At 74.5% G+C, this 57,255-nt stretch carries 47 protein-coding genes and 2 pseudogenes (2 of these 49 only partly in view); 18 read left to right on the top strand and 31 right to left on the bottom strand.

Features of this window, described 5'->3' with window-relative positions:
• A protein-coding gene (locus ACSMX9_RS09640; RefSeq protein WP_445401632.1) for a sigma factor-like helix-turn-helix DNA-binding protein crosses the window boundary here: on the top strand, positions 1–1,093 show its 3' portion. 329 nt of this gene lie to the left of the window's left edge; the window shows 1,093 of its 1,422 coding nt (coding positions 330–1,422); its start codon lies beyond the left edge, outside the window; the stop codon is at positions 1,091–1,093.
• A 72-nt stretch (positions 1,094–1,165) separates the two neighbouring features.
• On the opposite strand, the gene sucD is transcribed toward ACSMX9_RS09640, so the two are convergent.
• The 5 genes from sucD to ACSMX9_RS09665 form a co-directional block, all read right to left on the bottom strand.
• Entirely contained in the window at positions 1,166–2,047 is an 882-nt protein-coding gene (sucD, locus tag ACSMX9_RS09645) for a succinate--CoA ligase subunit alpha (RefSeq protein WP_351246973.1), read from the bottom strand.
• A gap of 20 nt (positions 2,048–2,067) precedes the next feature.
• Positions 2,068–3,246, bottom strand: coding sequence for an ADP-forming succinate--CoA ligase subunit beta (gene sucC, locus ACSMX9_RS09650; RefSeq protein WP_445401634.1), 1,179 nt, complete (start codon positions 3,244–3,246; stop codon positions 2,068–2,070).
• Between the two features lie 314 nt (positions 3,247–3,560).
• Entirely contained in the window at positions 3,561–4,760 is a 1,200-nt protein-coding gene (locus tag ACSMX9_RS09655) for a VWA domain-containing protein (protein ID WP_445401636.1), read from the bottom strand.
• The gene (locus ACSMX9_RS09660; RefSeq protein ID WP_445401638.1) at positions 4,757–7,168 is read right to left on the bottom strand and encodes a DUF5682 family protein; all 2,412 of its coding nucleotides are present in this window, start codon (positions 7,166–7,168) and stop codon (positions 4,757–4,759) included. Before ACSMX9_RS09660 ends, ACSMX9_RS09655 begins: the two co-directional genes overlap by 4 nt.
• Positions 7,165–8,352: an ATP-binding protein gene (locus tag ACSMX9_RS09665; RefSeq protein ID WP_445401640.1), complete on the bottom strand. Its 1,188-nt coding sequence runs from the start codon at positions 8,350–8,352 to the stop codon at positions 7,165–7,167. Before ACSMX9_RS09665 ends, ACSMX9_RS09660 begins: the two co-directional genes overlap by 4 nt.
• A 260-nt stretch (positions 8,353–8,612) precedes the next feature.
• Here ACSMX9_RS09665 and ACSMX9_RS09670 point away from each other — a divergent pair, with 260 nt between their 5' ends.
• The gene (locus ACSMX9_RS09670; RefSeq protein WP_445401642.1) at positions 8,613–9,605 is read left to right on the top strand and encodes a hypothetical protein; all 993 of its coding nucleotides are present in this window, start codon (positions 8,613–8,615) and stop codon (positions 9,603–9,605) included.
• A 47-nt stretch (positions 9,606–9,652) separates the two neighbouring features.
• Positions 9,653–11,347 carry a DUF5691 domain-containing protein gene (locus ACSMX9_RS09675; RefSeq protein WP_445401644.1) on the top strand — a complete coding sequence of 565 codons (1,695 nt, stop codon included), beginning with the start codon at positions 9,653–9,655 and terminating at the stop codon, positions 11,345–11,347.
• A gap of 72 nt (positions 11,348–11,419) precedes the next feature.
• On the opposite strand, the gene ACSMX9_RS09680 is transcribed toward ACSMX9_RS09675, so the two are convergent.
• Positions 11,420–11,839, bottom strand: a complete 420-nt coding sequence (locus ACSMX9_RS09680) for a cobalamin B12-binding domain-containing protein (protein WP_445401646.1) — start codon at positions 11,837–11,839, stop codon at positions 11,420–11,422.
• 795 nt (positions 11,840–12,634) lie between these two features.
• Here ACSMX9_RS09680 and ACSMX9_RS09685 point away from each other — a divergent pair.
• A complete protein-coding gene (locus tag ACSMX9_RS09685) occupies positions 12,635–14,263 on the top strand; it encodes a M23 family metallopeptidase (protein ID WP_445401648.1) in 1,629 nt (542 codons plus the stop codon).
• 65 nt (positions 14,264–14,328) lie between these two features.
• On the opposite strand, the gene pcrA is transcribed toward ACSMX9_RS09685, so the two are convergent.
• The 4 genes from pcrA to ACSMX9_RS09705 all read right to left on the bottom strand — a co-directional run bounded on the left by pcrA (position 14,329) and on the right by ACSMX9_RS09705 (position 19,353).
• A complete protein-coding gene (pcrA, locus tag ACSMX9_RS09690) occupies positions 14,329–16,866 on the bottom strand; it encodes a DNA helicase PcrA (protein WP_445401649.1) in 2,538 nt (845 codons plus the stop codon).
• Positions 16,867–16,924: 58 nt separating this feature from the next.
• Entirely contained in the window at positions 16,925–17,278 is a 354-nt protein-coding gene (locus ACSMX9_RS09695; protein WP_351246993.1) for a hypothetical protein, read from the bottom strand.
• A 63-nt stretch (positions 17,279–17,341) separates the two neighbouring features.
• Entirely contained in the window at positions 17,342–18,061 is a 720-nt protein-coding gene (locus ACSMX9_RS09700; RefSeq protein ID WP_445401651.1) for a LuxR C-terminal-related transcriptional regulator, read from the bottom strand.
• Positions 18,058–19,353: a PspC domain-containing protein gene (locus ACSMX9_RS09705; protein WP_445401653.1), complete on the bottom strand. Its 1,296-nt coding sequence runs from the start codon at positions 19,351–19,353 to the stop codon at positions 18,058–18,060. The genes ACSMX9_RS09700 and ACSMX9_RS09705 overlap by 4 nt, the downstream gene beginning before the upstream one ends.
• Before the next feature lie 159 nt (positions 19,354–19,512).
• On the opposite strand from ACSMX9_RS09705, the gene ACSMX9_RS09710 reads away from it, so the two are divergent.
• The 4 genes from ACSMX9_RS09710 (at position 19,513) to ACSMX9_RS09725 (ending at position 22,343) form a co-directional block, all read left to right on the top strand.
• Positions 19,513–20,850 carry a PspC domain-containing protein gene (locus tag ACSMX9_RS09710; RefSeq protein WP_445401655.1) on the top strand — a complete coding sequence of 446 codons (1,338 nt, stop codon included), beginning with the start codon at positions 19,513–19,515 and terminating at the stop codon, positions 20,848–20,850.
• The gene (locus ACSMX9_RS09715) at positions 20,837–21,097 is read left to right on the top strand and encodes a hypothetical protein (RefSeq protein ID WP_445401657.1); all 261 of its coding nucleotides are present in this window, start codon (positions 20,837–20,839) and stop codon (positions 21,095–21,097) included. Before ACSMX9_RS09710 ends, ACSMX9_RS09715 begins: the two co-directional genes overlap by 14 nt.
• A gap of 93 nt (positions 21,098–21,190) precedes the next feature.
• Entirely contained in the window at positions 21,191–21,760 is a 570-nt protein-coding gene (locus ACSMX9_RS09720; RefSeq protein ID WP_445401659.1) for a DoxX family protein, read from the top strand.
• A 109-nt stretch (positions 21,761–21,869) separates the two neighbouring features.
• Positions 21,870–22,343: a hypothetical protein gene (locus ACSMX9_RS09725; protein ID WP_445401661.1), complete on the top strand. Its 474-nt coding sequence runs from the start codon at positions 21,870–21,872 to the stop codon at positions 22,341–22,343.
• A 92-nt stretch (positions 22,344–22,435) separates the two neighbouring features.
• On the opposite strand, the pseudogene ACSMX9_RS09730 reads toward ACSMX9_RS09725, so the two are convergent.
• Positions 22,436–23,292 (bottom strand): annotated as a pseudogene (locus ACSMX9_RS09730) (ergot alkaloid biosynthesis protein).
• Positions 23,293–23,616: 324 nt separating this feature from the next.
• Between ACSMX9_RS09730 and ACSMX9_RS09735 the strand changes: the two are divergent.
• Positions 23,617–23,973 (top strand): beta/gamma crystallin domain-containing protein, encoded by a 357-nt coding sequence (locus ACSMX9_RS09735; protein ID WP_445401663.1) that lies wholly within the window; start codon positions 23,617–23,619, stop codon positions 23,971–23,973.
• Between the two features lie 287 nt (positions 23,974–24,260).
• Here the strand turns inward: ACSMX9_RS09735 and ACSMX9_RS09740 are convergent, their stop codons facing one another.
• From ACSMX9_RS09740 to ACSMX9_RS09755, 4 genes are all read right to left on the bottom strand, one after another.
• Complete coding sequence (locus ACSMX9_RS09740; RefSeq protein ID WP_445402946.1) at positions 24,261–25,541, bottom strand: hypothetical protein; 1,281 nt, start codon at positions 25,539–25,541, stop codon at positions 24,261–24,263.
• A gap of 272 nt (positions 25,542–25,813) precedes the next feature.
• Positions 25,814–26,236 carry an arsenate reductase ArsC gene (locus ACSMX9_RS09745; RefSeq protein WP_351247015.1) on the bottom strand — a complete coding sequence of 141 codons (423 nt, stop codon included), beginning with the start codon at positions 26,234–26,236 and terminating at the stop codon, positions 25,814–25,816.
• Positions 26,229–27,341, bottom strand: coding sequence for an ACR3 family arsenite efflux transporter (gene arsB / locus ACSMX9_RS09750; protein WP_445401665.1), 1,113 nt, complete (start codon positions 27,339–27,341; stop codon positions 26,229–26,231). The genes ACSMX9_RS09745 and arsB overlap by 8 nt, the downstream gene beginning before the upstream one ends.
• Entirely contained in the window at positions 27,338–27,811 is a 474-nt protein-coding gene (locus tag ACSMX9_RS09755; RefSeq protein WP_445401667.1) for an ArsR/SmtB family transcription factor, read from the bottom strand. The genes arsB and ACSMX9_RS09755 overlap by 4 nt, the downstream gene beginning before the upstream one ends.
• Before the next feature lie 88 nt (positions 27,812–27,899).
• Here ACSMX9_RS09755 and ACSMX9_RS09760 point away from each other — a divergent pair, with 88 nt between their 5' ends.
• A complete protein-coding gene (locus ACSMX9_RS09760) occupies positions 27,900–28,355 on the top strand; it encodes an ArsI/CadI family heavy metal resistance metalloenzyme (protein ID WP_445401668.1) in 456 nt (151 codons plus the stop codon).
• 66 nt (positions 28,356–28,421) lie between these two features.
• Here the strand turns inward: ACSMX9_RS09760 and ACSMX9_RS09765 are convergent, their stop codons facing one another.
• Both ACSMX9_RS09765 and ACSMX9_RS09770 read right to left on the bottom strand, forming a co-directional pair.
• Positions 28,422–28,649, bottom strand: coding sequence for a hypothetical protein (locus tag ACSMX9_RS09765; protein WP_351247023.1), 228 nt, complete (start codon positions 28,647–28,649; stop codon positions 28,422–28,424).
• Between the two features lie 190 nt (positions 28,650–28,839).
• Positions 28,840–29,094 carry a hypothetical protein gene (locus ACSMX9_RS09770; protein ID WP_445401670.1) on the bottom strand — a complete coding sequence of 85 codons (255 nt, stop codon included), beginning with the start codon at positions 29,092–29,094 and terminating at the stop codon, positions 28,840–28,842.
• Between the two features lie 253 nt (positions 29,095–29,347).
• Here ACSMX9_RS09770 and ACSMX9_RS09775 point away from each other — a divergent pair, with 253 nt between their 5' ends.
• The 4 genes from ACSMX9_RS09775 to ACSMX9_RS09790 all read left to right on the top strand — a co-directional run bounded on the left by ACSMX9_RS09775 (position 29,348) and on the right by ACSMX9_RS09790 (position 31,604).
• Positions 29,348–30,226, top strand: a complete 879-nt coding sequence (locus ACSMX9_RS09775) for a helix-turn-helix domain-containing protein (protein ID WP_445401671.1) — start codon at positions 29,348–29,350, stop codon at positions 30,224–30,226.
• Complete coding sequence (locus ACSMX9_RS09780) at positions 30,219–30,401, top strand: DUF397 domain-containing protein (protein ID WP_445401673.1); 183 nt, start codon at positions 30,219–30,221, stop codon at positions 30,399–30,401. The genes ACSMX9_RS09775 and ACSMX9_RS09780 overlap by 8 nt, the downstream gene beginning before the upstream one ends.
• A gap of 184 nt (positions 30,402–30,585) precedes the next feature.
• Positions 30,586–30,723 (top strand): hypothetical protein, encoded by a 138-nt coding sequence (locus tag ACSMX9_RS09785; RefSeq protein WP_445401675.1) that lies wholly within the window; start codon positions 30,586–30,588, stop codon positions 30,721–30,723.
• 332 nt (positions 30,724–31,055) lie between these two features.
• A complete protein-coding gene (locus tag ACSMX9_RS09790; protein ID WP_445401677.1) occupies positions 31,056–31,604 on the top strand; it encodes a DUF1062 domain-containing protein in 549 nt (182 codons plus the stop codon).
• A 79-nt stretch (positions 31,605–31,683) separates the two neighbouring features.
• Here ACSMX9_RS09790 and ACSMX9_RS09795 read toward each other — a convergent pair whose 3' ends face one another.
• The 5 genes and pseudogenes from ACSMX9_RS09795 to ACSMX9_RS09815 all read right to left on the bottom strand — a co-directional run bounded on the left by ACSMX9_RS09795 (position 31,684) and on the right by ACSMX9_RS09815 (position 35,819).
• The gene (locus tag ACSMX9_RS09795) at positions 31,684–32,154 is read right to left on the bottom strand and encodes an NUDIX domain-containing protein (protein ID WP_445401678.1); all 471 of its coding nucleotides are present in this window, start codon (positions 32,152–32,154) and stop codon (positions 31,684–31,686) included.
• 4 nt (positions 32,155–32,158) lie between these two features.
• Positions 32,159–32,407: pseudogene (locus ACSMX9_RS09800) on the bottom strand (transcriptional regulator); the annotation flags it as partial.
• Between the two features lie 38 nt (positions 32,408–32,445).
• The gene (locus tag ACSMX9_RS09805) at positions 32,446–34,005 is read right to left on the bottom strand and encodes an alpha/beta hydrolase (RefSeq protein ID WP_445401680.1); all 1,560 of its coding nucleotides are present in this window, start codon (positions 34,003–34,005) and stop codon (positions 32,446–32,448) included.
• Between the two features lie 261 nt (positions 34,006–34,266).
• A complete protein-coding gene (locus ACSMX9_RS09810) occupies positions 34,267–35,331 on the bottom strand; it encodes a hypothetical protein (protein WP_445401682.1) in 1,065 nt (354 codons plus the stop codon).
• Positions 35,328–35,819 (bottom strand): MarR family winged helix-turn-helix transcriptional regulator, encoded by a 492-nt coding sequence (locus ACSMX9_RS09815; protein WP_445401684.1) that lies wholly within the window; start codon positions 35,817–35,819, stop codon positions 35,328–35,330. Before ACSMX9_RS09815 ends, ACSMX9_RS09810 begins: the two co-directional genes overlap by 4 nt.
• A gap of 144 nt (positions 35,820–35,963) precedes the next feature.
• Between ACSMX9_RS09815 and ACSMX9_RS09820 the strand changes: the two genes are divergently transcribed.
• Positions 35,964–37,130 carry a cytochrome P450 gene (locus ACSMX9_RS09820; protein WP_445401686.1) on the top strand — a complete coding sequence of 389 codons (1,167 nt, stop codon included), beginning with the start codon at positions 35,964–35,966 and terminating at the stop codon, positions 37,128–37,130.
• Between the two features lie 67 nt (positions 37,131–37,197).
• On the opposite strand, the gene guaA is transcribed toward ACSMX9_RS09820, so the two are convergent.
• Positions 37,198–38,784 (bottom strand): glutamine-hydrolyzing GMP synthase, encoded by a 1,587-nt coding sequence (gene guaA, locus ACSMX9_RS09825; RefSeq protein ID WP_445401687.1) that lies wholly within the window; start codon positions 38,782–38,784, stop codon positions 37,198–37,200.
• Between the two features lie 400 nt (positions 38,785–39,184).
• On the opposite strand from guaA, the gene ACSMX9_RS09830 reads away from it, so the two are divergent.
• Together ACSMX9_RS09830 and ACSMX9_RS09835 are read left to right on the top strand one after the other, a co-directional pair.
• On the top strand, positions 39,185–39,511 hold the full coding sequence (locus ACSMX9_RS09830) for a chorismate mutase (RefSeq protein ID WP_445401689.1): 327 nt from the start codon (positions 39,185–39,187) through the stop codon (positions 39,509–39,511).
• 577 nt (positions 39,512–40,088) lie between these two features.
• On the top strand, positions 40,089–41,246 hold the full coding sequence (locus ACSMX9_RS09835) for an LAETG motif-containing sortase-dependent surface protein (RefSeq protein ID WP_445401690.1): 1,158 nt from the start codon (positions 40,089–40,091) through the stop codon (positions 41,244–41,246).
• Between the two features lie 28 nt (positions 41,247–41,274).
• Here the strand turns inward: ACSMX9_RS09835 and ACSMX9_RS09840 are convergent, their stop codons facing one another.
• The 6 genes from ACSMX9_RS09840 to ACSMX9_RS09865 all read right to left on the bottom strand — a co-directional run bounded on the left by ACSMX9_RS09840 (position 41,275) and on the right by ACSMX9_RS09865 (position 53,776).
• Positions 41,275–42,915, bottom strand: coding sequence for a succinic semialdehyde dehydrogenase (locus ACSMX9_RS09840; protein WP_445401691.1), 1,641 nt, complete (start codon positions 42,913–42,915; stop codon positions 41,275–41,277).
• Positions 42,916–42,990: 75 nt separating this feature from the next.
• Positions 42,991–44,832 carry a protein kinase domain-containing protein gene (locus tag ACSMX9_RS09845; RefSeq protein WP_445401692.1) on the bottom strand — a complete coding sequence of 614 codons (1,842 nt, stop codon included), beginning with the start codon at positions 44,830–44,832 and terminating at the stop codon, positions 42,991–42,993.
• A gap of 35 nt (positions 44,833–44,867) precedes the next feature.
• Entirely contained in the window at positions 44,868–46,697 is a 1,830-nt protein-coding gene (locus tag ACSMX9_RS09850; protein ID WP_445402947.1) for a serine/threonine-protein kinase, read from the bottom strand.
• A gap of 75 nt (positions 46,698–46,772) precedes the next feature.
• Positions 46,773–49,292, bottom strand: coding sequence for a protein kinase domain-containing protein (locus tag ACSMX9_RS09855; protein WP_445401694.1), 2,520 nt, complete (start codon positions 49,290–49,292; stop codon positions 46,773–46,775).
• A 270-nt stretch (positions 49,293–49,562) separates the two neighbouring features.
• Positions 49,563–51,803: a protein kinase domain-containing protein gene (locus ACSMX9_RS09860; protein ID WP_445401695.1), complete on the bottom strand. Its 2,241-nt coding sequence runs from the start codon at positions 51,801–51,803 to the stop codon at positions 49,563–49,565.
• Between the two features lie 263 nt (positions 51,804–52,066).
• Positions 52,067–53,776: a glycerol-3-phosphate dehydrogenase/oxidase gene (locus tag ACSMX9_RS09865; protein WP_351244388.1), complete on the bottom strand. Its 1,710-nt coding sequence runs from the start codon at positions 53,774–53,776 to the stop codon at positions 52,067–52,069.
• A gap of 297 nt (positions 53,777–54,073) precedes the next feature.
• Here ACSMX9_RS09865 and ACSMX9_RS09870 point away from each other — a divergent pair, with 297 nt between their 5' ends.
• Complete coding sequence (locus ACSMX9_RS09870) at positions 54,074–55,300, top strand: nucleotide sugar dehydrogenase (protein ID WP_445401697.1); 1,227 nt, start codon at positions 54,074–54,076, stop codon at positions 55,298–55,300.
• A 114-nt stretch (positions 55,301–55,414) separates the two neighbouring features.
• On the opposite strand, the gene ACSMX9_RS09875 is transcribed toward ACSMX9_RS09870, so the two are convergent.
• A complete protein-coding gene (locus tag ACSMX9_RS09875; RefSeq protein ID WP_351244392.1) occupies positions 55,415–56,539 on the bottom strand; it encodes a GuaB3 family IMP dehydrogenase-related protein in 1,125 nt (374 codons plus the stop codon).
• A gap of 115 nt (positions 56,540–56,654) precedes the next feature.
• A protein-coding gene (guaB, locus tag ACSMX9_RS09880; protein ID WP_445401699.1) for an IMP dehydrogenase crosses the window boundary here: on the bottom strand, positions 56,655–57,255 show its end. It continues 905 nt past the right edge of the window; 601 of the gene's 1,506 nt are visible here — the last part of the coding sequence; its start codon lies beyond the right edge, outside the window — the gene reads right to left on this strand; it ends in the stop codon at positions 56,655–56,657.

Genomic DNA, 57,255 nt, shown 5'->3' on the forward strand with positions numbered 1-57,255 from the left:
GGCCGGTCCCCCGTCTCCGGTGCCGCCGGGGTCCTCCGAGGTTCCCGCGGGGGCGGCCCGGGTCCCGCCGCGGGACCGGCAGCGGCCTCCGGCCCATCCGCCGGACCGGCGCGACCGGCACTCCCGCAAGCCCCCTCAGCACTCCACCACTCCCCCGCGGACGGTCCCGGTCCGCCACGGTCACGCAGCGCCCGGAGGGCCGTCATCCGTGAACGCCATCGCCCACCCCCTGAGCGTCCCCTTCGGTCGTCGGCACGCCGTGGACGGTTCGGTGCTCCACGCCGACCGGACCGCCGGACTCACCCCCGCCCAGGCGTTCGACCGGTTGTACGGGCACAGCGCCCCGGCGCTGGTGCGCCAGACCTATCTGCTCACCGGACGGCGGGCGCTGGCCCAGGAGTCGGTGGAGCGGGCGTTCCACCAGGCGTGGCAGCGGTGGCCGGAGGTGGCCGTGGACCGGGACCCGGCGGGCTGGGTGCGGGCCGCCGCGTACGAGTACGCCGTGTCGCCGTGGCACCGGTTCCGGCGCGCGCACCGCCAACCGGAGCCGCCCCCCGCGCATCCGGAGGACCACGCGCTGCTGGACGCGCTGCTCGCGCTGCCACCGTCCTACCGGCGCACGCTGCTGCTGTACGACGGGGTCGGGCTGGACCTGCCGGAGACCGCGGCGGAGACCGAGGCCAGCACCCCGGCCGCGGCGGGCCGGCTGACCCGGGCGCGGCGCAGCGTCGCCGAGCGGCTGCCCGCCTTCGCCGAGCCCGAGGCGCTGCGGCGGGGCCTGGAGCGGCTGGCCCGCGGCGAGAAGCTCCAGCCGCCGCGCACGGACACCATCCGGGCCGAGTGCGAGCGGCGCGCCCGGTTCTGGACCCGGACCGCGATCGCGTTCACGGTGCTGATCCTCGGCGCCACCGCCCTGACCCTGCGCACCGCGCCCACCGCCTACGAACCGCCCGAGGCGCCGCCGGAGACCGTCCGGGGGGTGCCGCCGCGGTTGGGCCCGGGGCCGCTCACCGAGGACCGGCGGGCGCTCCGCGACCAGCTGCGCGAGGCCCCGGGGCGCGGCCCCCACCGGGTGCATCCGCAGGTCCGCTGAGCCCGCGCGGGGAAGACGCCGGTGGCCCGCACCCCGAGGGGGTGCGGGCCACCGGCGATACCGGAGCGCGGACTACTTGAGCAGCTCGCGGGCGAGGACCGCGGTCTCGGTCGGGGTCTTGCCGACCTTGACGCCCGCGGCCTCCAGGGCCTCCTTCTTGGCCTGGGCCGTGCCGGAGGAGCCGGAGACGATGGCGCCGGCGTGGCCCATGGTCTTGCCCTCGGGCGCGGTGAAGCCCGCCACGTAGCCGACGACCGGCTTGGTGACGTTGGCCTTGATGAAGTCGGCCGCCCGCTCCTCGGCGTCACCGCCGATCTCGCCGATCATGACGATCAGCTCGGTCTCGGGGTCCTCCTGGAACGCGGCGAGCGCGTCGATGTGCGTGGTCCCGATGATCGGGTCGCCACCGATGCCGACGGCGGTGGTGAAACCGATGTCGCGCAGCTCGTACATCATCTGGTACGTCAGCGTGCCGGACTTCGACACCAGGCCGATGCGGCCCGGCTTGGTGATGTCACCGGGGATGATGCCGACGTTCGACTGGCCCGGGGTGATGATGCCGGGGCAGTTGGGGCCGATGATCCGGGTCTTGTTGCCCTTCTCGACCGCGTACGCCCAGAAGGCCGCCGAGTCGTGCACGGCGATGCCCTCGGTGATCACCACGGCGAGCGGGATCTCGGCGTCGATCGCCTCGACGACCGCGTCCTTGGTGAACTTCTCCGGCACGAAGATGACGGTGACGTCGGCGCCGGTCTTGTCGATCGCGTCCTTGACCGAGCCGAAGACGGGGATCTCGGTGCCGTCGAAGTCGACCGTGGTGCCCGCCTTGCGCGGGTTCACGCCGCCGACGACGTTGGTGCCGTCACCGAGCATGAGGCGGGTGTGCTTCATGCCGGTCGCCCCGGTCATGCCCTGGACGATGACCTTGCTGTCCTTGGTGAGGAAGATAGCCATGGCTGTGGAAACCTCGTCCCTTACTTCGCAGCCGCGAGCTCGGCGGCCTTGTCGGCCGCTCCGTCCATGGTGTCCACGCGCTGCACCAGCGGGTGGTTGGCGTCGGACAGGATCTTGCGACCCAGCTCCGCGTTGTTGCCGTCGAGGCGGACGACGAGGGGCTTGGTGACCTCTTCGCCCTTGTCCTTGAGCAGCTGGAGGGCCTGGACGATGCCGTTGGCGACCTCGTCGCAGGCGGTGATGCCGCCGAAGACGTTGACGAACACGGACTTGACGTCCGCGTCGCCCAGGATGATCTCCAGGCCGTCGGCCATGACCTGCGCCGAGGCGCCGCCGCCGATGTCGAGGAAGTTGGCGGGCTTGACGCCACCGTGGTTCTCGCCGGCGTAGGCGACGACGTCCAGGGTGCTCATCACGAGACCCGCGCCGTTGCCGATGATGCCGACCTCGCCGTCGAGCTTGACGTAGTTGAGGTTCTTGGCCTTGGCGGCGGCCTCCAGCGGGTTGGCCGCGGCCTTGTCCTCCAGGGCGGCGTGCTCCGGCTGGCGGAACTCGGCGTTGGCGTCCAGGGACACCTTGCCGTCGAGGGCGATGACCCGGCCGTCGGCGACCTTGGCCAGCGGGTTGACCTCGACCAGGAGCGCGTCCTCGGCCTTGAAGGTGTCCCACAGGGTGACCAGGATCTCGGCGACCTGCTCGGCGACCTCGGCCGGGAACTTCGCCTGGGCGACGATCTCGCGGGCCTTCTCGATGGTCACGCCCTGGTTGGCGTCGACGGGCACCTTGGCGAGGGCCTCGGGGGTGTTGGCGGCCACCTCCTCGATGTCCATGCCGCCCTGGACCGACGCCATGGCGAGGAAGGTCCGGTTGGTGCGGTCCAGGAGGTAGGAGACGTAGTACTCCTCGGCGATCTCCGGGGCCGTCTCGGCGATCATCACCTTGTGGACCGTGTGGCCCTTGATGTCCATGCCGAGGATGTCCGTCGCGCGGGCGACGGCCTCGTCGGGCGTCGCGGCCAGCTTGACGCCGCCCGCCTTGCCACGACCGCCGACCTTCACCTGCGCCTTGACGACCGACTTGCCGCCCAGTCGCTCGGTCGCCTCGCGCGCCGCCTCAGGCGTGTCGATGACTTCACCGGCCAGCACCGGTACACCGTGCTTGGCGAAGAGGTCCCTCGCCTGGTACTCGAACAGGTCCACGCGCGTCCGTCCCTATCGTGATCTCGCGGTTCGTTGTCTGCGTGGGCGTGCCGCGATGGGCAACGTGACTCCGCGGTCACTTGGGATGCGCACACGGTCGGCCGGGCACGCGGCATGTCCGTCTCGCAGGTTATCCCCGTCCGGTGGGGGACTTCTCGCCGTGGGTGGTCCGGAGCCGGTGATAACAGTCACAGGGGCGCACGGGGCGGGTGGGAGGGCCGTGGTGCGCGGGGTGCGCCCCGCTCGTCCGGGCCTGCGCGACGGTCCCCCGGGCCCGGGGGAGGAGGGGCGGCGGCGCCTGCGGCCACCCGCCCCTACAGGGTGCCGGCGCCCTCCCCGGCAGTGGGCGGGACGACCGGACGGCCTTCCAGTGCGGCGGCCATGACCTCGGGGAACGCGTCGGGCGTGCAGGCGAAGGCGGGGACGCCGAGCGCGGCGAGCTCGGCCGCCTGCCGGTGGTCGTAGGCCGGAGCGCCCTCGTCGGAGAGCGCGAGCAGCACCAGGCACCGCACCCCGGACGCCCGGAGCGCCGCGACCCGTTTCGTCAGCTCGCCCCGCACCCCGCCCTCGTGCAGGTCGGATATCAGGACGAGGACCGTTTCGGCCGGCCGGGTGATCCGCTGCTGGCAGTGGGCGAGGGCCCGGGCGATGTCCGTGCCGCCGCCGAGCCGGGTGCCGAAGAGCACGTCCACCGGATCGTCCAGCGCCTCGGTGAGGTCCACCACCGCGGTGTCGAAGACGACCAGTCGGGTGGTGAGCGTCCGGATCGACGCCAGCACCGCGCCGAAGACCGCCGCGTACACCACGGACGCCGCCATCGAACCGGACTGGTCGACGCAGAGGAACACGTCCTTGCCGACCGCCCGGTCCGCCCGTCCCCGGCCGACCAGCCGTTCGGGGACGAGCGTGCGGTGCTCCGGCAGGTAGTGGACCAGGTTGGCGGCGATCGTCCGGTTCCAGTCGATGTCCCGGTGACGGGGGCGCCGCACCCGGGCGCCCCGGTCCAGGGCGCCCCGGACGGCGGTGCGGGTACGGGACGCGAGCCGGCGCTCCAGCTCCGCCACCACGGTGCGGACCACCGTGCGCGCCGTCTGCCGGGTCCGCTCCGGCAGGGCCTGCCGCAGTGACAGCAGGGCGCCCACCAGGTGGACGTCCGGGGTGACCTCCGCCAGGAGCTCCGGCTCCAGCAGCAGCGCGGTCAGCCCGAGCCGGTCGATCGCGTCCCGCTGCATCACCTGGACCACCGAGGACGGGAAGTGGGTGCGGAGGTCGCCGAGCCAGCGGGTGACGGAGGGGGCGGAGGCGCCGAGGCCGCCGGTGCGGTCGGCGCCCGGGGACGCGGGGTCGGGCCGCTCGTAGAGGGCGGCGAGGGTGCGGTCCAGTGCGGCGTCAGTGCCGGAGAGGGGCGGCGCCGGATCCGGGGCGGCCGGCGCGCCGAGCACCAGCCGCCAGCGTCGGGCCCGCTCGACGGCCGGGTCCGGCAGGGGCGCGGGCGGAACGTCCGGTGCGGTCATGCGGGGGTCTCCTCGCCGGGTGCCGGGGGGTCGGGGGTGGGCGGGGCGGGCCCGAGGAGCAGCGTCAGGACCGTGTCGACCGCGGCGGCCCGCACCGGGTCGGGTTCCGCGCCGAAGCCGGTCGCGGCCGGGCCGGCACCGCCGGGCCCGGCCCGCCCGCGGACCAGTTCGCCCAGGGTGCGGCGGACGGCCGGCTCGTAGGCGGCGAAGGTCCGCCGCAGCAGCGGCAGCACCTCCGTGAACGCCTGCGCGGGGACCGCGCACAGCCAGCGGTCGACCAGTTCCCGCACCCGCGGGTCGTGGACCAGCAGCAGACCGCCGCCGGGCCCCCCGCCGACGAATCCGTCCAACCAGGCGGCGGCCTCCCGCGGCGGGGTGCCGGGCGACAGGGCCAGGCCCAGCAGTCGGGCCGCCGTCTCCTCGGCGAGTTCGCCCTCGTCCAGCAGGACGCGGGCGGCCCGCCCCCGGAGGGTGCCGTGCACCCGCTCCCGGGTGGCGAGCAGGTGCAGCACTCCGTACCAGCGGGCGAGCGGACCGGCCCGGGGGGCCGCGCCCCGTCCGCCGCCCCGTCCGGCCGGGGCGGGTGGGGCGCCGGGGCCCGGCCGGGGGTCGGGCGCGCCAGGTGCTGCCGGGGGCGGCGCGGGGGCCCGGGCGAGCAGGCCCACCGCCCCGTGCACCGCGTCCAGGTGCACCCGCATCGCGGCGGCGGCCTCCTCGTCCAGCGCCGTGCACGCCAGGGGCAGGCCCACGCACACCCGTTCGGCGAGGCCCTCGGCGACGGTGCGCAGCGCGCCCGTGTCGGTGCCCCGGACGTCGCCGTACCGCACCGCCCGGACCAGGGCGGGCAGTGCGGCGGCCAGCCGGCCGACGTCCGGGTCGAGGGCGGCCCGGTCGGCGAGCACCCGCATCACCGCCGCCAGCGCCTCCCCGAGGTCGGCCAGCAGACAGCGTTCGGCCAGGGCGGTGACCTCGGCGAGCCCCTCGGCGGACACCGCCCGCGCCTGGGTGCGGGCGGCAGCGGCCTCCCGCACCGTGCTCCCCCACACACCCGCCTCGGCGACCCGCACCGCGAGTTCCGGTCGCCACCGCAGTCGCCACGCCTCCCGGAAGGTGCCGGTGCCGGGGCGGGCGTCCACCGGCTCGCCCCAGGCCACGTCGAGCAGGCGCAGCCGGTGCAGCAGTCGGCTGCGTTCGGCGTCGAGGGGCTTGCGCAGGTCGAGTTCCCGCTCCCGTTCCGCCGCTTCGGGAGCGAGCCGCAGGGTGCGCTGGAGCCGGTTCAGGTCTCGCTGGAGCGGTGCGGCGGGCGCCGCCTCGGGCACCCGCCCCAGGGCGTCCCCGACGACGAGCCGGTCGTGCACCAGGGCCAGCGGCACCTCCGAGCCCTCGCACATCACGGCCCGCACCGCGTCCAGGGTCTCGGGCAGCCCGGGCAGCGGCCGGCCGCGGAGCGCGGCCAGCGCCCCGGCCAGCCGCACGGCCTCGATCACCTCGGCGGAGGAGACGGCCCGCCCCTCGGCCCGCAGCAGCCCGGCGACCTCGGTCAGCCAGCGCTCCACGGGGCGGTCGGGGCTGCGGAACAGGTGCCCGTACCAGCCGGGCGAGCCGATGCCCGCGCCGTACCCGTCGTCCCGGGTCAGCCTGCGGTGGGTCCACGGCACCCAGGTGAGCTCCACCCGCACCTTCGGCAGCCCGCGCAGCCGCTCCCGGTCGGAGGCGACCGGGACCGGCCGGCGCAGCGCCGGCACGTGCCAGGCGCCGCACACCACGGCGACCCCGTCGCCGAACTCCCGGCGGGCCGCCCGCAGCCGCAGCCGCATCTGGGCCTCGCGGGCCACCTCCCAGCCGGGGTCGCCCCCGGCCCCGGCAGACGCCGGTTCCGTCTCCCGCAGGGCGGTCATCGCCTCCGCCAGCGCCGCGAACGGGGCCAGCGGATCGCCGGGGGCGGCCGTGGCCGACGGGTGTTCGACCACGTCCTCCCACCAGTGCTCGGGGTCAAAGTGCCCGGCCGCCGCGGCGAGTTCGGCCACCGGGTCGCGGTGCCCCCCGGGTCGGGACGGGGCGGACGGCCGGGCCAACGAGTGGGCGGCCGGGATGTCGACGAACCGCACCGGCACGCCGCGCCGCAGGGCCCAGCGCAGGGCGACCCACTCCGGGGAGAACTCCGCGAACGGCCAGCAGGCCGTGGCCTCCGGGTCGTCCGGCACCCGCGCCAGCAGCGCCACCGGGGGCCGCATCCCCGGGTCGGCGGCGAGCGGCAGCAGTGCGTCGGCCTCCGGGGGCCCCTCGATCAGCACGGCCGGCGGCTCCGCCGCCGTCAGGGCGGCGGCCACGCCGCGCGCCGAGCCGGGGCCGTGGTGGCGGACGCCGAGCAGCAGCGGGCCGGCCGCGGGGGTGCGCGTCCCGGTCATGCGCCCACCTCCCGGCAGGCGCGGTAGAGGTCCGTCCAGCCCTCGCGTTCGCGGACCACCGTCTCCAGGTACTCCTCCCAGACCACCCGGTCGGTGGCCGGGTCGCGGACGACGGCCCCCCGCAGTCCCGCGGCAAAGTCGGCGGGGCGCAGCGCGCCGTCGCCGAAGTGGGCGGCGAGCGCGAGTCCCTGGGTGACCACGGAGATCGCCTCGGCGGTGGAGAGCGTGCCGCTGGGGGACTTCACCCTGGTCCGGCCGTCGACGGTGACCCCCTCGCGCAGTTCGCGGAAGACGGTGACCACCCGTCGGATCTCCCGGGCGCCGTCCGTCGCGGACGGCAGGTCGAGCGCTCCGCCGAGCTGTCCGACCCGGCGGGCGACGATCTCGACCTCGTCGTCGGCGCTCGCCGGCAGCGGCAGCACCACCGTGTTGAACCGGCGGCGCAGCGCGCCGGACAGTTCGTTGACGCCGCGGTCGCGGTCGTTGGCGGTGGCGATGAGGTTGAAGCCGCGGACGGCCTGGACCTCCTCTCCGAGTTCAGGGATCGGCAGGGTCTTCTCGGAGAGGATCGTGATGAGGGAGTCCTGCACGTCGGCGGGGATGCGGGTGAGTTCCTCCACCCGGGCCAGCCGCCCCTCGGCCATGGCCCGCAGCACGGGGCCGGGGACGAGGGCCTCGCGGCCGGGTCCGTGCGCCAGCAGCCGGGCGTAGTTCCAGCCGTAGCGCAGCGCTTCCTCCGGGGTGCCCGCGGTGCCCTGGACCAGCAGGGTCGAGTCCCCGCTGACGGCCGCCGCGAGGTGCTCGGAGAGCCAGGTCTTCGCGGTGCCGGGCACTCCGAGCAGCAGCAGGGCGCGGTCGGTGGCGAGGGTGGTGACGGCGACCTCGACGACGCGCCGCGGGCCGACGTACTTGGGGGTGATGACGGTGCCGTCCGGGAGGCTGCCGCCGAGGACGTAGGTGGCGACCGCCCGCGGCGAGAGCCGCCAGCGCTCCGGGCGGGGACGGTCGTCGTGGACGGCGAGCGCGGCGAGTTCGGCGGCGAAGGCGTCCTCGGCATGCGGCCGGAGCACCTCGCTCCCGACGCCTGCGGACGGTGCGGCCGAGGCACCCGACGTCGGTGCGGCCGATGCCGTCGGCGACACGGACGGTGAGGAAGTGGATGGTGTGGGCACGGGCACGGACATGTGGCGGTCCCCCTCCAGATCGAAGCTTTCTGATCCGCTGTCCACCGTGCACCACGCCACTGACAATGCCCCCCGGTCTTGGTGAACGCGCAGGTCAGGGCGGATTGTCAGTGGCGCCCCCTACGGTCGGTGGCATGTCGGGAGAGGAGGCGCGGGGCATGCCGGGGACACGGGGGACGGGAAACGGGCCGCACGCAGCCGTAGGTGACCGTGCGTCACGCACGGGTCTGTCCGGTGCCGTCCGCGGGGGCACCGCCCCGGTGGACCCGGAGGCGGCCCGCCGGCGGGCGGAGCGGCGGGCCGCGCGGGTCACGGCCGGAGCCCGGGAGTTGCAGGAGCGGCTCGCCGACGTACTGCGCGGGGGGCTGGCCGCGGCCGAACGGGAGGGGGCCGCGGCGTGGGAGGAGACCGCGGCGCGGATGGTGGACGCGCAGGCGCCCGGACTCGCCGCGCGGGTGCGGGGGTTGGGCGCGCTACCGGGGGCCGGGCCGGGAGGACCGGCCCGGCTGGTGGAGGAGTGCGCGCTGCTGCACCTGCTGGTCGGGGGGTGGCTGCGCCGGGACGCCCTGCCGGCCCCGCTGGCCGCCACGGTGCGCACCCGGGTGGGGCTGCCGTCCGTGCCGCGGGGGGAGCCGGTGCCGGACCGGTGGCTGGTGCTGGCGCAGCACGACCACCAGGACCCGTACGACCGGGGCGGGGGCGCCCGGTTGACGGTCCGCCGGATCTGGGTGCACGGGGCGGGGTCCGGCCGGACGGGGCTGGTGCTGTCGTACGGGGCACCGGGGCGGGCGCCCGAACTGTCGCTGCCGGTCGGGGGCGTGGTGGCGGCGACGGCACTCCCCCACCCGGGGGCGGCGTGGTCGCGGCTGGACCTGGGGGAGGTGCGCGGGGTGACGCCGCCGCCCCCGGGCGGGCGGGCGCCCGGGGCTCGGGTCCCGGCGGGCGGGTCGGTGGCGGCGGCGCTCGCCGGGTACGGGGCGGCGGTGGCGGCGGACCCCTGGACGGAGGGGCGGGCGGTGACGCTCGCGGGGGTGGTGCCCGTGCTCACCGGGGAGGGGCGGGGGCAGGTGGTCGAGCCGTCGACCGGTCGGGCGTTGCCGTTCGTGCCGGAGTTCCCGCGGGGCGCGGCGCCGTGGCGGCTGGTCGCCTTCGCGGGCGGCACGGGGGTGACCGTCTTCGGGGAGCTGGGGCACACGGGTCTGCGCCCGCTCGCCGTGTGGGGCGCGGACGGGGTGGTGGTGCCCCTGGGGTGACGCGGACGGGGCAAGGACGGATCGGCGGGCCGAGGGAGCGGGGGCGCATGGGTCGGGAGGAACGCGGACGCGCGGGCGGACGGACCGCCGGGGCGGGCGGCGACAGGGCCGTCGGCGGGGCGGGCACCGGTGGCGCGGGGGCCGCGCCGGACGGGGAGTGGGAGGCGCTGGTGGTGGCCGCGCTGGTGGGCACCGACCGGCGGGGGGTGCCCGGAGGGCCGGCCGCGTTGCTGGACGCGTTGGCCGCCCGGGTGGTGCGACGGCGGGCGGGCCTCACGCCGGCGGTCGCGGCACCGTTGCCGCCGCCCGCGCCCGTCGACCCGCGACCGCCCACCCCGCCCTCGGCGGCGCACCGGCTGTCGACCCTGCTGGCGGAGTTGTCGCGCCCCGGTGACGCCGGCCGCCGGGGGGCCGCGCCCGGACTGCCCCAGCTGACGGAGTTGCTGCCCGAATGGCTGGCGGTGGCGAACGCGCACGGCTACGCGCCGCGGCCCGAGGTGCTGCCCGCCCTGTTGGACGCGGCCCGGGCGCGTACCGATCTGCGGCCGGCGGTCCTCCGGTACGCGGGGGTGCGCGCCCGGTGGCTGGCCGGGCTCAACCCCGATTGGCGGTTCGTGCTGCGCGCGGGGGCGGCCGGGACGGACCCGGTGGCCGGGGAGGGGCCGGAGGCGGTGCGGCGGCGCTGGCGGGAGGGGTTGTTCGCGGAACGGGCCGCGCTGCTGGAGTCCTTGCGGCTCCGGGACCCTGACGCGGCGCGCGCCCTGCTCGTCGAGGGCTGGGCGCAGGAGCGGGCGGAGGACCGGCTGATGTTCCTCGACGCGCTGCGCACCGGGCTGGGGCCGGCCGACGAGCCGTTCCTGGAGGCGGCCCTGACCGACCGCAGCCGCAACGTCCGGGCCACGGCCGCCGAGCTGCTGGCGGGGCTGCCGCGGTCCGCGCTGGCCGGGCGGATGGCGCGGCGGGCGGCGGCCTGCGTGGCGCCGGAGCGCGGCGAGGGGGTGACCACGATCGTGGTGGAGGCGCCGCACTCCTGCGATCCCGCACTGGAGCGCGACGGCGTGCTGGCGAGACCGCCGGCCGGACGGGGCGAACGCTCCTGGTGGCTGGGCCAGTTGGTGGCGGCGGCCCCGCTCGACCGGTGGCCCGGCCGGCTGGGCGTGGCGGGCCCGGCGGCGGTGCTGGCGCTTGCGGTGGCCGACGGCTGGCGCGAGGAACTGCACGCCGCCTGGTGCCGGGCGGCGGTCCGGCAGCGGAACGCCGACTGGGCGCGGGCGCTGCTGGGCGCGCCCACAGCTCCGGAGGCGGGCGGGTCGGGGGCCGTGTCGCTGGCCGACCGGGCGAGGCTGCTGGCCGTGCTGCCGGCGGCGGAACGGGCCGACTGGGTGGCGGGGTTCGTCGCCGGGCACGGGCTGTCGGAGGCGTTCCAGTTGCTCGGCGGCTGTGCGGTGCCCTGGTCCCGTTCGTTGGGCCGGGCGGTGGTCGACGCCTTGGACATCGCCCGGGACGCGGGCGGCTACCCGTGGAGCTTCAGCGGGGTGATGGGGCTCGCGGAGCGCTGCCTGGATCCGGCGGAGGGGGAACGGCTCGCGGCGACGACGGGGCTCACGGCAGCCACCGCCGCACCGGCGGACGCGGCGCCCGGGGCGGGCGACTACTGGGCCGAGTCCTTCCGACGCCTGGTGGCGACCTTGCGGCTGCGGGCGGTGATGCTGGCCGAGTTGGCACCCGCCCCCGGTACGTGAGTCGGTCGGGGGCGGCTCGACGTGCGCGGGGCCGGCCCCACGCACGTTCGGGGGCCGGCGGCCGCGGTGGCGCTACGCCTGGGCGGACGGGGTGCGGATGTTCTCCCGCACCCACTCCACGATGGCCGTGGTGGTGGCGCCCGGGGTGAAGATCTCGGCGACGCCGCGTTCCTTGAGCGGGCCGATGTCGGCTTCGGGGATGATGCCGCCGCCGAAGACCTTGATGTCCTGCGCGTCGCGTTCCGCGAGGAGTTCGAGGACCCGGGCGAAGAGGGTGTTGTGGGCGCCGGAGAGGACGGAGAGCCCGATCGCGTCGGCGTCCTCCTGGATCGCGGTGTCGACGATCTGTTCCGGGGTCTGGTGCAGTCCGGTGTAGATGACCTCCATCCCGGCGTCCCGCAGCGCCCTCGCGATGACCTTCGCGCCCCGGTCGTGGCCGTCGAGTCCCGGCTTGGCGACCACCACGCGGATCGGCCCGGCTGTCACACCCATCACTGCCTCCCAGTACGTACGAGAACGGACCGCCGAGGGGCGTCCACCCACGGTGCCCCCGGACGTCGACGGCTGCTCCGTCGCCGGTGCCCCGGCCCCGCGGACCCGGTTGGTGAACGAACGTTATCCCGGGCGCGGGGCCGGCCGTCAGCTCCGCGGAGCCGGCCGAGGGGGAAATCACACGCGGGAGGAGCCCGCGGCGGCGCCCCGCGCAGGGACGGGGCGCCGGGCGCCCGCGAGCCGTCGAGCGGTCACCTCCGGTGCCCGGGAAGTGCTCGACGGTGACGGGATACGGGCCGCCACGCCCGCGCCGGACACGCACCGAGCGACCGTGACCGAGATCACATCCGATATCCGCAACCGGAACGTCAGCATCCGCTCCGTACTCCGCGCCTCCCCCCGCTCCCCCTCCCGAGGGGCGACGGAAGGAGACCCTCCCCGTCCGGACCCACCCCGGTCGCCCCTGATCCCGACCGCCCCGAGGCGCTTCCCTCACCCCGCGACACGCCCCCGCACGCCCTCCGCGTTCGACCGCGGACGTGCCCCGTCGACCTCCTACCACAAGAACGCCCGATGATCGAACGTTAATCGAACACATGGCCAAGGCTCCGTCGAGGGGCCGTCAAAAGGCGACCGAATGCCCCTTTCACGCCGGCGGGAAACCCGACGAAGATTGTCCCGCCCGCATACCGCCGGGTACAGTCGCCGCACTTGCTCCGCCCCCTGGGCCCACCCCGCACGGCACCGTCGTCAGGTCCCAGCCCAGCTCCTGACTTCCGAGCGAAAGAGAAGTTGGTGAACGACCGTCACTCGGCGGGGATCGCTACTCCCCCGGAAGTACCGCAGGAAGCGGATGCGTTCCCCTTCGGAACGTACGACCAGGGCGTCCAGCACCATGGTTACGGGGGCTACGGAGACCAGGGGGGCCACGTCAACGGTTCGTTCGCCACCGGCTACGACCCCGACCCGCTGTACGGCGGACCCGCCGCCCCCTCGGACGGCGTGGACGCCTACGACGGAGGGACCTGGGCCGCGGCGCCGGCGACGTATCCGGACGGCGTCGACACCGGCACCCACGCCGCGTTCGGCGGCTACGAGACCTATCCGGCGCAGCAGCAGGCGTACGACACCGGAGCGACCGACTCCTATGCCACCGGCGGCGGTTGGGAGGTCCACGGGTATCCGCTCGGCGGACTCCCCGAGGAGGCACAGCCCGGTGCGGTGCCCTCCGGCGACACCGGCCAGTGGCAGACGCAGCAGTTCGCCGGGGCGACCTACGACACCGGCTCCTTCGCCCCCCAGGAGTTCGCCGTCACCGGCACCGACTCCGGCGCGTACGACGCGACCGCCTGGAACTCCGCCGGCGCCGCCGACGCCACCCTGTACGACGCGTACCCCGCCTACGACGGGCAGGGGACCTCGGAGCCCTACGGACAGCCCGGTCCCACCGGTTCGGAGGGCTATCCGGCACCGGCGCCGGCCTCCTTCGACCAGCAGGAGACCATCTGCGCGGGACTCGACACCTCCGCGCTGCTGGAGCACGACGCGACCAGCGTCCTCCCCGCCCTCACCGACACCGCGTTCGGCGACGCCGAGCGTCCCGCCGAGGACCTCGACCCCCTGGACATGGGCCCGGTGGTGCTGTCGCAGCGGACCGCCCCCGGCGGCCGGCCCCGCTCGCGTCGCCGCACCCCCGCGGGGCGCACCCCGGCCAAGCGGTCCGCGCTGTTGACCGTCGCGGTGCCCTCCGCCTGCGTGATGGGAGTGGCCGGCATCGCCGCCGCCTCCGTCGGTCTGGGCGGCGACTCCGAGGAGAAGGAGACCACGGTCGCCGCGCCCGAGGTCGCCCCGGTCAAGCCGTCCGTCGTCAACAGCAAGCTCGACACCCAGATCGCGGGTCTCTCCGCGGACGCCGGCGACTTCGCCGACCGGGCCAGCCGCACCCAGGAGCGCATCGACTTCAAGGTCCGGCAGGAGGCGGAGCGCAAGCGGGCCGCTGAGGAGGCCGCCCGCAAGGAGCGGCTGCGCCCCAAGTTCGCCCTGCCGGTGGACCGGAACGGGCTGAGCGCCTACTACGGCCAGGCCGGCATCAACTGGATGTCCCTGCACACCGGTATCGACTTCCCGGTCGGCTACGGCACCCCGGTGAAGGCCGCCACCGACGGCACCGTCCGGACGCAGATCAACCCCGCCTACGGCAACATGGTCATCCTCACCGCCAAGGACGGCACCGAGACCTGGTACTGCCACCTCTCCCGGTACACCGTGGTGAACGGTCCGGTGAAGGCGGGCGACGTCATCGCCTACTCCGGGGACTCCGGCAACTCCACCGGCCCGCACCTGCACTTCGAGGTCCGTCCCGGCGGCGGCTCCCCGGTGGACCCGCTGGCCTGGTTCCGCAGCCACGGGCTCGACCCGACCTGATCGCCGCACCCCGAACACACGTCGGTGGGGGCGCCTCCGTGACGGAGGCGCCCCCACCGGCGTTCCTAGAGCTTCTCCACCGGCGCGTACCGCAGCAGCAGCCGCTTGGGCTTCTCGTCCCCGAAGTCGACGGTGGCTTCGGCGTTGGAGCCGGCGCCCTTCACCCCGACCACGGTGCCCAGACCGAACTGGTCGTGGGTCACCCGGTCCCCGACCGCGAGGGCCACCACCGGCTTCTCCCCCGCGCGGCGGGTCGCGAAGCCGGAGGCCCCGGAGCCGGCCGAGCGGGACCTGCTGGACGACAGCGAGGCGGCGATCCCGGAGGTCGCGCCGAAGGCGGGGGCCGCCGGCGCGCCCTTGCGCTTCCAGGTCAGGTGCGTCTCGGGGATCTCCTCCAGGAACCGTGAGGGCGGGTTGTAGGAGGGCTGGCCCCAGGCGCTGCGCAGGGTGGACCGGGTGAGGTAGAGCCGCTCCCGGGCCCGGGTGATGCCCACGTACGCCAACCGGCGCTCCTCCTCCAGTTCCTTGGTCTGGCCGAGGGCCCGCAGGTGCGGGAAGACGCCGTCCTCCATGCCGGTGAGGAAGACCACCGGGAACTCCAGGCCCTTGGCGGTGTGCAGGGTCATCAGGGTGATGACGCCGTTGCCGTCCTCCTCGTCGGGGATCTGGTCGGAGTCGGCGACCAGGGCGACCTGCTCCAGGAACTCCGCGAGGGTGGCCCCGCCGACCGCCGGGGCGCCCTCGGCGGGGCCCTCCTCGGCGGCTTCCGCGGCGGCGCTCCGCTCCTGCTCGAACTCCAGGGCCACCGCGGCGAGTTCCTGGAGGTTCTCGATCCGGGTCTCGTCCTGCGGGTCGGTCGAGGACTGCAACTCCGCGAGGTAGCCGGTGCGTTCGAGGACCGCCTCCAGCACGGTGGCCGGGCCGGCGCCCGACTCGACGACGGTGCGCAGCTCCTCCATCAGCACGTTGAACCGCCGCACCGCGTTGGTGGACCGGGCGGCCATGCCGTACGCCTCGTCCACCCGGCGCAGGGCCTGCGGGAAGCTGATCTTCTCGCGCTGTGCCAGGGCGTCGACCATCGCCTCGGCCCGGTCCCCGATGCCGCGCTTGGGGACGTTCAGGATGCGGCGCAGCGGCACCGAGTCCTCCGGGTTGGCCAGCACCCGCAGGTAGGCGAGGACGTCCCGGACCTCCTTGCGCTCGTAGAAGCGGACCCCGCCGACCACCTTGTACGGCAGCCCGACCCGGATGAAGACCTCTTCGAAGACCCGGGACTGGGCGTTGGTGCGGTAGAAGACGGCGACGTCGCCGGCCTTGGCCTCGCCGGCGTCGGTGAGCCGGTCGATCTCGTCGGCGACGAACTGCGCCTCGTCGTGTTCGGTGTCGGCGACGTAGCCGGTGATCGCCGCGCCGGCGCCGGCCTTGGTCCACAGGTTCTTGGGGCGGCGGCTCTCGTTGCGTTCGATGACGGCGTTGGCGGCGCTCAGGATGGTCTGCGTGGAGCGGTAGTTCTGCTCCAGCAGGATCGTGGTGGCGTCCGGGTAGTCCTCCTCGAACTGGAGGATGTTGCGGATGGTGGCACCGCGGAAGGCGTAGATCGACTGGTCGGCGTCGCCGACCACGCAGAGTTCGGCGGGCGGCAGCTCGTCCGGAGCCGGCGGCTCGTCCTCGGTCCGGCCGCCGGAGGCCGTCCCCACCAGCTCCCGGACCAGCGCGTACTGGGCGTGGTTGGTGTCCTGGTACTCGTCGACCAGGACGTGCCGGAAGCGGCGGCGGTAGTGCTCGGCGACGTCCGGGAAGGCGCGCAGCAGGTGCACCGTCGTCATGATCAGGTCGTCGAAGTCGAGGGCGTTGGCCTCCCGCAGCCGCGACTGGTAGAGCGCGTACGCCTGGGCGAGGACGCGCTCGAAGCCGCCGGGCTCCGACTGCGCCTGGGCCGCGTAGTCCTCCTCGTCGATCAGCTCGTTCTTCAGGTTGGAGACCTTGGCGCTGAACGACTTGGGCGGGTACCGCTTGGGGTCGAGGTCCAGGTCCCGGCAGACCAGGGCCATCAGCCGCTTGGAGTCGGCGGCGTCGTAGATGGAGAACGACGAGGTGAAGCCGAGCTTCTTGGACTCGCGGCGCAGGATGCGCACGCAGGCGCTGTGGAAGGTCATGACCCACATCGCGGCGGCCCGCGGGCCCACCAGTTGCTCGACGCGTTCCTTCATCTCGCCGGCGGCCTTGTTGGTGAAGGTGATCGCGAGGATCTGGCCGGGGTGCGCCCCGCGGGCGGCGAGGAGGTGCGCGATGCGGTGGGTGAGCACCCGGGTCTTGCCGGAGCCGGCGCCCGCGACGATCAGCAGCGGGGAGCCGGCGTGCACCACGGCGGCCCGCTGCTCCTCGTTGAGCCCCTCCAGCAGGACCGCCGGGTCCACCACCGGGCGCGGCGCGCCGTCGCGGTAGTGGGCGTCGTGCGGCACCGGCCCGTCGAAGCGCCCGCCGAAGAGGTCGTCCGGGATCTCGTCCGGACCCCCGTCCTCGGGCGGCGGGGGCTCCTCGTCCGCTGCGGAGCGCGGGTGCTGGAGTCCCGCGAGGAAGCTGTCGTCGAAAAGGCTGCTCATCGCCTCCCGAGTCTAGGCCGCCCGACTGACAGACCGGGACCGGTCCGGGTGGGGTGGCTCACGTCCACAGCACGGCGATGAAGACGTTGGCCGTGGTGAGCCCGCCGACCAGGCCGAACAGTCCCTTGTCGATGCTCTCCTCGTCGCGCTTGACGTAGACCAGGCCGAGGATCACCACGAGCAGCGCGAGCTTCACGCCGATCTTGATGTTGTTGACGGCGTTGCCGTCCGCCTCGTTCAGGCCGACCAGGGCGACGCCGGTCACCAGCATGGTGAGGGCGCCGTGCAGCATGGCGGGGGTGTAGCGGGCGCGGCCCTCGCCCATGGCCTTCATCTGGGTGAGGAACCCGCCCAGCAGCGAGGCGATGCCGATGATGTGCAGACCGACGAGCAGATGGATGAGTACGTCCATGGGGCGGACTCTAATCACGGCGTTCCGGCAGCTCCCGGCCAGGGCGCCCTTACCCGGCCGGGCTCAGACCAGCCGGCGGGCGGTGGCCCAGCGGGTGAGCTCGTGGCGGTTGGAGAGCTGGAGCTTGCGCAGCACCGCGGAGACGTGCGACTCGACCGTCTTGACGGAGATGAACAGCTGCTTGGCGATCTCCTTGTACGCGTAGCCGCGGGCGATCAGCCGCAGCACCTCGCGTTCCCGCTGGGTGAGCCGGTCGAGGTCCTCGTCCACCGGGGGCGCGTCGGTGGAGGCGAAGGCGTCGAGGACGAAGCCGGCGAGCCGCGGCGAGAACACCGCATCGCCCTCCTGGACGCGGAACACCGAGTCGATCAGGTCGGTGCCGGTGATGGTCTTGGTGACGTAGCCGCGGGCGCCGCCCCGGATGACGCCGATGACGTCCTCGGCCGCGTCGGAGACCGACAGCGCCAGGAACCGCACCGGCGTCTCGGGGTCGGCCATCAGCGGGGCGCTGCGGCGCAGCACCTCGACCCCGCCGCCGCCGGGCAGGTGGACGTCGAGCAGGACCACCTCGGGGCGGGTGGCCGTGATCACGGCGACCGCCTGGTCCACGTCCGCGGCCTCGCCGACGACCTCGACGCCGGTCTCCTCGGTCCGGCCGATCTCGGCCTGCACCCCGGTGCGGAACATCCGGTGGTCGTCGACGAGGACCACCCGCACCCGGCGGCCGTCCGGCCGACCGCCCTGGCCCGCCGGCTGTCCGTGCGTTCCGGTCGCGTCGTTCATGGCGTCTTCTCCGCCCTCTCCATCGTCAGTTCGACCTCGGTGCCGCCGTCGGGCACGGCGCGCAGCCGCGCGGTGCCGCCGTGGCGCTGCATCCGGCCGATGATCGATTCTCGTACGCCCATCCGGTCGGCGGGAACCGCGTCGAGGTCGAAGCCCGGTCCCCGGTCGCGGACCGACACGAAGACGCTGTCCGCCTCGACCTCCGCGTACACCTGCACCGCGCCGCCCTCGCCACCGTACTTGGCGGCGTTGACCATCGCCTCGCGCGCGGCCTGCATCTGCGCGGTCAGCCGCTCGTCCAGCGGGCAGTCCCCGACGACCACGACCTCGATGGGCACGCCGTGCTTGTCCTCGACCTCGGCGGCGTGCCGGCGGACCGCGTCGGCGACGTTGCCCGGGCCCTCGGCCTCCTCCTCGTCCCGACCGGTGCCGTCGGGCTTGTACAACCAGGCGCGCAGCTCCCGTTCCTGGGCGCGGGCCAGCCGACGGACCTCGCCGGCGTGCTCCGCGTTGCGCTGGATCAGGGTCAGGGTGTGCAGCACCGAGTCGTGGACGTGCGCGGCGACCTCGGCGCGTTCCTGGGCGCGGATGCGCATGGTGCGCTCCTCCGACAGGTCCTGGGTCATCCGCACCAGGTAGGGGCCGGCGAGCAGGGCGATGCCGACGAGGACGGCCAGCGACGCCTGGAGGATCGAACCGAGGTGGGCGGCCGAGCCCTGGAGCACGAAGATCCCGGTGACGCCCGTGCCGACCAGCAGGACGCCCGCCGCGGAACGGGCCAGGGCGAGGTTGCGGCGCCGGCGGGACGCCTCCGCCCAGCGGGCGCGGCGGGCGTTGTCGGCCTGCCGCCACACCAGGGCGACGCCCGCGCCGACCAGCAGGGTGGGCCACAGGTACGCCTTGGCGGTGGTGCTGAGGTCGACGCTGCTGACGAACACCATCGCCACCAGCAGCAGGGCGAGCAGCGCGAAGATCTGGCCCTTGTCGGGCTTGCGGGCGACCAGTCGGCGCCGTCCGTCCGGGGCGGTCTCGGTGGTCAGCGGCGGGGGTCGTTCGGCGTCGATGCCGCCGACCCCGAGCGGCACGAAGAACCAGAACGCGGCGTACAGCAGCGCCGCGAGGCCGTCCGCGCTCAGCAGGCCCACGAACACCAGGCGCACCCAGACCACCGGCAGCCCCAGGTGCCCGGCCAACCCCCGGGCCACCCCGCCCAGCCAGCGGCCGTCTCCGCTGCGGTACAGCTTGCGCAGGGGGCGGGGTTCGTCGACGGTCACCGTCGCGGCATCGGGCATGCCCCGATCGTCACACGCCCCGCGCCGGCCGGGCATCAGGGTTCGACCCCCAGAAGCCCCTGGTGCCCGTGCCCCGGAGGCGGCACCCCGGGGGATCTCAGGGTCCGACCAGGGTCGCCCCGGTCCCCGCCCGACCGCGGGGACCGTCACCATGGAGCCATGAGCGAGCAGCAGCACGCCGCCCCCGGCCGCGGGGCGCCGGACGGCCCGGGGACCGCCGCCGCGGACCCGCCGGGCCGGGCCCCGGACCGCTTCCGGCGGGTCCGCGAGCAGAAAATGATCGGCGGCGTCTGCACGGGGCTCGGTCGGCACGTCGACATGGACCCGGTGGTCTTCCGGATCGTGCTGGCGGTGCTCAGCGTGGCGGGCGGGCTCGGGCTCATCTTCTACGGGTTCGTCTGGCTGTTCGTCCCCTTCGAGGGCGAGGAGGAGAACGAGGCCCGCCGGATGCTGACCGGCCGGGTCGACGGCCCCGCCCTGGCGGCGGTGGTGTTCGCGCTGGTCGGCTGCGGGGCGTTCCTCTCGATGCTGCACGACACCAGCCTGTTGACCTCCGGTGCCGTGCTCGCCCTGCTGCTCGCGGGCGCCGGGTACTGGTCGCGGCACCGCGGCGCGGAGGACCCCGACCCGCTGGCCGCGCACGCCGCCGCCGACGCCCCGCCGGAGACCACGGCCCCGCCCGCCCCGCACTCCGGCGGCTCCTGGTGGCGGGACCCCCTGGTCAAGGACGGCGCACCCGGCAGCACCACGGGGTACCTGTGGGCGCCGGAGGAGGCGCTCGCCCCGCCGGCCGGCGCACCGGGCGGGGGCTCGGCCCCCGGCGCGCGCGCCGGCGCCGAGCGTTCGAGGTGCGCGCCGCGCCCCGGCGGGCGACAGCTCGGCGGGACGGTGACGTCCCTGGCGGTGTTCGCCGCCGTCTTCGGCACCGCCACGACCTGGGACTCCTCCGCGCTGTCGGTGAGCCTCCAGACCGGGCTGGCCGCCGCGCTCGCCGTCTTCGGCCTGGGCATCGCGGTCAGTTCCTTCCTCGGCCGCACCGGCCCCGGCACGGTGGTGCTGGCCCTGCTCACCGCGGGACTGCTCACCGCCGCGACCGCCCTGCCGCACTCGATCTCCACCGACTGGCTGCGCACCACCTGGACCCCGGCGTCCGCCGCCCAGGTGAAGCCGGACTACCTGGTCGGCACCGGGGTCGGCACCCTGGACCTGCGCCGGGCGGTGCCGGCACCGGGCCGCACGGTGACCTCGAACGTCGAGGTCGGCGCGGGCCGGCTGCGGATCATCGTCCCGCCGCAGGCCCGGGTCGACCTGAAGGTCTCGGTGGGGCTGGGGGACGTCCAACTGCCCGGCGACCGGAAGAACGACATCGACATCGCGCCGGACCGGTTCCGCGAGGTCACCCTCGACCCGGTGGGGCCCGTGGCGGACCCGGGCACCTTCAAGCTGACCCTCGACGTGGGTCTCGGACAGGCGGAGGTGGACCGTGTCGCGCCATGAGTTCCAGCCCGGCCGGCTGATCGCCGGACTGGTCCTGCTGACGGCGGGCGTGCTCTACCTCGTGGACGCCGCCGACGACGGCGACCTCCCCTGGTGGACGCTGGCACCGCTGGTGGTGGCCGGCCTGGGCCTGGCCGCACTGGTCGGGGTGGTCACCATGCTGGTGCGCAGCAACCACCGCACCCGCCCCGCCGCCCGGGAACGACAGGGTGCAGGGGACACGGAGAACCCACCGCCCGGCGAGTGAGTCACACCGCGCCGCGCTCCGTATGGTCCTGTGGGGACACGAGTGACCCCCGCGCACGTCTCCCGGACCAGGCGAGGGCGAAAGGCGGCGACCATGGCCCACTCCGCGCATGCTGCTCGATCGACGCGCACCAGAGGCTCGACCCACCAGGACGTCGGCCCGCCGGAGCCCCACGAGGAGGGCGCCGTCCCCCGCCGTGCCGGCAACTGGCGCGAACTCGCCGGACGGTACGCGCTGTTGCCGCTGCGGCTCTTCCTCGGGGCGACCTTCCTCTACGCGGGCATCGACAAGCTGACCGACGAGCTCTTCCTCCAGGAGGCGGGCCTGGGCTCCGTCGGCGACCTGATGAGCAACGTCCGGGACGGTTCCGCGGTGCCCCGGCTGGTGGACCTCGCCCTCCACGACCCGGTCTCCGTCGGGTACGCCATCGCCTTCGCGGAGATCGCGGTGGGCACGGCCACCCTGGTCGGACTGTTGGCCCGGACCGCGGCCCTGGGCGGCGCCCTCGTCTCGCTGACCCTGTGGCTGACCGTCAGTTGGTCCGCCACCCCCTACTACTACGGCAACGACCTGGTCTACCTGCTGGCCTGGACCCCGCTGGTGCTGGCCGGCGCGCGGGTGCTCTCCCTGGACGCACGGGTGGCCGCGGGGCGGACTGGGTAGGACGGGGGGAGGGCGGGGCGCGGGCCGCGGGGGCGCTCCCGGCCCCCGGCGAGCCCGAGGCCGTTCCACTGCTGTGGTCGTGACGGACTCGGACCCGAGGGGGCAACACATGGACGGAGCACGGGCGTGGAGAACCGCACCGGTGTGGGTGACGTTGGCGGCGGCGCTGACCGCATGTTCCTCGACCCCGGATGACCGGGCCTGCACCGAGATCGGCGCGGAGTCCGGGGTCACCCTGGCCTGGCGGCCCGCCGACTTCGGCGACCGGGACGCGGCGACCGTCAGGCTGTGCGTCTGGGAGCGCTGCGAGGAGAAACCCTCCGGCAACCCCAAGGAACCGGAAGCCCGGCTGACGATTCCGGTGTCGGAGAAGATCGGCGGCGACCACGTCGCGGTGCGCATGACGGTCACCTCCCGGGACGATGAGGACGAGGGCGAGGTCGTCGTCAAGGACCGGGCCATCCCCCGCCTCGCCAAGTACCAGCCCAACGGCCCCGATTGCGAGCCCACCGCCTGGCAGGCGGCCTTCCGCGCCGACCCGGAGGAGGGGTTGGTGGCCGAGAAGGTGGCCGCGCGGAAGTGACGGCGGGCCGCCCGCGCGCGGTCCGGACACACACGCGGCCGTGGCCGGCCGGCAGGTCCCCCGGCGTCGGTGGGGCCCACGACCGGGACGGGTCAGCGGGCGCGCTCCCACTCCCGTTCCACGACCAGCCGGAAGCTCCCCGGCGGGCGACCGGTGAGGCGTCGGACGGTGTCGGTGGTGCGGTCCTCCGCACCGCCCTCGATCGCCCGGTCCATCCCGGCCAGCAGGGCGGCGAACTCCACCGGCACCCACGCGGCCAGGCGGTCGCGCAGTTCGTCGTGGGTCAGACGGCGGTGGACCACCGGACGGCCGGTGACCTCGGTGACGACGGCGGCGGCCTCGTCGTGGTCGAGCGTCTCCGGTCCGGTCAGGACCAGGTCGCCGTCGGGCACGCGGTCGTCGGTGAGCGCGTGCACGGCCACGGCGGCGATGTCGTCGGCGTCGACGAAGCCGATCCGGCCCGCACCGGCCGCGGTCAGGATGACGCCGTCCTCGCGGATGCTCCGCGCGTGGGGGTGCCTGCCGGTGAAGTTCTGCATGAACCAGGAGGGCCGCAGCACCGCCCACTCGTCGAACAGGCCGGGCAGGGCCCGGTGCACGCCCCCCCCACGGCCGGACCGCCCTCGGGCACGGCCGAGGAGCTGAGGAGCACCGCGCGGCGCACACCGGCGGCCCGCGCCCGGCGGAGGAAGGGCAGCACCACCGGAGCCGGGTCCGGCTCGCCCACCGGCGGGACGACGTAGACGCGGTCGGCGCCGGCGAGCGCGCCGTCGAAGGTGGCGGGCTCGCACCAGTCGAACACCTCGCCGGGGAGAAGGGCACGACCCGCGGGGAGATGCGCGGGCGGCTGGCGGAGTTCACCGCCAGGCTCCTCGGCGGCCCCGCGCCGGGACCCGCGACCGCCGACGGCTGACCGCACCGCACCGGGCGTTCCGGGGGAATGACGCACGACGATCTTCCCCTGACCACTGCCGATCTCCGCCGAAGGATCTCGCCGATGATAAGGAATTCAAGAATCGATCACAGAGATCCACAATCAAAGAACACATCATCCTGCCTTTTTTCGAAATGGATTCGATCCGGTCGCTTAAGAGCACGTTCCGGCCCGACGAGTCATGAGCCCCTTGCGATGCGTAGCGGCCTTGCGGGACCTTGGTCGGGCAATCCCGAGGCGATGGAGCGGTGCACTCGGCCGGGAAGGCTCGCCGTCATGGCGAGCCGGAATGCATCCGGCTGCGAGGCACCTCCCGTCGAACATTGGATGGAGAGAGTTGTGATCGCAAAGACGAAGAGGATCACCCGATCCCTGGCAGTGACGGTGGCGGTCACCGCGGCCGTCACGATCGCGATGCCCGCGGGCAACGCGTACGCCATCAACGAGGTCCCGTGTGGAAATCGGACGGATTTCCTGAAGGTCTGGTCGCACCATGACTGGTGGGGCACCAGCGTGGACTGCTACGCCAACGGGGGCAAGATATCGTTCGGCAACTGGTGGGTCGATCGCATTTCGACGGGCAACAACGACGTCATCTACCACGATGCGAACGGCGCCAAGGTGCGCATCAACCGGTGGACCGACATCCGCTACCCGAACCGTCCTCCGAAGGTTTCCCACTTCGAAATCATCTAGCGGTCGCCTTATGCGTTTTCGGTGAATCCTTGATCGTGGACGAGCCGCGGGCGATTCCGGTGAATGCCGGGAAAGGCTCGGCCCCGCGTTCGTGACGGCGGTGAAGCGGGCGAGGTCCGCGATGTCGGCGAGGACGTGCGGCGGGTCCCCCTGACGGGTCCGCCGGCACCGGTGCGGCGTTCCGGGTCGCCGGGGCGCTACCGGCCCGGCCCCGGCCCACCCGCCAAGGGTCCCGTCGAGCCCTTGCTCGCCCTTCGGGGCGGGGACGGACCGACGGCCCGGCGCACTCAGTCCGCCGCCACCTGGATCACGGCCCGGTTGGTCTCTATCCCGGCCGCGGTGACCACCTGGACCTCCACCGTGCCGGGTTCGACCTCGGCCGGGACGGGGACGGTGAGGATGCCGTCGGACGGGTTGGTGAAGCCGCCGGCGACGGGGACGAGGGGCACGTGGACGTGGACCGCTCCGATGCGGACGACCAGCCGCGTCAGCGCCTCGGCCTCGTGGCCGCCGGGCGGGACGAAACCGGCGCCGCGGACCTCGATGTCGTCGCCCGCCCGGATGGGGCCGTCCAGGTCGCCCGCCTCGCGGGCGCGGACCACCGAGTGGATGACCGGACGGCCGCCCTCCGCGTACTTGCCGGCCAGGTACGTCACCGCGGAGACGAGGACCAGCACGGCCAGGCCCCACGGCAGATCGGGGAAGCGCTCCGGACGGCGGGCCAGGCGCACCGCGGTGAACACCAGGGCGACCCCGGTCACCAGCACGTACTGCACGTCGGTGAAGCTGCCGCGGCCGGAGTCGTCGGTGAGCAGGTCGGCGGCGCGGGGGCGCAGCGCGCGCACCTTCTGGAGCCGCTGGCCCAACACCCGTACCGCGACCACCCGGCGGACCAGCACGGCCACCGCGCACAGCACGGCGACCACGGTGAGCGTGCCGGCGCCGCGGGACAGCGCCAGGCCGTCGATCAGGGCGTCCCGCTCGGCGTGCCCGGAGGCGCCGGCGAGTTGCCCGGCCAGCACCAGCACCGCGTACCCGACGAACAGCACCCAGAGCGCGGCGACCGCGCGGGAGGTGGAGAGCCGGTTGTCCTCGCCGATCAGCGGGGCCAGCACCCCGCCGTTGGCCCGGTGCACCCGGGCGGCGGCGGTGAGCAGCGCGGCGACGAGCACGGTGGCGACCAGCCCGGCGGTGCGGGTGGTCGTCCACCCGGTGCCGAAGGCGGTGAAGGTCTGCACCGCGAGCACCGCCCCGGTGACCCCCCACACCACGGCGAGGGTGGCGGGCCACAGCGACGCCCGCCACGAGGTGCCCGCGGCCCGACCCCGGGCGGCCACCACCCCGGCGGACTGGGTGAGTTCGTCCGACACCCACTGCCGGGTGGCCGCGGCGGAACGGGCGACGGCGGCGGGCACGCCCCGCCCGGCGGCCAACTCCTCCCGCCGGGTGAGGAAGGCGCGCACCGCGCGCCGGTGCCCGGCCCGCGCGCCGTGCGGGCAGTCCCCGCACGCGCAGCCGCCCTCGTGGATGTCGTCCCGTCCCGCCGCCGGTAGCGCCACCGCGTCCACTCCGTGCCCCTGAGTCCCCGCACTCACGTTGCCGCATGCGGAGTTGACCGGAGGCGGACGCAAGTTCCTTGTGATTACAGGGAATTGTGCCCTATCCGGGCGGATACCGGCGGATCATGTCAGACGGCGTCGGTGAATTCCGTCCCGCGCCGGTCGTTCCCGGCGGTCCCGCCCTCGTCTCCCCCTCGGCCTCACCGCTGTGACCTGCGGTGACCGAACACCGGGCGGGTCGTCGACGAGCGCGGGACGTTGCCGGTCCGGACCGGTCGGGATCAGGGCGCGGGGACGCCGAGGTCGGCGAGGAGCGCGCGGACCCGGCGCTCGATGTCGTCGCGGATGGGGCGGACGGCGTCGGGGCTGCGGCCGGCGGGGTCGTCCACCTGCCAGTCGAGGTAGGTCTTCCCGGGGAACACGGGGCAGGTGTCGCCGCAGCCCATGGTGATCACGACGTCACAGGCGTGGACGGCGTCCGGGGTGAGGAGCGCGGGGGTGCGGCCGAGCAGGTCGATGCCCTTCTCGGCCATGACGGCGACGACGGCCGGGTTGAGGTGTTCGGCGGGCGCGGAGCCGGCGGAACGGACCTCGACGCGGCCCGCGGCGAGGTGGGCGAGGAAGGCTGCGGCCATCTGGGAGCGTCCGGCGTTGTGGACGCAGACGAACAGCACGGACGGCTCGGGGGCGGGGCGGTCAGGCACGGGACGGTTCCTCCGGGGCGGGGGACGGGGGGAGGCCGCCGCCGGGGAACAGGCGGCGGGCCCTGAGGGCGACGTGGACGAGGGCGATGAGGACGGGCACCTCGATGAGGGGGCCGACCACCCCGGCGAGCGCCTGGCCGCTGCTGGCGCCGAAGGTGGCGATGGCGACCGCGATGGCGAGCTCGAAGTTGTTGCCGGCCGCGGTGAACGCCAGTGTGGTCGCCCGCGGGTAGTCGAGCCCGGCGGCCTTGCCGATGGCCATGGACCCGGCCCACATGAGGGCGAAGTACACCAGCAGCGGCAGGGCGATCCGGGCGACGTCGAAGGGCCGGGAGGTGATGGCCTCGCCCTGGAGGGCGAAGAGGATCACGACGGTGAACAGCAGCCCGTACAGGGCCAGGGGGCCGATCCGGGGCACGAAGCGGCTCTCGTACCAGTCGCGTCCGCGGGCCCGCTCGCCGAGGCGGCGGGTGAGGTAGCCGGCGGCGAGGGGGACGCCGAGGAAGACCAGGACGCTGGAGCCGATCTCCCACGCGGAGACGTCGAGGCCGGTCGTGGTCAGGCCGAGCCAGCCGGGCAGCAGGTCGAGGTAGAACCAGCCCAGCAGCCCGAACGCCACCACCTGGAAGACGGAGTTGAGCGCGACGAGCACGGCGGCGGCCTCGCGGTCGCCCCGGGCCAGGTCGTTCCAGATGATGACCATGGCGATGCAGCGGGCGAGCCCGACGACGATCAGGCCGGTCCGGTACTCGGGCAGGTCCGGGAGGAAGATCCATGCCAGGGCGAACATCAGCGCCGGACCGACGAGCCAGTTCAGCACCAGCGACCACACCAGGAGGGGCCGGTCCCGGGTCACGGTGTCGAGGCGGTCGTAACGCACCTTGGCCAGGACGGGGTACATCATCACCAACAGCCCGAGCGCGATCGGCAACGACACCCCCGCCACGGTCACCGAGGCCAGCGCGTCGCCGAGGCCGGGCACCAGCCGGCCGAGGCCGAGGCCGGCGGCCATCGCGGTGAGGATCCACAGGGCGAGGTAGCGGTCCAGGAACGACAACCGCCCCGCCGTTCCGTCGGCGGCGGGGGCCGGGGCAGGGGCGCTCACTCCCCGGCCCCGGCGGAGACAGTGGCGGAGGCGCACGCGGTGCCGGGGAGCGGGGCGCCGGCGGGGCGGGTGAGGATGCCCGCGAGACGGTCGGTGGCCTGGGGCAGCAGCCGGTAGTAGACCCAGGTGCCGCGCCGTTCGGAGGCGATCAGCCCGGCCTCGCGCAGGAGCTTGAGGTGGTGGGAGATGGTCGGCTGGGAGAGGTCGAACGCGGGGGTCAGGTCGCACACGCAGACCTCGCCGCCCGCCCGGGAGGCGATCATCGACAGCAGCCGCAGCCGCACCGGGTCCCCGAGCGCCTTGAACACCTTCGCCAGGGTCTCCGCCTGCTCGGGGTCCAGCGGCGCGGACAGCAGCCCCGGGCAGCAGTCCGCCACCCCGGCACCCTCCGCGCCGGGACCTTCCGCGGCGGACCCCTCCACGGCGGGGCCCGGGGCCTTGCCGAGCGTCACCCACTCTTGATTCGACATTCTTCTATGTTGACGTTCTTCGATCCAAGAGGCAACCTCGGAGGTGTTACATCGATGAACTTCGATACAAGCCGATGGGAGACCCGTCATGTCCCGTGTCCAGCTCGCCCTGAACGTCGCCGACCTCGACGCCTCGGTGGCCTTCTACGCCAAGCTGTTCGGCGTCGAACCCGCGAAGCGACGCCCCGGTTACGCCAACTTCGCCCTTGCGGAGCCCCCGCTGAAGCTGGTCCTCATCGAGGGCGAGCCCGGCCAGGACACCCGCCTCGACCACCTCGGCGTCGAGGTCACCGCCACCGACCAGGTCACCGCGGCGGCGGCCCGCCTCAAGGAAGCCGGCCTCGCCACCTTCGAGGAGAACGACACCTCCTGCTGCTACGCGCTCCAGGACAAGGTCTGGGTGACCGGCCCCGGCCGGGAGCCCTGGGAGGTGTACGTCGTCAAGGCCGACGCCGACCAGATGGGCGAGGCACCCACCCTGGACGCCGCCGGCGGCGATTGCTGCGACACCACCCCCGCCGAGCAGGCCGAGCCGGTCGCATAGCGCTCCGCGCCGCCTGCGGCCCGACCGCGTCCGCCGGGATCGACGATCCCGGCGAACGCGGTCTTCTCAGTGGCCGCCGCCGCGGCGCCTCGCACCGGCGACGCGCACGGCGGCCAGGTGCCGGCGCTCCAGTACGGCGAAGCAGTGCCCTTGGTGGGGGGTGGCGGGGCGGAGGGTTTCGGGTCGTGCTTCCCAGGGGCGTCCGCCGGGGCGTTGGAGGAGTGCCACGGGGTGGTGGTGACGGTGGTAGCGGTCGATGACGCGTCCGGCGGTGCCCTTGGTGGGGTCGTACACGAGCGCACCGATTACGGCCGGCCCGCTGGATGGGGCGGGGTCCTTCACATGCCTTCCGTGGCGACGAGGACGGCGACGACCATCAGGGACCCCCAGGTCATCAAGGCGATGATGCCGCCCCACAGGGCCCCGTCCGCCGTCACCCGGTACCGATACCGCTGCCGACGACCACGGCGCGCTCGACTCCCACTCATCCCTGACCCGCCCGGACGTTCGCCAGGTGCCGGATCGTCAACGCCTCCGCGATGATCTCCGCCGCCCGACCGTTGCACCACCCCAGATACACCAACGGAGGCCGCGCCCCGTCCTCCAACACCGACAACCCCGGCAACTCGATCCGGGCCTGCTTCGCCGCAGCGGACAACAACTCGACGGCCAGATCCGCCGCCCAATCACCCCCCGGCCGCGGCGGGGCGCCGTGGTCGCCCGACCGAATCTCGGCCAACGACGGACGCGGCGGCTCAGGTGACGATGGGGGCTGAGGGTTCAGGTGTTGCATTTTTCTCCTCATGTGAGTGACACCAGTCAACTACCCACCATTGGGCGGGTGTTGTCTTCACCCAAAACTGCCCGTCCGGGCTCCGCGGCTGCAACACTGCCGAAGGAAAAGAACCCTTGAGTGGAAAATAAAAAGCCTGGTCGTGCACGGTGCAAGAGCCTTGCAACTGTGCTGCAAGACTCGGCGGATCGGGGAATTCATGAGCAACAGAAACGCATCCACCGTGCCCCGGCGGCAGCTCGGGCGGAGTGTCCGCCAACTGCGGGAGCAGGCCGGTATGACCCTGCGGGCCGCGGCCAAGCGGTTCGAGTGGTCGGAGACGACGATGTGGCGCATCGAGACCGGGCGCTCCCCGGTGCGGGCACTCGACGTGCAGATGATGTGCTCCGTCTACGGAGCGGACGAGGCAGCGACGAACGCGCTGATGGACCTGGCGCGTGAGGCCAAGACGCCGTCGTGGTGGCAAACCTTCGGGGACACGGTACCTGTGGAGTTCGATGTCCTAGCGGGCCTGGAATCGGCGGCCAGCCGTATCGACACGTATGAGTCTGACGTAATGCCGGGACTACTCCAGACTGCCGACTATGTACGCGCGGTCGTCCGGACCGTCCTCCCGCACGCGCCCTCCGAGGACATCGAAACCCGGGTACGGTTTCGGATGGCGCGACAGGCGATCCTCACCGGAACCCGGCCCCCGGTTCTCCGCGCGGCGCTGTCCGAGACGGTGTTGCGACGCCCTATTGGCGATGACCAGGTGATGGCCGCGCAACTCGCGCACCTGGTCTACATGGCAGGGCTGCCTCACATCTCGCTCCGGGTCATTCCCCTGATGGCGGGGGCACACCCGGGAGCAATCGCTGGCGCGTTCGTCGTCATGCGCTTTCCTTCCCCCACAGGAGGGGTCGGAGAGCCGACAACCGTCTACGGCGACACGTTTACCGGGGGCTACTATCACGACAAGGAGGCCGAAGTGACGCAGTACACCGCGGCATTTGAGGGCATCTGGTCCGCAGCACAGGATGAGGACGTGTCTCGCCGAATCCTCGCCGACACAGCAAGGAGTTACCAGGGTGGATAGCCGCTGGGTCAAGTCGTCCTACAGCACTCACCAGGCCAACTGCGTCGAGGTACGCACGCAGCACGGCCAGGTGGCGTTCCGCGACAGCAAGCGCACCACGGGCCCGGTCGTCTCCGTGGCCGCACCCAGCTGGAAGGCGTTCGTCGCCGACCTCCCGCGGGCCGACCACGCGTAGCCGGACCGGAGCACGCACGGCGCCCCCACCCGCCGACACCGGGATCGGGGGCGCACGTGCGTGGAACCGCAGCGGAATGAACCACTGGGGCAGGTCCACACGAGGCACTCACCAGGCCGATGGTGCGGAGGCGCCCATCTTGGAGGCGCAGACGGAACACGACGTTCTGACCATCGTCCCCGCCTTGCCTGCCAACCGGACTGACCGCCTGTTCGCGACGCGGGCCGACCGTTCGGTTCCGAGCACGGCCGACCGCTACGAGTACAAGAAGGAAGCGGGCAGCTCCGACACCCAGCACTCGTACGACACCCTGAAGGTCTGAGCGGGCGGTGTCCAAACGGGCGACAGCGCAACGCTGCCGCCCATCTCACTTCGAGGCCGCGGGAGTGCCCCGTGCTCACCCTGAATCTGCACGCCCACACCGGCCGGTGGCAGTGGGACGGCGCCCGGTACCGCAGGGGCTCCGACTGGCGCGCTCGAAATCCAGTGGAGCAGCGCCGCTGTGCGCCATTACCGTGCCGAGCCGAGTTGTCTAGGCAAGGACGTGCCGTTGTACACCCTGTGAGACCTCCCGAGTGCTGATCTGTCGCGCGTCGCGCCTGTGCGCCGCGCTGCTTTTTGCTGCGGACTTCTCACTGGAACCGGTGTGCTTCTGTGCTCAACGACTGGGTGGTCATTCCCACCTGCCTGCCGACCGTTCTCCGCCGCTGTCCCGCGTGCGGCTCCGACCGCTTCCGGGCGAACGGCAAATTCCGCGTCAACGCGAACCACAAGCTCCTCGACGCCTGGCTGCTCATGCTCTGCGCCGTTTGCGGGGACACGGCGAAGCTCACAGTCCTGGAGCGGATGAACGTGCGCTCCGTACGACCTGAGCTGCTGGACCGGATGCATGACAACGACCCTGGCCTGGCAGCCGAGTTGCTCCAGGATCCGGTCCTGCGGCGCCGGAACCGCATCGCCCTCGACTGGGCGGGCGCCTGGCGTCTCGACACCGGTGGATCGGATCACCTGGACCGCGACGTGATCGACGTCTCGGTCCGCTTCGCGGCGCGGATCCCCGTCCGGCCGGTGCGACTGATCGCTGAAGGGTGCGGTCTCTCGCGGGCCGAGGTCGAGAGACTGATCACGGAAGGCGAACTCGTTTCGGCAGTCCGGCTGAGCGGCAAGCTCTCCGGCGACTTCACCTTCACGCTCAAGCGCTGAGCCCTCCTCGGGACCAGGGGCCTGTCCGGCAAGATCCGCCGGACAGGCCCTACGGGAGGGGGCGGGCCGGGGGCGAAGGTCACCCCAGGTAGGGGTTCGGCCGATGCTCCAGGAAGTGCGTCAGCCGCAGCCGTTGGGTGTGGTGCAGGGGCAGCACGTCCAACTCGTCGGGGTGCACGAACCGAAGATCGGTGCTCTCGTCGGAGATGGCCAGCGACCCGCCGACGACCCGCGCCCGGAAGCACACGTTGAACTGTCGCCGCACTTCTCCGTCGCTGTAGGCGATGATGTGGCGTGGGTCGGTGTAGGTACCGACGAGACCCGTGATCTCCACCTCCAGCCCGGTCTCCTCCCGGACCTCCCGGACCGCCGTTCCGGGGAGCGATTCGTTCATGTCCATCCCGCCGCCCGGCAGCGCCCACAGTCCGTTGTCCCGGCGGCGCTGGAGGAGGATGCGGCCCCGGTCGTCGGTCACTACGGCGGAGGCCGCCACCACCATGCTGTTGGGCTCCGGCGCGTTCGGGTCGTCGTGGTACTCGGTCCGTGCCATGGGCTCAGCCTTCCACGAGGCCCGCGGTCTCCCACACGGCGTCGAAGCTGTTGGCGTAGGTGTCGAACATCCCCCCTGCGCCATTCCGTCGAAGATGCCAGACGGGCGCTCCGTACGCGTTCACACTCCACACGTGGGCGTTCACCAGCACTTGGTCATCTGCGTGGTACAGACTGTTGTACAGGGTCGTCCCGTGCGTCCGCAGTTCGATTCCCCGCACCCCGATCAACGGCCCGGTAGTCATCAGCGCGACACACCCACTCCCGCGGTCGACCGCTCGGCGGACGCCCGTCAGCGCATGAGCGGCAGCACGGGGTCCGTCCCCTGCGGGACGGTCGTGCCGCGCGGGGCCGGATCGGCCTGGCAGGTGACGTCACCGGCCGGGAGCTTGCCGGTGAGGAGGTAGCGGGTGGTGACCCCGTCCGCGCAGGCGCTCCGGCCCGCGCCGTAGACGCCGTGGTCCTCGCCGCCCGCCACGACCACCATCCGGGAGCCCTTCAGGTCCGCGCGCATCCCCCGGGCCTGCTTCAACGGGGTCTGGGCGTCCCACTCGTTCTGCACGATCAGCGCGCCGACGGTGTTGTCCACCCGGGTCGTCGGTTCGACCGGGTCCTTCCAGAAGGCGCAGGGCGTGATGCTGGAGGCGTAGTCGCCGTACAGCGGGTAGCGGGCCTTGTCGCGCCGGGCCTGGGCGCGGTAGGACTCCGGGTCCTTCGACCAGGAGGCGTCGTTGCAGAGGACGGACCAGGCGGCCGAGGCCCCCGGGTCGGACCAGTCGCCCAGGATCGGGAGCGTGCCGGGCGGGAACTCCCCGGCGGGCCGGCCCGCGGCCACCTGCCGCAGGTTGTCGACGACCACGGTGGCGGACCGCACGGTGTCGAAGCTGGACCACAGGGCCTCCCGGAGGCCGTCCCCGTCGAGGGAGCCGCCCTCCAGCCGGAGGGGGGCGCGGTCGGCGGCGGCGACCAGCTTCCAGAAGGACGCCCGGACCTTCGCCGGGGTGTCGCCGAGCCGGTGGGTGTCCGAGTGCCGGGCGGCCCAGCGCGTCCAGCGCTCGAACTGCCGGTGGGTCTCCGGGCCCCAGGCCCGCCACTGGCCGCGCCACGCCTCCTTGGGGTCGACGGCGCTGTCGAGCACGATCCGCCCGGCGCGCTGCGGGAACATCTGGGTGTAGACCGCGCCGAGGTAGCTCCCGTACGAGTAGCCGAGGTAGTGGGTCTTCTCCTCGCCCAGGGCCGCACGGATCAGGTCGACGTCCCGGGCGGTGTTGCGGGTGTTGAACTGGAGCAGGTCGTCCCCGTGCTTGGCCCGGCACTTGGCGGCGAAGTCGCGGTTCAGGGCGACGGCCCGGTCGAAGCCGGTCTTCGAGTACGGGTGGAGCCCCGGTCGTTGTTCCGGGGTCAGCCCGCAGGCGAGCGGGGTGCTGAGGCCCACGCCCCGGGGGTCGAAGGCGATCCGGTCGTAGCGGTCCTTCACCGCGTCCGGGACGAACGCGTCCAGCACCGGCGCCGTCCGCACCGCCTCGCCGCCGGGGCCGCCCGGGTTGAGGAAGAGGGAACCGAGGCGCTCGGTCGGCTTGGCGGCCGGTATCCGGGCCACCTCCAGGTCGATCTTCTTGCCCTCGGGCCTGCGGTGGTCCAGCGGCACGGTGACCGTGGCGCACCGCGTCCCCGCCGGAGTGGGGTAGTCGGGGTTCGTGGGGAGGTCGCAGGCCCGCCAGTCGAGGGACTGCCCCGGGGACGGGGCCGCCGGTGACGTCCCCGCCGCGGCGGCGGGGCCCGCGGTGAGGGCGGGGGAGAGACCGGTGAGGACCCCCACGGCCAGGACCGGTGCCAGATGCTTCAACCGCATGTTCCGTGACTCCTGTCGAACTGCATCGATGCACACAACACGCATGCTGTGTACAGGAGTTCACGAGCATGCCGTTCCGTCCCGGGCCGTCACATCAGTCCTGGGGACCCACCCGCCTCAACCTGCGGTCTGACCGGGAACGCCGGCGCTCCTCTCCCGGCAGGAGCGGATATCGGCCACCCCTGTCCGGTACGTGGGTGCCGGGCGGGACGGGACGAGGACGTGCCCGGGGGTCGTCCCGTCCGGGTCTGCGGGTCTCCCCTACTCCCCCGCACTCCCCCGGTCGCAGTCGAAGGACGCGGTCGCGGCCCGCTGGAACGCCCGGAAGAGCACGTCCCGGTCAGGGGTGCTCGGCACGCGCTCGCGCGCCTCGACGTACTGGAGTCCCGACTCCATGGCCAGGTACAGGCCGCCGCCGTCGCCGCAGGGCAGCACGGTCCGCCACGGCCCGACCACCGCGGACTCCGTGCCGTCGGCAGCCGTGCGCCGGTGCGTGCCCGGCGACTTCGCCACGGCCGCCAGGAGCAGCGGGTCCCGGGCCGCCGCGTAGGTCAGGTAACCGTCGGCACGCGCGGGACGGCCCGGCTCCTCGTCCAGGAACACGGTGCAGGACCACAGGCCGGCGGGGGCCGACTGGCCCGTGTCGAGGACCTTGCTGCCCGCCGGCACCAAGCCCCGCACCGGGAGGTCGTCCAGGTCGCACAGGCGCCGCTCGTCGGCCGGGCGGGGCGGGTCCGAGCGGGGCGGCCGGGGAGCGCCGGGGCGTTCGGGGAGGGTTCCGCACCCCTCCTCCTGCGCGACGGTGCGGGCGACGTCCGTGAGCAGGGCGCTCAACGCGGCGGTGTCGGGGACCGGTTCGGTGGAGTGGGCCCTGACGAAGACGGGTTGGTCGGTCCAGCACCGCTCCGGCAGCGCGACCCAGCCGTCGTGCTCCTGGAACCCGCCGGTGACCGGTCCGGAGAGGAAGGACGCCCGTGCGGGATCGGACCAGCTGCCGTCCAGGAAGGCGAAGTCCCCGCGTTCCTCGACGATCCGGACGGTCAGGCGGCCCCGCCCCCCACCGACGAGGACCGAGGACTTCTCGATCGTGCACCCGGTGTCGACCGGTCCGTCGTCGGGGCCGTTCCGCTCGGCGCTGAGCCGCCCCGCGCCGGGGAGCACCGCGTCCGCGCCCGCCGCCGGGACCAGCCCTGCGCAGAGCCGGTCGGCGGTCAGCACGTTGGTGTTGCGGTAGCCGTGCAGCAGTCCCGCGACCACGACGACCGCGAGCGCGGCGGCGGCCCAGGTCCTCCGTGGCCGCCGGGTGCGGTCCGCCGTTGCGCTCATGCCTGCCCCACCTGCCGCCGGGGCCGGGCGTCCATGGTGGAGCGGAGTTGCCTCAACACCGTCTCGAACTGCTGGAGCAGTGCGGGCGGGTACGCGGACAGCACGGCGTCCTGGCGGGCGTTGACCGGGGCGAAGAAGGCTTCGGCGCGCTCCCTGGCCAGCGGGGTGCCGCGGAGGGTGACGACGCGTCGGTCGGCGTGTTCGCGGGTGCGGGTGAGGTAGCCGGCCCGCTCCAGGCGGTTGATCAGTGCGGTCATGGCGCCCGAGGTGAGGGGGATGCGACTGCCGAGCAGGGCCGGGGAGAGCGGGGTGCCCTGGGCTTCGGCGGAAGTGATCTCCAACAGGGCGAAGGCGTCGGTGGAGTGGACGCCGATCTCGGCGGCGAAGCGTCGGCCCAGTTCGGTGAAGCCGGCGCCGTAGGAACGGAGTTCCTCCGCCAGCCGCTCGCGCCGGGCCACGGTGTCGCGGGGTGTTGAGGGGGCGCTCATCAAGCCCCTCCCTTTCTGCTCGCCCGCCCACCCGCCCTGCCGTCAACGGATCACGTGATCAATGGCGTTGACAGCCCGTGAGGCATCAACATACCTTCCCCGAAAAGTCACTTCACCATAAAGATTCTTACCGCTGGAGCCTGTATGCCGCACGCACCCCACCTGCCCGACCTCGACCCCTTCGCCCCGACCCTCCGCGGGCTGACCGAACCCGACCCGGGTCGCGCCGCCCTGCGCGCCGCCGGCCCCCTGGTCCAGGTGGACGCCCCGGCCGGGGGGCGGGCGTGGATCGTGACCGAGATGTCCCTGGCCCGTGCGGTGCTCGTGGACCCCCGGTTCTCCAAGGACCCCGCCTTCGCGCCGGCCGACTGGGACCGGGAGACCGCCGGGCTCGAACCGACCGCCGCCGAGCAGCCGGCCCTCACCACCCTCGAAGGCCCCGACCACGCCGCACTGCGACGGGCCCACGCCCCCCTCCTCAGCACCCAACGCATCCAGGAGCGGTCCGACCGGGTCCACGAGATCGCGCGGACGTTACTCGGCACACTCGCCGCCGAGCGCACGGAGGTCGACCTGATGGCCGACTTCAGCACCCGCTACCCGCTGACCGTCCTCCTCGACCTGTTGGGCGTCCCCCTCGACCTGGTAGACCGGGCCGCCGACGCCTGCCGGCGGATGCTCGGCGAGGAACCCGGCGCGCAGGGCCGCGCCATCGCGGAACTCCGCGAACTCTCCGCCGCCGGGCTCGGCGAGGACGCCCGGGGACTCGCCGCCGAACTGCGCGACCGGGTGCCCGCGCACACCACCGAGGAGCAGTTGCACTACCACCTGTTCACCCTGGTCTTCGCCGGGCAGCTCACCACCGACGCCGCCCTCGGGTTCCTGGTGGCCCGCGCCCTCGCCGGACCCCCGCACCGGCGCCCGACCGACCGGGAGGACGACGACGCCCTGGTCCGCGAGACGCTCCGACAGCACCCCCCGGCTCCCTTCACCCTCTGGCGGTTCACCACCACCGAGGTCGAGCTGGCCGGCGCCCGACTGCCCGCGCGCGCACCCCTGACCATCGACGTCCAGGGGATCAACACCGACCCGGGCCGCTCCCCCGGGCCGGACCTGGCCTTCGGGGCCGGCCCGCACTTCTGCATCGGCGCCCAGCTCGCCCACCTCGAACTGCGCGCGGTGGCCTCGGTGCTGCGGACCGACTTCCCGAGGGCCCGGCTCGCCGTCCCCTTCGAGGAGCTCAGGCAGACGAGCCCGGGCGGACTGATGGGCAGCCGACTGACCGCCCTGCCGGTCCTCCTGCACGGCTGACGCCGAACGGCGCGGCGGCGGACCGGGGTCCGTCACCGCGCCGTTCGGTGCTGGTGCGCTCGGGGGATCACTCCCACTCGATGGTGCCCGGGGGCTTGCTGGTGACGTCGAGGACGACCCGGTTGACGTCCGCGACCTCGTTGGTGATGCGGGTGGAGATCCGGGCGAGGACCTCGTACGGCATCCGAGTCCAGTCGGCGGTCATGGCGTCCTCGGAGGAGACCGGGCGCAGCACGATCGGGTGGCCGTAGGTGCGGCCGTCGCCCTGGACGCCGACGCTACGGACGTCCGCGAGGAGGACCACCGGGCACTGCCAGATCTCGCGGTCCAGGCCGGCCGCGGTCAGCTCCTCGCGGGCGATGGCGTCGGCCTCGCGCAGCAGGTCGAGCCGGTCGCGGGTGACCTCGCCGACGATGCGGATGCCGAGGCCGGGGCCGGGGAACGGCTGGCGCTGGACGATCTCCTCGGGCAGGCCGAGTTCGGCGCCGACCATCCGGACCTCGTCCTTGAACAGCTTGCGCAGCGGCTCGACGAGCTGGAACTCCAGGTCCTCGGGGAGGCCGCCCACGTTGTGGTGGGACTTGATGTTGGCGGTGCCGGTGCCGCCGCCGGACTCCACCACGTCCGGGTAGAGGGTGCCCTGGACCAGGAACTCCACCGGCTGGTCGTTCGGGGCTCCGGCGACGATCTCGGCCTGGGCCTGCTCGAAGACCCGGATGAACTCCCGGCCGATGATCTTGCGCTTCTCCTCGGGGTCGCTGACCCCGGCGAGCGCGGCCAGGAAGCGCTCGGACGCGTCGACGACCTTGAGCTGCACCCCGGTCGCGGCGACGAAGTCCTTCTCGACCTGCTCGGTCTCGCCCTTGCGCATCAGCCCGTGGTCGACGTAGACGCAGGTGAGCTGATCGCCGATGGCGCGCTGGACCAGGGCCGCGGCGACCGCCGAGTCCACCCCGCCGGACAGGGCGCAGATCGCGCGCTTGGTGCCGACCTGGGCACGGATCGCGGCGACCTGCTCCTCGATAACGTTGCCGGTGGTCCAGTCGGGCTCGATGCCGGCGGCCCGGTACAGGAAGTGCTCCAGCACCTGCTGGCCGTGGGTGGAGTGCAGCACCTCGGGGTGGTACTGCACGCCGTACAGCTTCTTCTCGTCGTTCTCGAAGGCGGCGACCGGGACCACGTCGGTGGAGGCGGTGACGGTGAAGCCCTCGGGGGCGGCGGAGCAGGCGTCGCCGTGGGACATCCACACGGGCTGCTCGACGGGGGTGCCCTCGAAGAGGGTGGAACCGCCCTTGCTGACGTGCAGCGGGGTGCGGCCGTACTCGCGGGCGCCGGTGTTGTCGACGGTGCCGCCGAGGGTGGTGGCCATGAGCTGGAAGCCGTAGCACATGCCGAAGACCGGGACGCCGGCCTCGAACAGGGCGCGGTCGATGCGGGGGGCGCCTTCGGCGTACACCGAGGACGGGCCGCCGGAGAGGATGATCGCCGCCGGGTTCTTGGCGAGCATCTCCGCGACCGGCGTGGTGCTGGGGACGATCTCGCTGTAGACCCGCGCCTCGCGGACACGGCGGGCGATGAGCTGGGCGTACTGCGCGCCGAAGTCGACGACCAGGACGGTCGCGGGGGCGGCGGCAGCGGGAGTCGCTGAGGACACGGGGAGCCTTCCGGCGGTGGAGCGGGTGTGCGGACGCGGCGGCGGTGGCCGCCGCGGGCCCGGTCTGGCGGGTCGGGTCGGTCACGCCGCGGGGCGTGGACACGACTCCTGCCCCCGATTCTAACGGGGCCTCCGCGGACCCCCGCGTCTCAGCATCCGAGCGGGTCCGGGGCGGACTGGCCGGGCCCGCGGACGTCCGGGCATACTGGCCCGGTGATCGCACACCCGACCTCCGTCTTTACCTATGGCAACCGGCCCGCCGGCTGCCGTGGTCGTGCTGCTTGATCATCTAGACGAGCACTCTCCAGGCGCCCCGGGCCGACAAGGCCCGGGGCGCCTGGTCGTTCCCGGACCGGGTCGGCCCGCGGCTCCCCCGCCCCACCCACCCCGAGGAGCACCCGTGACCAGCACCGCCACCACGACCGACCCGCAGCGCACCCCCGCGCCCGACACCCCCGAGCGCACCGGCGCCCGCACCGAGGAGGCCGCCGGGACCATCGCCGGGGCCCGGGAACGCATCGACGCCCTGGACGACCGGATCATCGGCCTGGTGCAGGAACGCATCGCGGTCTCCGCGGTGATCCAGCAGACCCGGATCGCCTCCGGCGGGCGCCGGGTGAACCTCTCCCGGGAGATGGAGGTGCTCGACCACTTCCGCGGGGCGCTGGGCAAGCCGGGCACCGCGCTCGCGATGACCCTGCTGGAACTCTGTCGGGGTCGCATCTGAGTTCGGGGCCGCTCTCACCCGTACGGAGCGTGACCGGTGCGGCGCGGACGTCGTTGGTCCGGGTGTCCGTGCCAGCCAGGGGCGGGCGAGCACCACGCGTGGCTCGGCCGGAGCGATGAGACGTGCGGATCGTGCCGCAGGTCGTGGGACCTCGCTCCGGCGTCCGTGACCGGACGGCAGGGGACAGCAGCCCGGTCACCCCAGTGAACGGCCGGCTCCGGGGACGCCCGGGGTCGGCCGTATCCGGGGGCCGGTCCCGCCCGCACGTTCGCACCACCCGCACTCCCCCGCACCTCCCTCCCGCGGCGCCGCCCTCCCCCCTCCCGGCGCCGCCCGTGCGGCGCTGACGCTGCCCTGACGTCACCGCCGCCCCGAAGGCCCCGCGGCCCCGCACCGCGGGGCCTTCGCCGTGCCCGCACCGGACCTAGTGATCCACGACACACAGGAAACTGTCGGGTGGGCGGACAACCATCGCACCGCAGCACGTGTCACACCTTCTGACACCGGGGCCCCGTCCGCGTCCGCGCGGAGTTCCCCACCCCTGGCGCCCCCGGCGTCGCGTACGTGACGAGGTCGTATGAAGCTCCGCCGCGCCATGGTCCTGGCGACCGCCACCGCAGCCCTGGCCCCGGTCGTCCTGCTGTCCGCACCGGTGGCGGTGGCCACGGAACCCGACACCAGCACCTCCGCCGAGGCGTCGACCTCGCCGAGCCCGTCCCCGTCGACGGACGGGGACGCGTCGAGCACGCCGTCCACCGACGCCTCGACCACCCCGTCCGCCTCCGCGTCCACGTCCGCGACGCCGTCCGGAACGGCGGAGAAGCCCGGGGAGGCCGACGCCGCCGAGGGGGACGCGGCCACCGAATCGGCGAGCGCGCCCGCCTCTCCCTCCTCGGCCCCGTCCTCGCCGGCCCCCGACGCCACGGACGGCGAGGACGGGGAGCCCCAGAACCCCGACGAGCTGCCCTGGTGCGGCATGCTCGACGACGAGCGGGGCGACGAGGACCCGGCCCTCACCACCGAGGTGAGCGGGTTGCCCGGGCGGATCGTCGCCGGCTCCGGCTGGCACGAGTTCACGATGACCTCCACCAACACCTCCGAGGCGACCCTCAACGACGTCGCGTTCTACGCCGAGGTGGAGAACTTCGAGATCGACGACGTGAACGAGTTCCTCTCGCCCTACGCCTCGCTCCAGTACTTCGACCCGGAGGACGGCCGCTGGCGCGAGATCCGCGGCACCGAGGAGTTCGAGACGGACGTCGTGATCGAGTGGGCCGGCGGCTACTTCACCGGCGTCGAGACCATGAAGCCGCAGGACTACCTCACCAGCAAGCTGCGCCTGTCGATCCGGAAGGACGCCCCGGTCGGCGACGGGTACGCCTTCGGCTCCGGCGGCTACGTGGACGCCGTGAACGGCGAGGCCTGCGTCGTGGACGGTCTCGGGTCCGACCTGTACTTCACCGTCCTCGCGCCGGGCAGCAGCAACGAGGAGCCGGGCGAGGCCGAACCCGGCGAGGGCACCGCCCGCCCCGGACCGGGCAAGGGCCCCGGGGAGGGCACCGGCTCCCGCCCGCAGGGCGGGGTGGACCAGCAGCCGATCACCGGCAACCTCGCCGCCACCGGCTCCTCCTCGGCCCTGCCGACCATCGGCGCCATCGGCGGCGTCGCCGTCCTGGCCGGTGCGGGCGCACTGCTGTACGTGCGCCGGCGCAAGGCCGCCGACACCAGGGCGTAACCGCCCCCCAGACGTGGCGCCCGGCCGGTCAGCGCAGCCGGAGGGTCCGCAGCGCCCGCAGCCCGCGGTTCATCAACTCGGCGTACCGGGCGTCGGTCATGCCGAACGCCGGCCCCAGCGGCAGGATCCGCTGCTCGGCGACGGTCTGCGCCTCGGTGTACCTGAGGATGCCCTCGGAGCCGTGACGACGGCCCAGACCGGAGTCCTTCATCCCGCCCATGGGGGCGCCGGCGCTGCCGTACGCCGCCGCGTAGCCCTCGTTGACGTTCACGGTGCCGGTGCGCAGCCGGGCGGCGATCGCCCGGCCCCGGCGGGCGTCCCGGGTCCACACCGAGGAGTTGAGCCCGTACGGCGTGGCGTTGGCACGGGCCACCGCGTCCCGCTCCTCGGCGAAGCGGTACACCGAGACCACCGGCCCGAAGGTCTCCTGCCCGTGCACCGCCATCCCGGGCGCCACCCCCTCCAGGACGGTCGGCTCGTAGAAGTAGGGGCCGACGTCGGGGCGCGCCGCCCCGCCGGTGAGGACCCGGGCGCCGGCGGCCACCGCCTGGTCCACGTGCGCGGTGACGGTAGCCAGTTGACGGGGGCCGACCAGGGAGCCCAGGTCCGTCCCGTAGGCGAGGGCGGTGCCCAGCCGCAGCGCCCGGGTCCGGGCCACGAACCGCTCCAGGAAGGCGTCCGCCACCGACTCGTGGACGTACAACCGCTCGATGGAGACGCAGAGTTGGCCGGCGGACGAGAAGCAGGCGCGGACCGCGCCGGCCGCCGCCCGCGCCACGTCAGCGTCGGCCAGTACCAGCATCGCGTTCTTGCCACCGAGCTCCAGGGAGGCGCCGATCAGCCGGTCGGCGGCGCCCCGGGCGACCTCGCGGCCGGTGGCGGTGGAGCCGGTGAAGGAGACGTAGTCGGCGTGCCGCACCATCTCGGGCCCGATCACCGGGCCCTCGCCGAGGACGATCCGGAAGACCCCCGCCGGCAGGCCCGCCTCGACCAACAGGCCCCGCGCCCACAGGGCGGTCAGCGCGGTCTGCGTGTCCGGCTTCATGACCAGGGCGTTGCCCGCCGCGAACGCGGGCAGGGCGTCGCCGATCGACAGCTCCAGCGGGTAGTTCCACGGGGCGATCTGGCCCACCACTCCGCGCGGCCGGCGCAGTTCGGTGGCCCGGGTGAAGACGGGCAGCGCCCCGAGGTGGCGCCGGGGCCGCAGGTGGGCCGCCGCGCGCAGGCCGTAGTGGCGGGCGGCGACGGCCACCGCCTGGATCTCCTCGTGGGCGTGCAGCCGGGTCTTGCCGGTCTCCACCTGGATCAGGTCGAGGACCTCGTCCTGCCGGCTCAGCAGCAGGTCGTGGAAGCGCAGCAGGACCGCGGCCCGGCGGCGGACCGGGAGGGCGGCCCAGGCCGGCCGGGCGGCGCGGGCGGCGGCGAAGGCGGTCGCCACGTCCTCGGGGGCGGCCTGCGGCAGCTCCGCCAGGTCGGCGCCGGTGAGCGGGGTGCGGGTGACGGTGCGCTGCTCGCCGGGCACGTCGCGGGTGAGCCGGGCCACCAGGGCGGGGGTCACCACCTCGGCCGGGGTGCGGGCGCCGGGCGGGGTGGCGGCGGTGGGGTTGCGGTGCGCCGCCGACCCGGCGGGCGGGCTCGGGGCGGGCGCGGTGGTCGGCGAATCCGTCATGGACGTGAGCGTAGGCGCCCGTCCCCGGATTTGGATACTCGACGGTAACCTCCGGGGCCGCCGGGCCCGGGGCCGTCAGCGGAACCGGAGGGTGTCGGCGGCGGTGGCCAGGTGCGCCCGCGCCCGCGCGGCGTCCCCGGCCGGGGCGGTGACCCGGAGGAGGACCAGGCGGTCGGCGTCCTGCCAGGCGAGGTCGGCGGTGAGCCGTTCGCCGTCCTTCCCCTTGCCGCCGTCGGCGAGGCGCTCCCAGCGGGCCGCCGGCAGGCCCCGGTGGGTGGTGGTGCGCACCTCGGCCGTGCGGTCCTTGCCGGTGTCGTGCTCCGCGCGCAGCGCCCCGGCCGGTCCGTCGGGGTGGCGGGCGGCGGTGCGGACCTCGATGCGGACCGTGCCGTCGGGCGAGGCGTAGCCGGTGCGCTCGCCCCGGGTGAACCGGGCGAAGCCCTGCGGAACGGCGAGGGTGAACCCGGCCGGGTCCTCGACCAGCCGGTATCCACCGGGCGCCCGCACGGCCCGGCCGGCCGGCGGGGCCGTGGTGGGGGTGCTCGCCGGGGCGACCGCGGCCGGGGCGCCCACGGCGCCCGGGGCCCGGGACGGGGTGGCGCTCGGCAGCGCACCGCGGGGGCCGGCCTGCCGGGTGTCGTTGCCGGGGTGGGTGGTGCCGGGCCGGGGCGCGCTCCGGCCCGGGCCGGCGGGACGGGCCGGTGGGACGGAGGAGGTGGCCGCCGGGGTCCGGAGCGAGGTCGGGCCCGCGACCACGGGGCGGTCGTCGCCGTGCCGCCCCAGGTCGAACAGCGCCACCCCGCCCGCGACCACGGCCCCCGCCACCGCGGCGGCCAGCACCGCGACCAGCACCGTGCCGCGGGGCATCCGGGCCGGGGCGGCGGGCACCGGGGCCACCGGCTCGCGGTCGACCGGTTCGGGGGCCGCGACGCCGCCGGACGGCACCGGGTGCACCACCGGCAGCGGCGCCTCCTCGGGGAGGGCGCCGGGCACCGACTCCGGTTCCGGAGCGGCGGCGGACCGGCGGTCCGCTCCGGCCGCGGGCGGGGTGCCGGGGACCGGCGCCCCGGCGAGGGCCGCGTGCAGCAGGCGTTCGGCCTCCGCCACCCCCAACCGGCGGGCGGGGTCGCGCTCCAGCAGGCCGGCGACCACCGGCAGCAGCGGCCCCGCCTCGGCGGGCGGGCGGACCTCCTCGACCACGACCGCGTGCAGGGTGCCGCTGAGCGAGCCGCGCCGGAACGGCGAGCGCCCGGTCAGCGCCGTGCACAGCAGCGCCCCCAGCGACCACAGGTCGGCCTCCGGGCCGCCCGGGCCGCCGGAGACCCGTTCGGGCGCGCTGTACTCGGGCGAGCCGACGAAGAGGCCGTCCTCGGTGAGGGTCCCGGCGCCCGGCACCCTGGCCACCCCGAAGTCGGTGAGGACGACCCGGTCCGAGCCGGCCTCCAGCAGCACGTTGTCGGGCTTGAGGTCGCGGTGCAGGACGCCGGCGGCGTGCGCGGCGCGCAGGGCGCCGAGCAGGGCCAGCCCGATGCGGGCGACCTCCTCGACCGGTCGGGGGCCGTGGGCTGCCACCCGGTCGGCGAGCGAGCCGCCCGTCACCAGCTCCATCACGATGTAGGCGTCCTCGTCGTGCTCCACCACGTCGTGGACGACCACCACGTTCGGGTGCCGCAGGGCGGCGACGGCCCGCGCCTCCCGCAGGGTGCGGGCGCGCACCCGGCGGGCGGCGGCGCCCCGGAGGGTGGGATCGGCGTCCAGTCTCTTCACCGCGACCAGGCGGCCGAGGAGTTGGTCCTCGGCGCCCCACACGACGCCCATGCCGCCCCGCCCGAGGCGGGATTTCAGCAGGTAACGCCCGTCTATGAGTCGGGACTTGGCACCCATGTCGGCCTTTTCACGGCCCCCCTCGGTCCCCATGCAGCCCATCATGCACCACAGTCGGGGGGCCCAGGTCAGGTTCCGTCGGGCTGCTCCCGCCAGCTCCCCAGCACCGTCCGGAAGTGTTCGCGCAGGGTCGGCCAATCCGCCTCGGGACCGGACATGTAGATGGCGTACTCGACCCCATCACGGCTGATGTACGCCTGCTCTATCGCCCGGCGGGGGCCGGGTGCGGTCTCGCTGCCGCCGGAGATCCAGCTGAACTCCCAGTGGGCGCCGGGGCGGTCCCGGAAGGTGTTGGGCCGCAGGTCGGCCCGGGTGTAGTCGGTCAGCCGGGAGGAGAGCTGGCTCTCCAGGTCCAACAGGTGGGTGTACGAGCTGTCGAAGTCGGGTTGGGTGACCACGCCGATCCTCAGCAGGCGCTCGCCGCCGTCCGGGGTGTAGTCGATCTGACCGTTCGTCACCGTTCGTTCCCAGCCCTGGGGGACGGCGAGGCTGAAGCCCGTCGGATCGGTCACCCGCGTCCAGCCGGCGGGCACCGTGTCCGCGCCGTCGGCGGTGACCGCCGGCGTCGGGGAACCGACCGTGCTCGGGGTGCCGGCCCCGCCCTCGGGGACCTTGGCGGGGGTGTTCGTCGCAGGGGTGCGCGGGTCGGCGGGCGGTGCACCGGCCTCGCCGGAGGGGCTCGCGCTGACGGTCGGCGCGGCGGTGTCCTTCCGCTCCTGGTCCACGTACCGCAGCACCAGTGCCCCGCCCACGCTGAGGACCACCACGGCGGCGGCCCCGGCGAGGACCCCGTACCAGCGGGGCCGGCGGGCCGGGGCGGGCGGCGCCGGGAGCGGGGTCGGGGCGGGCGGGGTGTGCGCGGGCGCCACGGGCGGGGGCGGCGGCAGCGGGGTGGAGGTCATCGGGGTGGAGGTGGTGGGCGCGGCGGACAGCGCGGCGGCGGCCCCGGAGCCCCCGGGCCGGCCGGGGGCCGGCGGGGCGGCGGGTTCGACGGGCGGCGGAGCGGCGGCCAGCGCGGCGAGGGCCGCCGGGTCCACCGGGCGGGTCGGGGTGTAGCCGGCGGCGGGGCCGGTCTCCACCGGCCAGCGGCCCTCGGCCGCCTCGGCGAGCATCCGCTCCACCTCCTCGGCGTCGGGCCGGGCCTCCGGGTCCTTGCGCAGCAGGGCGGCGATCACCGGGGTGAGCGGTCCGGCGTGCGCGGGCGGTGCGGGCTCCTCGTCGACGACGGCCTGGAAGGTGCCGAGCGCGCTGGGCCGGCGGAACGGGGAGACGCCTTCGACGGCGGTGTAGAGGGTGGCGCCGAGCGCCCACAGGTCGGCGGCGGCTCCCGGTTCGCCGCCGCGCACCCGCTCGGGGGCGAGGTAGTCGACGGAGCCGACGATCTCCCCGGTTTTGGTCATGCCGCTGTCGCCGTCGACCTGGGCGATGCCGAAGTCGGTGAGCAGCACCCGCCCGTCCTCGGCCAGCAGCACGTTGGCGGGCTTGACGTCCCGGTGCAGCACCCCGGCCTCGTGGGCGGCCCGCAGCGCCCGGGCGACCCACAGTCCGGTGCGGGCGGACCGTTCGGCGTCCACCCGGCCCTGCTCCTGGATGGCGTCGGCCAGCGAGCCGCCTTCGACCAGCTCCATCACGATCCAGGGGCGTTCGTCGTGTTCGAGGACGTCGTGCACGGTCACGACCGCGGGATGGGTGATCCGGGCGGCGGCCCGGGCCTCGGCCCGGGTGCGGTCGAGCAGGACCGGCCGGTCGCGTTCGGCGGCGTACAGGGCCGCCGTCAACTCCTTGACGGCCACGGTGCGGTGCAGCACCTCGTCACGGGCGCGCCACACCCGCCCCATGCCGCCGCGGCCTATGCACTCCTGGATCCGGTAACGCCCTGCGAGCAGCACGCCGTTCATCTGGTTCACGTTCCCCCGTGGTGTGGTGACAGGCACCCAGGGTAAGGAGCCCGACGCGGTGGGGGAACACGTGGGTCAGCCCTTGGCCTGGTAGGTGGCGGCGGCCTGTTCGTAGAGCCGGGTCACCTGGTCGCGCTCGCCCTCCGGCCCGCGCATCTGGACGATGTGGTAGCGGCCGTCGACGATGATCGCCCGGTTGCGCACGAAGAGTTCGCCGCCACCGGAGTCGGTCCAGGTGAACTGGCCCTCGCCGCTGATCTGTCCGCCGACCTCGATGGTGCGCATGCCGCTGGAGGTGGACCAGGTCGAGTCCCGGAAGGGCCCGAGTTCGCGCTGGCTCTCCCGCATGTAGGCCAGGGGCTCGGGACCGTACTCGGAGACCGCGTCCCGCCCCGGGACCAGCAGGAGTTGGAAGGTGCCGTCGGTGTAGACGATCTGTCCGCTGGCGTTCTTGGCCTGGCGTTCCCAACCGTTGGGGACGGCGACCCGGAAGCCCTCGGCGTCCTTGCGGAGGGCGAAGCCGTCCGGGACGGCGGGCTGTGCGGCGTCGGGCACCGGGGTGCCGGCCTTGTCGGGCCGGCGGGACTCCTCGGGCTCGCGGTCCGCCCCGGCGTCCCGGTCGGCGGCGGGGTCGGGACCCTTCGGCTCCCCCGCGGCGGGGGTCGGGCCGGCGCCGAGGGAACTGGTCCGCTGGCCGCCGGCCTCGGGGTCGGCCTCGGGCATGAACACCAGGGCGTAGGCGACCACCCCGGCGAGCCCGGCCATCACCAGCACCAGGAGGGTCCGCCCGAGCCGGGCGGGCGCCGGGCGGCCGGCGCGCTTCTGCCGACGCGGGCGCCCCGGGGCGGCGTCGGGCCGCTCCGCGCGGTCCTGGTCCCGCTTGCGGTGCCGGGGCGGGGCCTCGGCGGCGCGGGCGCGCTTCTTGCGCCGGCGCAGGAGTTCGCCGCGCCGGCGCACGATCGGCAGCCGCCGCGGGTCGGGCGGCGGCAGGTCGACCACCAGGGTCCCGGAGTCCGGCTCGGGCGCCGAGCGGACCAGGGAGCGCAGCCAGCCGCGCAGTTCCTCGAAGTCGGGTCGTTCGGTGGGGTCCTGACGGAGCAGCGACTCCACGACCGGCCGCAGCGGTCCGCACTCCTCGGCGAACGCCGGCGGTTCCGCACAGACCAGCTGGACGAGTTCGGCGGTGCTGTCCTCGGGGTACGGGGCGTGGCCCTGCACGGCCCGGAAGAGCAGCGCGCCGAGCGCCCACAGGTCGGTCGAGGGGCCGATGGGCGCGGCGAGCTGCCAGTTCTCGTGGACGGGGCCGGCCTGTTCGGGGGCCCAGCGTTCGGTGACCGGTCCGACGAGCGCCGTCCGGGCCTGCCGGGCCCGTTCGGCGGCGAGCGCGCTCGCGGGACCCCGGCGCGGTGCGCCGGTCCGCTCGCCCCACTCCCCGGCCGGGGCCTCGGCACCGGCGGGCGGGGTCGTCGGCTCGGCCGGGGACCCGGCCTGGGCCGGGACCCGCAGCGGGTCGGGGACGACGGGCAGCGGCGCGGTGTCGGCGGCGGCCCTGGGCAGGGCGCCGTGCCAGGGCGTCTCGGGCGCGGGCGCCGGGGCGGAGCGGACGCCGTAGGGGTCGGTGATCCGGCCGTGCGGGGCCTGGGGGGCGGGGGACTCGGCGGGGGCGGGGGGCAGTCCCGCGTTCCGCTGTTCCTCGCTGAGCCGGGCGGCGGCCCGGGCGCCGGCCCGGTAGGCGGCGATGGCCCCGGCGCGGGCGGCCCGGACGTCGGTGCCGGCCGCGGGCAGTCGGGGGCCCGGCTCGCCCGGGGCCCCGGGGTGCGGGGCGGCACCGGTGGCCTCGGCCCAGGTGCGGCCGGGGCCGCCCGGGGCGTCCGGGCCGGGGAGCGGGCCGGTACCGGACCAGGGGCCGGCGACGGTGGCCCGACCGGTGCCCGGCGTCCGGCCGAAGCCGTCGTCGACGTGCCCGCGGGGGGTGGCCGCCGGGTCACCGCCGGACTCGGCGTCGGGGCGCGGGTCGTATCCGCACAGGGCCTCTTCGGCGGCGCCGGCGGCGAGCCCGGTGAGCATGACCCGGCCGTCGTCGAGGACCAGCACCGTGCGGGCGGTGATGTTGCGGTGGACCCAGCCGTGGGCGTGCAGGGCGCGCAGTCCGGTGAGGATGTCCGCGGCGACCTCGGCGGCCCGGTAGGGGGACAGGAGTTCCTCGTCGAGGTACGTCGACAGGGGACGGCCGGCGACGAGTTCGCTGACGATCCAGAGCGAGCCGCCGTCGGCGAAGACGTCGAAGACCTGGTCGAGCCGGGGGTGGTCGGGCAGGTGGGCGGCGGCCTGGGCCGCCTCGATCGCCCGGCGCACGGCGGGGTCGCTGGCGCGGGCGACGGCCGCGCGGCCCGACTCGTTGAGGGCGAAGCCCTCGGGCAGTCCGTCCGCGTCGAGCACCTCGGCCTCGACGATCTCCGGCAACGGGACCTGGCGGACCAGGACTTCCTGTCCGCTGTGGGTGTCGAACGCCCGCAGGTACGCCGCTTCCTCGTCGGACGGCGCGAGGGGCAGGCGGTAGCGGTTGGCGAGCACGCGCCCCGCGTAGTCGTCCACGGCGTCCCCCTGTCCGGTGGTCCGGGTTTCCGTCGATCGGTTCGGTATGTCGCGCGTCCGCGGCCCGTAGCGTACGGTCCGCGACCCTTCACGATACGTGCCCCGGGCCGGACGTCGAGCACGGATGACGGATCTCGTCGCACCTTCACCCGGGACAGCGGGCGGAACCCGAGGTTCCGGCGGTCCGCATTCCCGAACAACCGGACGGACCCGGTCGGTACGGACAGCGGCCGCGGCGGACGCCGGGTCAGGAGCGGGGGCGGCGGGGGGTCACGGCTTGGGCCGGAAGGTCTCGGTGAAGGTCCGCCAGGTCCGCTTGCGCTCCTCGCCGCTCCAGTCGGCGGCCTTCGCGGTGTACATCAGGGCGTACCCCTGACGGGAGTTGACGACGAAGCCCCGGTTGTTCACCCGGTACGTGGTACCGCCCTCGACGTAGGTGAACTCCCAGTCGGCGGCCTCCCACCCCCGGTAGTCGACCGCCGCGATGCGGATCCGCTCGTACTGGGCGCGCCGCATGGCCCGCTCCTGGTTGCGCCAGTCGGCGACGGCGTCGTCCTTGGGCGTGGCGGTCCAGCCGACCAGCAGCCGCTGCCCGTTCGGGCCGGTGTACCGGGCGCCGCCGAGCCCGTTCGAGGCGAACTTCCACCCCTCGGGCAGCCCCACGGAGAACCCCTGGTCGTGCCGGTGGGTGGCGGCCGCCCCGGTGCCGGCGCCCCGCCCCGGATCGGCCTTCCCGTCCTCCTTGGCGTCCGCCGCGCCCTCGTCCGCCTTCCCGTCGCCCTTCTCGCCGGTGGCCGCCCCGTCCGGGCCGCCGCCCGGAGCGGTGCCCTCGCCGGGGTCGGCGCCCCGCTCGCCGGCATCCGGCTGCTTCCCGCCGGCCCCCTCCGCCGGGGTCTTCGCCCCGGTGTCGGCGCCCTCCGCGGCGCCGCTGGCGGCGACCTTGTCACTGCCCTTGCTCTCCGTGCCCGGGTCGTCGTCGCGCAGGCTGAGGGCCACCACGCCGGCTATCACCGCGAGCGCCACCACGGCGGCGATCACCAGCAGGGTGCGCCGGGGCACCACGTCGGTGAGCGAGGCGCCCGGCGCGGACCGGCTCGCCACCGCCTCGCCCGGGGCGGTCGGCCCGCCTGTGGCGCCCGGCCGGGCGGGGGCGAACCCGGTGCCGGTGGCGCCCGGCAACGGCCCGTAGGCCCCGCCGGCGGCCGGGCCGCGAGGCGGGGCCGCCGGCGGGGACGGGGGCGCGGACGGCACGGGGGGCGGGCCGGCGGGCCGGGCCGCCACCGCGCCGCCGGCGGCGAGGGCCGCCGCACCGGCTCCCTGGGCCTTGCGCAGGGACCGCTTCCTGCGCTCCGGTGTGCGCTGCGCCAGCGCCTCCGGGGTCACCACCGGCATGGCGATGAGCACCGTGGGGTCGGCGGGGGGCTCCGCGGGGGCGTCCGGGGCGCTCAGCACCGCGGTGAGCAGGGCGCGCGCGCCGGCGTCGTCGAGTCGCTGTGCGGGGTCCTTCTCCAACAGCCCGTAGATGACCTCCTCCAGCGGACCCGCGTTCTGCGGCGGATCGACGGGTTCGGTCATCACCGCGGTCAGGGTCGCGATGGCGGAGCCCTTGTCGTAGGGCGGCACGCCCTCCACCGAGGCGTAGATCAGCCCGCCCAGCGACCAGAGGTCGGCGGCCGGGCCGGGGCGGTGGCCGCGGGCGCGCTCCGGCGAGATGTACGAGGGGGCACCGACGAGCATGCCGGTGGAGGTGATGGACGGGTCGCCCTCGACCTGGGCGATGCCGAAGTCGGTGAGGACCACCCGGCCGTCGTCGGCGATGAGCACGTTGGACGGCTTCACGTCCCGGTGCAGGATGCCCTCGCGGTGCGCGGCGCGCAGCACGTCGAGGACGGCGAGGCCGACTTCGGCGGCCCGCCGGGGTTCGAGCAGGCCGTCCTCGCGGATGGCCTCGGCCAGGGACTTGCCCTCGACGAGTTCCATCACGATCCACGGCCGGTCGTCCTCGTCGACCACGTCGAAGACGGTGACGGCGCTGTTGTTGCGGATGCGTGCGATCGCCTTGGCCTCCCGCAGGGTGCGGGTGATCAGACGGCGCTTCTCCTCCTCGTCGATGCTGTTGGGGAAGCGGAGTTCCTTGACCGCGACGGTCCGGCCGAGGGTCTCGTCCTCGGCGCGCCAGACGGTGCCCATGCCGCCGCGCCCGAGGACGTCGCCGAGGCGGTAGCGGCCGGCGAGCAGCCGTCCGCCGGTCGGGGGCGCGGGCCGGCCGCCCCGGGCCGCGTAGCCGGTGGCCGGTCGGTCGCCCCCGGCGGAACGGGCCGCACCCCGTCCGCGTTCGTCGGCCGCCGGTTCCGGGGCCGCCCGGTCCGTCGATCGTTCGTCAGCCCCCGCACGGGCTGGGGTGGTCGAGGGCGTGTCCGACTGTGCGCCGGGCCTCTCGTCGCTGCGCCCCCCGGTCGGAGCGGCCACGTCCTCCCGACGGGCCCCGCCCCTCTGCTCCGCGTCCGACATGAGTCCCCTCTGCAACCCGCCCTGACAGAGCCTTCATTGTCCCCCACCGGGTGACGGCCCGGCGCCCCGGGTCGTCCGGCACCGCCGGGGACCGGATCGGGGCAAGACCGGCGTCGGGTCCGGGCCCGCGGCGCGGGCCGCGCCGGCGCGCGCCGCCCCGTGCGGGCACTGTCCCCCGCCGGCCGCCGCAGGGCAAGCCGGTGCGCGGCGTGGCATGCGCCACTCCCGGTCAGCGGCCGTCCGGGGGGCGGGAGTTAGGGGGGTCAGCCGAGCGGCACGATGTCGGGGGCGCCGAGTCGCGCCGCGTCCGCGGTGAGGTCGTCCGGCTGCCGCTGGGACTCCCGCTCGGCCTCCACCCGCTTCTCGTAGTGCTGCACCTCGCGGTCGGTCCGGTCCGCGTCCCAGCCGAGCACCGGGGCCATCAACTCCGCCGCCTCGCGGGCGCAGCGGGTGCCCCGGTCGAAGGTCTCGATGGAGATGCGGGTGCGTCGGGTGAGGACGTCGTCGAGGTGGCGGGCGCCCTCGTGGGAGGCGGCGTAGACGACTTCGGCGCGCAGGTAGTCGTCGGCGCCGGTGAGGGGTTGCCCGAGGCCCGGATCCTCGACGACCAGGTCGAGGAGTTCCTCGCTCAGCGATCCGTACCGGTTCAGCAGGTGTTCGACGCGCACCACGTGGAGTCCGGTGCGGGCGGCGGTGCGGGCACGGGCGTTCCACAGGGCGCGGTAGCCCTCGGCGCCGACCAGCGGCACGTCCTCGGTGACGCACTCCGCGACCCGGCGGTCCAGGCCGTGCACCGCCTCGTCGACGGCGTCCTTGGCCATCACCCGGTAGGTGGTGTACTTGCCGCCCGCGACGACCACCAGGCCGGGCACCGGGTGGGCGACGGTGTGTTCGCGGGAGAGCTTGCTGGTGGCGTCGGACTCCCCGGCGAGCAGGGGCCGCAGCCCGGCGTAGACGCCCTGGACGTCGTCCCGGGTGAGGGGGACCGCGAGCACCGAGTTGACGTGCTCCAGCAGGTAGTCGATGTCGGCGCTGGAGGCCGCCGGGTGGGCCTTGTCGAGGTCCCAGTCGGTGTCGGTGGTGCCGATGATCCAGTGCCGGCCCCAGGGGATGACGAACAGGACGCTCTTCTCGGTGCGCAGGATGAGCCCGGTGGCGGCGTTGATGCGGTCCTTGGGGACGACCAGGTGGATGCCCTTGGAGGCGCGGACGTGGAACTGGCCGCGCTCGCCGACCAGGGCCTGGGTGTCGTCGGTCCACACGCCGGTGGCGTTGACCACCTGCTGGGCGCGGACCTCGTACTCGCCGCCGCCTTCGAGGTCCTGGACCTTGGCGCCGACGACGCGTTCGCCCTCGCGGAGGAAGCCGACGACCCGGGCCCGGTTGGCGACCTGCGCCCCGTAGGCGGCGGCGGTGCGGACCAGGGTGGCGACGTAGCGGGCGTCGTCCATCTGGGCGTCGTAGTACTGGAGGGCGCCGGTGAGCGCGTCCTTGCGCAGGCAGGGGGCCACCCGCAGGGCGTGGCGCCGGCTCAGGTGGCGGTGCACGGGCAGGCCCCGGCCGTGCCCCTTGGCCATGGACATGGCGTCGTAGAGGGCGACTCCGGAGCCCGCGTAGAGGCGTTCCCACCCCTGGTGCTGGAGGGGGTAGAGGAAGGGCACCGGCTTCACCAGGTGCGGGGCGAGGCGTTCCAGGAGGAGTCCACGTTCCTTCAGCGCCTCCCGGACCAGGGCGAAGTCCAGCATCTCCAGGTAGCGCAGTCCGCCGTGGATCAGTTTGCTGGACCTGCTGGAGGTGCCGGAGGCCCAGTCCCGGGCCTCCACCAGCCCGGTGGACAGGCCCCGGGTCACCGCGTCCAGTGCGGTGCCGGCGCCGACCACGCCGGCGCCCACGACCAGGATGTCCAGTTCGCGTTCGGCCATCGCCGCGAGCGATTCGGCGCGCTGCGCCGGGCCCAGTGTCGCTGTCCTCACCGCTGCCTCCCGTCGGTCCGGGGTCGTTCCCCGCCCCGTGCGGGTGCCCGTCCGTGCGCCCCGCACACCGGCACCCGCCCCTGGTGCCATGGTCACCCCGCGCTTCGATTCTCGCCGCGCGGGCGCACGCCCACACTCCCGCCCGCGCCCGCCGGGGGCGGCGACACCCAGCGCGTCACCGCAGGAAATACCACATAACGGTCATATTTACCCCTAGTCTGACAGTGCGCTGGTCCATCTTGTCCACCGGGCTTGCGCGCCCCTCCCGCTCCTGCTATTGGGAAGGACGCCCCCGCCATGCCCGCAGACCTCGCCGTCATCGGCCTCGGCCCGCTGGGGCTGCCCCTGGCGCAGGCCGCCGTGGCCGCCGGCATCCCCACCCTCGGCCACGTCCCGGGCCCCGCCCCCGTCCTCGACGGCGGCGTCCTCACCACCGCCGAGGTGCGCCGGATGCTCGCCGGCGGGTTCACCCCCACCACCGACCCCAAGGGCCTCGGCCGGGTCCGCACCGCCGCCATCTGCGTCCCCGCACCGCGCGGGGCGGACGGCTCTCCCGACCTCACCCAGGTGGGTGACGCGGCGCGCGTCCTCGCCGCCCGGCTGCGCCCGCACACCACGGTCGTCCTGGAGTCCCCCGTCCCCCCGGGCACCACCGAGGACTTCCTCCGCCCCCTGCTGGAGGAGGGGTCCGGCCTGCGCGCGGGCCGCGACTTCCACCTCGCGTACTCCCCCAGCCGGGTGGACCCCGGCAACCGCACCCACCCGTGGACCGGCGTCCCCAAGGTCATCGGCGGGCTGACGCCGGCCTGCACCGAATCCGCCGCCGCCTTCTACGGCCGCCTCACCGACAAGGTCGTCCGCGCCCGCGGCACCCGGGAGGCCGAGACCGTCCAACTGCTGGAGACCAACTTCCGGCACGTCAACATCGCCCTCGTCAACGAGATGGCCGTGCTCTGCCACGACCTGGGCGTCGACCTGTGGGACGTCATCCGCTGCGCGGAGACCAAACCGTTCGGCTTCCACGCGTTCCGCCCCGGGCCCGGGGTGGGCGGCCACGGGGTGCCGCAGGACCTCTCCGGTCCCCAGCACGCCGTCCGTCCGCTGCGCATGGTCGAACTCGCCCAGCAGGTCAACGGCCAGATGCCCCGGTACGTGATCCAGCGCGCGGCGACCCTGCTCAACGAACACGGCAAGTCGGCGCGGGGCGCCCGGGTGCTGCTGCTCGGGGTCACCTACAAGCCCGACGTGCCCGACCGGCAGGGCTCACCCGCCCGGGAGGTCGCCGTCCGCCTGATGGACCTGGGCGCCTCGGTGAGCTACCACGACCCGTACGTCCCCGCGTGGAGCGTCCTGGACCGTCCGGTGCCCCGCGCGGATTCCCTCTACGAGTCCGCCGCCGACGCCGACCTCACCCTGCTCCTCCAGCACCACCGCACCTACGACCTCCAGGGCCTCGCGGTCAAGGCCCAACTCCTGCTGGACACCACCGGCGCCACCCCCACCGGCACGGCCCACCGCCTCTGACGGCGGCCCGCCGGCCCGGGCGGCACACCGGGCGGAGCCATGGAAATGGGGGTACTCCAGACCCCGTTCATCGGGCCGAAGTACCCCCACACCGCTCCGGTCAGCGGGTACGGATCACCGCTTGTGCTGGGCGTCGGCCACCGTGACCTCGACCCGCTGGAACTCCTTCAGCTCGGTGTAGCCGGTGGTGGCCATGGCCCGGCGCAGCGCCCCGAAGAAGTTCATGGACCCGTCGGGGATGTGGGACGGGCCGGTGAGGATCTCCTCCGTGGTGCCGACCGCACCGAGGTCCACCAGCTTGCCGCGCGGCACGTCCTCGTGCACCGCCTCCATGCCCCAGTGCCGGCCCTGGCCGGGCGCGTCGGTGGCGCGGGCCAGCGGCGAGCCGACCATCACCGAGTCGGCGCCGCAGGCGATGGCCTTGGGCAGGTCGCCGGACCAGCCGACGCCGCCGTCGGCGATCACGTGCACGTACCGGCCGCCGGACTCGTCGAGGTAGTCCCGGCGGGCCGCAGCCACGTCCGCGACGGCGGTCGCCATCGGCACCTGGATGCCCAGCACGTTGCGGGTGGTGTGCGCGGCGCCGCCGCCGAAGCCGACGAGCACGCCCGCCGCCCCGGTCCGCATCAGGTGCAGGGCGGCCGTGTACGTGGCGCAGCCGCCGACGATCACCGGCACGTCCAGCTCGTAGATGAACTGCTTCAGGTTCAGCGGCTCGGCGGCGCCGGAGACGTGCTCCGCGGAGACGGTGGTGCCGCGGATGACGAAGATGTCGACCCCGGCGTCCACCACGGCCTTGGAGAACTGGGCGGTCCGCTGCGGGGACAGCGCCGCGGCGGTCACCACGCCCGCGTCGCGCACCTCCTTGATGCGGCGACCGATCAGCTCCTCCTTGATCGGCTCCGCGTACACCTCCTGGAGCCGCCGGGTCGCGGTGGCCGTGTCCAGCTCCGCGATCTCGTCCAGCAGCGGCTGCGGGTCCTCGTAGCGGGTCCACAGCCCTTCGAGGTTCAGCACGCCCAGCCCGCCGAGCTCACCGATGCGGATCGCGGTCTGCGGGGAGACCACCGAGTCCATGGGAGCCGCCAGGAACGGCAGCTCGAAGCGGTAGGCGTCGATCTGCCAGGCGATCGAGACCTCCTTCGGGTCGCGCGTGCGGCGGCTCGGCACGACGGCGATGTCGTCGAAGGCGTACGCCCGGCGCCCGCGCTTTCCGCGCCCGATCTCGATCTCAGTCACGTGTGTGGCCCTTCCCTCTCGTTGCAGCGCCTTCCAGTATCCCCGACGCGACGGCCGAGGGCGGCTCCGGAGTGCTCCGGAGCCGCCCTCGGCGGTGGCCGTCCGTTCGGGGGGACTACGCGCGGCTGTAGTTCGGCGCCTCGACGGTCATCTGGATGTCGTGCGGGTGGCTCTCCTTGAGGCCGGCGGAGGTGATCCGCACGAACCGGCCCCGGTCCTGGAGCGCGGGCACGGTCTGTCCGCCCACGTAGAACATGGACTGGCGGAGCCCGCCGACCAGCTGGTGGACGACCGCGGCGAGCGGGCCGCGGTAGGGCACCTGGCCCTCGACGCCCTCGGGCACCAGCTTCTCGTCGGAGGCCACGCCCTCCTGGAAGTAGCGGTCCTTGGAGAAGGACTTGCGGTCGCCGCGGGACTGCATGGCGCCCAGCGAGCCCATTCCCCGGTACGACTTGAACTGCTTGCCGTTGATGAAGAGCAGCTCGCCCGGGGACTCCTCGCAGCCGGCGAGCAGCGAGCCCAGCATCACCGTGTCGGCGCCGGCGACCAGGGCCTTGGCGATGTCGCCGGAGTACTGGAGGCCGCCGTCGCCGATGACCGGGATGCCGGCCGCCTTGGCGGCGAGCGACGCCTCGTAGATGGCGGTGACCTGCGGGACGCCGATGCCGGCGACCACGCGGGTGGTGCAGATGGAGCCGGGGCCCACGCCGACCTTG

Source organism: Streptomyces sp. LE64 (genome assembly GCF_052606915.1).

Coding starts and splice junctions, on each gene's coding strand:
- sucD (WP_351246973.1), bottom strand. CDS start 2,047: ATGGCTATCTTCCTCACCAAGGACAGCAAGGTCATCGTCCAGGGCATG.
- ACSMX9_RS09655 (WP_445401636.1), bottom strand. CDS start 4,760: ATGACCGCACCGGACGTTCCGCCCGCGCCCCTGCCGGACCCGGCCGTC.
- ACSMX9_RS09660 (WP_445401638.1), bottom strand. CDS start 7,168: ATGACCGGGACGCGCACCCCCGCGGCCGGCCCGCTGCTGCTCGGCGTC.
- ACSMX9_RS09665 (WP_445401640.1), bottom strand. CDS start 8,352: ATGTCCGTGCCCGTGCCCACACCATCCACTTCCTCACCGTCCGTGTCG.
- ACSMX9_RS09675 (WP_445401644.1), top strand. CDS start 9,653: ATGGGTCGGGAGGAACGCGGACGCGCGGGCGGACGGACCGCCGGGGCG.
- ACSMX9_RS09680 (WP_445401646.1), bottom strand. CDS start 11,839: ATGGGTGTGACAGCCGGGCCGATCCGCGTGGTGGTCGCCAAGCCGGGA.
- pcrA (WP_445401649.1), bottom strand. CDS start 16,866: ATGAGCAGCCTTTTCGACGACAGCTTCCTCGCGGGACTCCAGCACCCG.
- ACSMX9_RS09695 (WP_351246993.1), bottom strand. CDS start 17,278: ATGGACGTACTCATCCATCTGCTCGTCGGTCTGCACATCATCGGCATC.
- ACSMX9_RS09700 (WP_445401651.1), bottom strand. CDS start 18,061: ATGAACGACGCGACCGGAACGCACGGACAGCCGGCGGGCCAGGGCGGT.
- ACSMX9_RS09705 (WP_445401653.1), bottom strand. CDS start 19,353: ATGCCCGATGCCGCGACGGTGACCGTCGACGAACCCCGCCCCCTGCGC.
- ACSMX9_RS09710 (WP_445401655.1), top strand. CDS start 19,513: ATGAGCGAGCAGCAGCACGCCGCCCCCGGCCGCGGGGCGCCGGACGGC.
- ACSMX9_RS09720 (WP_445401659.1), top strand. CDS start 21,191: ATGGCCCACTCCGCGCATGCTGCTCGATCGACGCGCACCAGAGGCTCG.
- ACSMX9_RS09725 (WP_445401661.1), top strand. CDS start 21,870: ATGGACGGAGCACGGGCGTGGAGAACCGCACCGGTGTGGGTGACGTTG.
- ACSMX9_RS09755 (WP_445401667.1), bottom strand. CDS start 27,811: ATGTCGAATCAAGAGTGGGTGACGCTCGGCAAGGCCCCGGGCCCCGCC.
- ACSMX9_RS09760 (WP_445401668.1), top strand. CDS start 27,900: ATGTCCCGTGTCCAGCTCGCCCTGAACGTCGCCGACCTCGACGCCTCG.
- ACSMX9_RS09775 (WP_445401671.1), top strand. CDS start 29,348: ATGAGCAACAGAAACGCATCCACCGTGCCCCGGCGGCAGCTCGGGCGG.
- ACSMX9_RS09795 (WP_445401678.1), bottom strand. CDS start 32,154: ATGGCACGGACCGAGTACCACGACGACCCGAACGCGCCGGAGCCCAAC.
- ACSMX9_RS09805 (WP_445401680.1), bottom strand. CDS start 34,005: ATGCGGTTGAAGCATCTGGCACCGGTCCTGGCCGTGGGGGTCCTCACC.
- ACSMX9_RS09810 (WP_445401682.1), bottom strand. CDS start 35,331: ATGAGCGCAACGGCGGACCGCACCCGGCGGCCACGGAGGACCTGGGCC.
- ACSMX9_RS09815 (WP_445401684.1), bottom strand. CDS start 35,819: ATGAGCGCCCCCTCAACACCCCGCGACACCGTGGCCCGGCGCGAGCGG.
- ACSMX9_RS09820 (WP_445401686.1), top strand. CDS start 35,964: ATGCCGCACGCACCCCACCTGCCCGACCTCGACCCCTTCGCCCCGACC.
- ACSMX9_RS09835 (WP_445401690.1), top strand. CDS start 40,089: ATGAAGCTCCGCCGCGCCATGGTCCTGGCGACCGCCACCGCAGCCCTG.
- ACSMX9_RS09840 (WP_445401691.1), bottom strand. CDS start 42,915: ATGACGGATTCGCCGACCACCGCGCCCGCCCCGAGCCCGCCCGCCGGG.
- ACSMX9_RS09845 (WP_445401692.1), bottom strand. CDS start 44,832: ATGGGGACCGAGGGGGGCCGTGAAAAGGCCGACATGGGTGCCAAGTCC.
- ACSMX9_RS09850 (WP_445402947.1), bottom strand. CDS start 46,697: ATGAACGGCGTGCTGCTCGCAGGGCGTTACCGGATCCAGGAGTGCATA.
- ACSMX9_RS09860 (WP_445401695.1), bottom strand. CDS start 51,803: ATGTCGGACGCGGAGCAGAGGGGCGGGGCCCGTCGGGAGGACGTGGCC.
- ACSMX9_RS09870 (WP_445401697.1), top strand. CDS start 54,074: ATGCCCGCAGACCTCGCCGTCATCGGCCTCGGCCCGCTGGGGCTGCCC.